General features: G+C 59.1%; 43 protein-coding genes and 1 pseudogene (2 of these 44 only partly in view). 16 read left to right on the forward strand and 28 right to left on the reverse strand.

Annotated elements, in window-relative coordinates; genetic code table 11:
• The 5 genes from GOX63_RS19675 to GOX63_RS19695 all read right to left on the reverse strand — a co-directional run.
• Positions 1–316, reverse strand: partial view of an NAD(P)/FAD-dependent oxidoreductase gene (locus tag GOX63_RS19675; protein ID WP_170546890.1) — the start only. It extends 1,082 nt beyond the left edge of the window; the window shows 316 of its 1,398 coding nt (coding positions 1–316); the start codon lies at positions 314–316; its stop codon lies beyond the left edge, outside the window.
• Positions 303–614 (reverse strand): (2Fe-2S)-binding protein, encoded by a 312-nt coding sequence (locus tag GOX63_RS19680; protein WP_170546893.1) that lies wholly within the window; start codon positions 612–614, stop codon positions 303–305. Before GOX63_RS19680 ends, GOX63_RS19675 begins: the two co-directional genes overlap by 14 nt.
• Positions 615–688: 74 nt before the next feature.
• The gene (gene dctP / locus GOX63_RS19685; protein ID WP_170546895.1) at positions 689–1,681 is read right to left on the reverse strand and encodes a TRAP transporter substrate-binding protein DctP; all 993 of its coding nucleotides are present in this window, start codon (positions 1,679–1,681) and stop codon (positions 689–691) included.
• Positions 1,682–1,717: 36 nt separating this feature from the next.
• Complete coding sequence (locus GOX63_RS19690) at positions 1,718–3,016, reverse strand: TRAP transporter large permease (RefSeq protein ID WP_170328468.1); 1,299 nt, start codon at positions 3,014–3,016, stop codon at positions 1,718–1,720.
• The gene (locus GOX63_RS19695; protein ID WP_170328467.1) at positions 3,013–3,504 is read right to left on the reverse strand and encodes a TRAP transporter small permease; all 492 of its coding nucleotides are present in this window, start codon (positions 3,502–3,504) and stop codon (positions 3,013–3,015) included. The genes GOX63_RS19690 and GOX63_RS19695 overlap by 4 nt, the downstream gene beginning before the upstream one ends.
• Positions 3,505–3,648: 144 nt before the next feature.
• Here GOX63_RS19695 and GOX63_RS19700 point away from each other — a divergent pair, with 144 nt between their 5' ends.
• Positions 3,649–4,563 (forward strand): LysR substrate-binding domain-containing protein, encoded by a 915-nt coding sequence (locus GOX63_RS19700; RefSeq protein ID WP_170546898.1) that lies wholly within the window; start codon positions 3,649–3,651, stop codon positions 4,561–4,563.
• 145 nt (positions 4,564–4,708) lie between these two features.
• Here the strand turns inward: GOX63_RS19700 and GOX63_RS19705 are convergent, their stop codons facing one another.
• From GOX63_RS19705 to GOX63_RS19715, 3 genes are read right to left on the reverse strand one after another with little or no spacing between them, the layout of a single operon-like run.
• Positions 4,709–7,177, reverse strand: coding sequence for a GcvT family protein (locus tag GOX63_RS19705; RefSeq protein ID WP_170546900.1), 2,469 nt, complete (start codon positions 7,175–7,177; stop codon positions 4,709–4,711).
• Positions 7,178–7,189: 12 nt separating this feature from the next.
• Positions 7,190–8,365 carry a mandelate racemase/muconate lactonizing enzyme family protein gene (locus GOX63_RS19710; protein WP_174826845.1) on the reverse strand — a complete coding sequence of 392 codons (1,176 nt, stop codon included), beginning with the start codon at positions 8,363–8,365 and terminating at the stop codon, positions 7,190–7,192.
• Positions 8,352–9,872: a trimethylamine methyltransferase family protein gene (locus GOX63_RS19715; RefSeq protein WP_170328464.1), complete on the reverse strand. Its 1,521-nt coding sequence runs from the start codon at positions 9,870–9,872 to the stop codon at positions 8,352–8,354. The genes GOX63_RS19710 and GOX63_RS19715 overlap by 14 nt, the downstream gene beginning before the upstream one ends.
• 92 nt (positions 9,873–9,964) lie before the next feature.
• On the opposite strand from GOX63_RS19715, the gene GOX63_RS19720 reads away from it, so the two are divergent.
• Positions 9,965–10,873, forward strand: coding sequence for a LysR substrate-binding domain-containing protein (locus GOX63_RS19720; protein ID WP_170328463.1), 909 nt, complete (start codon positions 9,965–9,967; stop codon positions 10,871–10,873).
• A 5-nt stretch (positions 10,874–10,878) separates the two neighbouring features.
• Here the strand turns inward: GOX63_RS19720 and GOX63_RS19725 are convergent, their stop codons facing one another.
• Together GOX63_RS19725 and GOX63_RS19730 are read right to left on the reverse strand one after the other, a co-directional pair.
• A complete protein-coding gene (locus tag GOX63_RS19725) occupies positions 10,879–12,354 on the reverse strand; it encodes a M81 family metallopeptidase (protein WP_170328462.1) in 1,476 nt (491 codons plus the stop codon).
• Positions 12,355–12,437: 83 nt separating this feature from the next.
• Positions 12,438–14,039 (reverse strand): ABC transporter substrate-binding protein, encoded by a 1,602-nt coding sequence (locus GOX63_RS19730; protein ID WP_254436038.1) that lies wholly within the window; start codon positions 14,037–14,039, stop codon positions 12,438–12,440.
• 121 nt (positions 14,040–14,160) lie between these two features.
• On the opposite strand from GOX63_RS19730, the gene GOX63_RS19735 reads away from it, so the two are divergent.
• Positions 14,161–14,928: a helix-turn-helix domain-containing protein gene (locus GOX63_RS19735; RefSeq protein ID WP_170328461.1), complete on the forward strand. Its 768-nt coding sequence runs from the start codon at positions 14,161–14,163 to the stop codon at positions 14,926–14,928.
• Between the two features lie 104 nt (positions 14,929–15,032).
• On the opposite strand, the gene GOX63_RS19740 is transcribed toward GOX63_RS19735, so the two are convergent.
• The 5 genes from GOX63_RS19740 to GOX63_RS19760 are packed head-to-tail and all read right to left on the reverse strand — an operon-like array spanning position 15,033 to position 24,363.
• Positions 15,033–16,712 carry a thiamine pyrophosphate-binding protein gene (locus tag GOX63_RS19740; protein WP_170328460.1) on the reverse strand — a complete coding sequence of 560 codons (1,680 nt, stop codon included), beginning with the start codon at positions 16,710–16,712 and terminating at the stop codon, positions 15,033–15,035.
• A gap of 4 nt (positions 16,713–16,716) precedes the next feature.
• A complete protein-coding gene (locus GOX63_RS19745) occupies positions 16,717–19,128 on the reverse strand; it encodes a GcvT family protein (protein WP_170546903.1) in 2,412 nt (803 codons plus the stop codon).
• Positions 19,125–21,536: a GcvT family protein gene (locus tag GOX63_RS19750; protein ID WP_170546906.1), complete on the reverse strand. Its 2,412-nt coding sequence runs from the start codon at positions 21,534–21,536 to the stop codon at positions 19,125–19,127. The genes GOX63_RS19745 and GOX63_RS19750 overlap by 4 nt, the downstream gene beginning before the upstream one ends.
• Positions 21,533–22,822, reverse strand: a complete 1,290-nt coding sequence (locus GOX63_RS19755; RefSeq protein WP_170328457.1) for an aspartate aminotransferase family protein — start codon at positions 22,820–22,822, stop codon at positions 21,533–21,535. Before GOX63_RS19755 ends, GOX63_RS19750 begins: the two co-directional genes overlap by 4 nt.
• Positions 22,819–24,363, reverse strand: a complete 1,545-nt coding sequence (locus tag GOX63_RS19760) for a trimethylamine methyltransferase family protein (protein WP_170328456.1) — start codon at positions 24,361–24,363, stop codon at positions 22,819–22,821. Before GOX63_RS19760 ends, GOX63_RS19755 begins: the two co-directional genes overlap by 4 nt.
• 109 nt (positions 24,364–24,472) lie before the next feature.
• Between GOX63_RS19760 and GOX63_RS19765 the strand changes: the two genes are divergently transcribed.
• A complete protein-coding gene (locus GOX63_RS19765; RefSeq protein ID WP_170328455.1) occupies positions 24,473–25,333 on the forward strand; it encodes a LysR substrate-binding domain-containing protein in 861 nt (286 codons plus the stop codon).
• Positions 25,334–25,602: 269 nt separating this feature from the next.
• Here the strand turns inward: GOX63_RS19765 and GOX63_RS19770 are convergent, their stop codons facing one another.
• The 4 genes from GOX63_RS19770 to GOX63_RS19785 are packed head-to-tail and all read right to left on the reverse strand — an operon-like array spanning position 25,603 to position 29,486.
• The gene (locus GOX63_RS19770) at positions 25,603–26,400 is read right to left on the reverse strand and encodes an HpcH/HpaI aldolase/citrate lyase family protein (RefSeq protein WP_170328454.1); all 798 of its coding nucleotides are present in this window, start codon (positions 26,398–26,400) and stop codon (positions 25,603–25,605) included.
• Complete coding sequence (locus tag GOX63_RS19775; RefSeq protein ID WP_170328453.1) at positions 26,394–27,230, reverse strand: FAS1-like dehydratase domain-containing protein; 837 nt, start codon at positions 27,228–27,230, stop codon at positions 26,394–26,396. The genes GOX63_RS19770 and GOX63_RS19775 overlap by 7 nt, the downstream gene beginning before the upstream one ends.
• 1 nt (position 27,231) lies before the next feature.
• Positions 27,232–28,326, reverse strand: a complete 1,095-nt coding sequence (locus GOX63_RS19780; RefSeq protein WP_170328452.1) for a CaiB/BaiF CoA transferase family protein — start codon at positions 28,324–28,326, stop codon at positions 27,232–27,234.
• Positions 28,326–29,486, reverse strand: a complete 1,161-nt coding sequence (locus tag GOX63_RS19785) for an acyl-CoA dehydrogenase family protein (protein ID WP_170328451.1) — start codon at positions 29,484–29,486, stop codon at positions 28,326–28,328. Before GOX63_RS19785 ends, GOX63_RS19780 begins: the two co-directional genes overlap by 1 nt.
• A 107-nt stretch (positions 29,487–29,593) precedes the next feature.
• Here GOX63_RS19785 and GOX63_RS19790 point away from each other — a divergent pair, with 107 nt between their 5' ends.
• Positions 29,594–30,520 (forward strand): LysR family transcriptional regulator, encoded by a 927-nt coding sequence (locus tag GOX63_RS19790; protein WP_170328450.1) that lies wholly within the window; start codon positions 29,594–29,596, stop codon positions 30,518–30,520.
• Between the two features lie 373 nt (positions 30,521–30,893).
• Here GOX63_RS19790 and GOX63_RS19795 read toward each other — a convergent pair whose 3' ends face one another.
• The 5 genes from GOX63_RS19795 to GOX63_RS19815 are packed head-to-tail and all read right to left on the reverse strand — an operon-like array spanning position 30,894 to position 37,224.
• Positions 30,894–31,982 carry an ABC transporter ATP-binding protein gene (locus GOX63_RS19795; RefSeq protein WP_170328449.1) on the reverse strand — a complete coding sequence of 363 codons (1,089 nt, stop codon included), beginning with the start codon at positions 31,980–31,982 and terminating at the stop codon, positions 30,894–30,896.
• A gap of 3 nt (positions 31,983–31,985) precedes the next feature.
• Complete coding sequence (locus GOX63_RS19800; protein ID WP_170328448.1) at positions 31,986–33,641, reverse strand: alpha-amylase family glycosyl hydrolase; 1,656 nt, start codon at positions 33,639–33,641, stop codon at positions 31,986–31,988.
• A gap of 9 nt (positions 33,642–33,650) precedes the next feature.
• The gene (locus GOX63_RS19805) at positions 33,651–34,799 is read right to left on the reverse strand and encodes a carbohydrate ABC transporter permease (RefSeq protein ID WP_170328447.1); all 1,149 of its coding nucleotides are present in this window, start codon (positions 34,797–34,799) and stop codon (positions 33,651–33,653) included.
• A gap of 3 nt (positions 34,800–34,802) precedes the next feature.
• Positions 34,803–35,810: a carbohydrate ABC transporter permease gene (locus GOX63_RS19810; protein WP_170407223.1), complete on the reverse strand. Its 1,008-nt coding sequence runs from the start codon at positions 35,808–35,810 to the stop codon at positions 34,803–34,805.
• 55 nt (positions 35,811–35,865) lie between these two features.
• Entirely contained in the window at positions 35,866–37,224 is a 1,359-nt protein-coding gene (locus GOX63_RS19815; RefSeq protein WP_170546908.1) for an ABC transporter substrate-binding protein, read from the reverse strand.
• A 208-nt stretch (positions 37,225–37,432) separates the two neighbouring features.
• On the opposite strand from GOX63_RS19815, the gene GOX63_RS19820 reads away from it, so the two are divergent.
• The 11 genes and pseudogenes from GOX63_RS19820 (at position 37,433) to GOX63_RS19870 (ending at position 53,096) form a co-directional block, all read left to right on the forward strand.
• The gene (locus GOX63_RS19820) at positions 37,433–38,464 is read left to right on the forward strand and encodes a LacI family DNA-binding transcriptional regulator (RefSeq protein WP_170546911.1); all 1,032 of its coding nucleotides are present in this window, start codon (positions 37,433–37,435) and stop codon (positions 38,462–38,464) included.
• A gap of 2 nt (positions 38,465–38,466) precedes the next feature.
• On the forward strand, positions 38,467–39,771 hold the full coding sequence (locus GOX63_RS19825; protein WP_170328443.1) for a GH1 family beta-glucosidase: 1,305 nt from the start codon (positions 38,467–38,469) through the stop codon (positions 39,769–39,771).
• Between the two features lie 275 nt (positions 39,772–40,046).
• Positions 40,047–40,387, forward strand: a pseudogene (locus GOX63_RS23875) (transposase); the annotation flags it as partial.
• A 318-nt stretch (positions 40,388–40,705) separates the two neighbouring features.
• Entirely contained in the window at positions 40,706–41,587 is an 882-nt protein-coding gene (locus GOX63_RS19835; protein WP_170546914.1) for a HalD/BesD family halogenase, read from the forward strand.
• A gap of 12 nt (positions 41,588–41,599) precedes the next feature.
• The gene (locus tag GOX63_RS19840; RefSeq protein ID WP_170546917.1) at positions 41,600–43,153 is read left to right on the forward strand and encodes an ABC transporter substrate-binding protein; all 1,554 of its coding nucleotides are present in this window, start codon (positions 41,600–41,602) and stop codon (positions 43,151–43,153) included.
• Positions 43,154–43,214: 61 nt separating this feature from the next.
• Positions 43,215–44,171: an ABC transporter permease gene (locus GOX63_RS19845; protein WP_170546921.1), complete on the forward strand. Its 957-nt coding sequence runs from the start codon at positions 43,215–43,217 to the stop codon at positions 44,169–44,171.
• 2 nt (positions 44,172–44,173) lie between these two features.
• On the forward strand, positions 44,174–45,001 hold the full coding sequence (locus GOX63_RS19850) for an ABC transporter permease (RefSeq protein WP_170328438.1): 828 nt from the start codon (positions 44,174–44,176) through the stop codon (positions 44,999–45,001).
• Between the two features lie 12 nt (positions 45,002–45,013).
• A complete protein-coding gene (locus GOX63_RS19855; RefSeq protein ID WP_170546923.1) occupies positions 45,014–46,651 on the forward strand; it encodes an ABC transporter ATP-binding protein in 1,638 nt (545 codons plus the stop codon).
• A 106-nt stretch (positions 46,652–46,757) separates the two neighbouring features.
• Entirely contained in the window at positions 46,758–48,254 is a 1,497-nt protein-coding gene (locus GOX63_RS19860; RefSeq protein ID WP_170546926.1) for a trimethylamine methyltransferase family protein, read from the forward strand.
• Between the two features lie 4 nt (positions 48,255–48,258).
• Complete coding sequence (locus tag GOX63_RS19865) at positions 48,259–50,676, forward strand: GcvT family protein (RefSeq protein ID WP_170546929.1); 2,418 nt, start codon at positions 48,259–48,261, stop codon at positions 50,674–50,676.
• A gap of 5 nt (positions 50,677–50,681) precedes the next feature.
• Positions 50,682–53,096, forward strand: coding sequence for a GcvT family protein (locus GOX63_RS19870; protein ID WP_170328434.1), 2,415 nt, complete (start codon positions 50,682–50,684; stop codon positions 53,094–53,096).
• A 35-nt stretch (positions 53,097–53,131) separates the two neighbouring features.
• Here the strand turns inward: GOX63_RS19870 and GOX63_RS19875 are convergent, their stop codons facing one another.
• The 4 genes in view from GOX63_RS19875 to GOX63_RS19890 are tightly spaced (at most 35 nt apart) and all read right to left on the reverse strand, a layout consistent with a single transcriptional unit that may run on beyond the window.
• The gene (locus tag GOX63_RS19875) at positions 53,132–54,124 is read right to left on the reverse strand and encodes a GlxA family transcriptional regulator (RefSeq protein ID WP_170328433.1); all 993 of its coding nucleotides are present in this window, start codon (positions 54,122–54,124) and stop codon (positions 53,132–53,134) included.
• 35 nt (positions 54,125–54,159) lie between these two features.
• A complete protein-coding gene (locus tag GOX63_RS19880; protein WP_170328432.1) occupies positions 54,160–55,419 on the reverse strand; it encodes an aminotransferase class V-fold PLP-dependent enzyme in 1,260 nt (419 codons plus the stop codon).
• Between the two features lie 19 nt (positions 55,420–55,438).
• Positions 55,439–56,452: a glutamate cyclase domain-containing protein gene (locus tag GOX63_RS19885; RefSeq protein ID WP_170328431.1), complete on the reverse strand. Its 1,014-nt coding sequence runs from the start codon at positions 56,450–56,452 to the stop codon at positions 55,439–55,441.
• On the reverse strand, positions 56,453–57,671 hold the 3' portion of the coding sequence (locus GOX63_RS19890) for a hypothetical protein (protein ID WP_217356258.1). The gene runs 44 nt beyond the window's last position; only the last 1,219 of its 1,263 coding nucleotides appear in the window; its start codon lies off the right edge, out of view — the gene reads right to left on this strand; its stop codon occupies positions 56,453–56,455.

Here is a 57,671-nt window from a genome sequence, read left to right on the forward strand (position 1 = left end):
AATGCACTTCTCGGGTTTCACCCTGATAAGAAAACAGAATGCGACCATCATCCCCCAAATGCCAGACGTCTGCTCCGGCAAGATGTGTCGCGCCGGATTGTTCGAAGCGGATGATCAGATCAGCGCCTGCCGCATAATCCGGTCCAAGGTGTGCGGCATCCGGCAAAGGGCTGTCTGCCGCAGAGCGATAGATCTGCCCCCCTGCCCGATCGGCCCGGTCCAGAACTACAACATCCGCACCGGCCTGCGCCAATTCAATGGCAGCCGACATACCAGCTGGGCCGGCCCCAATGATCGCGCAATCAAAGGCCTTCATCGGTTGCCTCGGAGTTTTCGGTAATATCTTGTGTCGCAACACTCATGCCATCCGCTACCCGGCGCAAACAGGCTTGTTGATTGGGAAGACCATCAATTTCGACCATGCATTCAAAACAGACGCCCATGGCGCAGTACGCGCTGCGCTCTTCGCCCGACAGGGCCGCTTTGCGGGTCACGACCTGACTTGCCACAGCCATCGCAGACCATACCGACTGGCCTTTGCGCGCATTGACCGGCTGATCATTGACGATCAACGTCACCAGATCGTGGTCGTCGTCTTGCAAGGATCTGAACATGGGGTGATCTCCGTGGGTTGGCAGGGCAAGGCGCGGGGAGGAGCACGCCTTGCCCGATCGCGGGGTCTGATCGATTAATTGCCGATCTTGTCGAGGATGGACTGACCCCAATCCTGACCCACATCCTCAAGGACCTGCGGCCAGACCTGAGCACGTACATGGGCAGCGGTGGCGGCAAGCTCTTCATCCGTCAGTGACACGATGGTTGCGCCATTGTCGGCCAGCTTCTGCTCGAACGCGCCCTGATCGGCCTCGGCGGTGTCCCAGCGCTTGGATTCGAACGCCAATGCCGCGCTTTCCAACGCGGCGCGATCTTCGTCGCTCAGTTCGGCCAGAGTGCCCGAGTTGATGATCATGTACCAAACTTCGAAATGTGTATTCACAGGCACATACGACGTGGTCACATCACGGAACGAGGCATAGTAGCCCTCGGCACCCGAGCCGACGACACCATCAACCACACCAGTTTGTACGGCGGTGAATGCCTCGGAGAAGGGAATGGGCGACGAGATGTACCCCAGAGCATCCGCGGTCAGCTGGAAGCTCTTGATACCCGGTACGCGAACCTTGATACCTTTTGCGGTTGTCGGATCGCCCGGGTTCACCGCGTCGGTATTCAGGGCAACGCCGCCGAAATACACCGGATAGGCTGCCAGCATGGTGATATCCTGCTTGGCATAAAGATCCTTCATGGCTGTGTGGATCGCGCCACCGGGACCGTAGATCTTTTTCGCTTCGCCCCAGTTTGCTGCAACATAGGGGAATGCCGAGATTTGCATACGGCGATCAACCGCTGTGGCGGCGGGCTGCACAGCCATGTCGATGGCACCAACCGAAATCCGTTCTTGAACCGAAGTGTAGTCACCCAAGGCAGATGCCGGGAACAGGTTCAGCTCCAACGAACCATTGGTGGCGGCCTTCAACTCATCAGCAAAAACGCTCAGCTCATTGTCGATGGTCGCACCCTGAGGGCGAATATGGCTGATCTTCAGGGTTTCGGCAGTTGCGATCCCCGCAGTTGCCACAACAGCTGCGGCCAGGCAGGTGGATTTCAGAAAGCTCATCATGGATAGATCTCCTCCGTGGATGATGAAAAGGGCGGCTTAGTAGCCAAAGAAACGGGGCAGCCACATCGACAGATCCGGCCAGAAGCTGGTCAGGAAGACGACGGGCAGATATCCCAGCAGGATCAGGGTCATGGCCGGGCGGATCACTTTGGTGACCGGCACCCGACCGATGCGCGCACCCAAATACAGGATCGAGGCATAAGGCGGCGTCACACCACCCATGGCGGTATTCACCCCCATGATCGCGGCGAACTGGATCGGGCTGACACCGATGGCCTGCATCAGCGGCAACAACAAAGGAGCGATCAGGATGATGGCGGTGACATCATTCACAACCATGCCGACGAGAAACAGCAGGATGTTGATCAGGATCAGCAGCAGTACCTTGTTCTCGGTTACCGAAAAGATCGCTTCGACGATTGCCTGCGGGACGCTTTCCAAAACGAACATCTGGCTGAGGATCATCGAGAACAGGATCATCAGCATAATCGCACCGACCGAGGTCGCGGCCTCTCTGCCCGCACCAAAGAAGGTTTTGATGTCCAATCCCTTGTAGATCAGGAAACCCACCGGGATCGCATAAATCACAGCCACGGCGGCGGCTTCGGTCGGGGTCATGATACCGCCATAGATACCGCCCAGAATGATCACCGGCATCAACAGAGCAGGCGTCGCCTTGAAACCGCGCGAGGTTGCCTCGGACACAAAAGCCTGCCCTTTCAGCGGTTCATTCAACTGCAGGGGGAATTTGCGCGCCATGCGTATGTTTACGGCCGAGAAACTTGCCATGATCAGCAGGCCGGGACCCAATGTAGCAAGGAAGCAGGCCAGAATTGAGGTGTCTGTCACCCAGCCATAGACGATCATTGTCACCGAAGGCGGGATCAACAGACCCAGCAGCGAAGCGTTGGCAATCAGCGCCGTCGCATATTCGCGGGGATAGCCCTGTTTCTCCATCTCGGGGATCAGCAGGGGACCAATCGCAGCGACGCCGGTCAGGCCCGAACCCGAGATAGCACCAATCAGCGCGCAAGAGACGGTGGCGACCACACCCAGGCCACCGCGCAGGTGGCCAATGAAGATATTGACGAAGTTCAAAAGGCTGGCAGCGATACCCGAGACCGACATGATCGTCCCGGCCAGAACAAACAGCGGAATGGCCAGCAACACCGGATTGCCAAGCTGCTGAAAGCCCCACAGCATATTGCCCTTCATGACAACATCACCGGCGAAATACATCACCATCAGCCCCGCCCCGAAACAGTAGGGCAGTGGCACGCCCAGCGTCAGCAGGATGACCAGAACCAGGACAGCGAACAGCGCGATCTCGATCATTGCGCGTCTCCTTGAGGGATGGAAGCGACCGGAGCGAACAGCGCTCGTAGATGCGTCAGCAGGTGCCAGGCGGTGAAGATCATCATCAGCACCATGCCGACGAACAACGCGACATCGACATAGAAGGTCGGAAGGTACAGGGTCGGACTCTCGCGCCATACGCGTATCGAGTATTTGGTAAAGTCCCAGGCCCAGGTGGTCAGCCAGAGGCCGACGATCAGACTGATAACCTCTCCGATAACCGCAAGCACCTGATGCTGCCGCTCGGTGGACAGAAAGATCTCAAGCACGTTTGCACGGATATGCGTGTTCTCGCGCGAGGCATTGACGGCACCCATCATGTAAAGCCACAGCGTGGGATAAAGCAGGCTTTCCTCCAGCCCCATAACGGGGATTTCCAGCACGTACCGCGTGATCACCTGCACGAATTGCCCAATGGCAACCAGGCAGATCAGGACTGTTAGCAGGACACTTGCAAAGCGTGTCATTTCCCCCTCCGTCAGACCGAATGCAGGTGGTGCATTCGTGGCGGGAAAATTGCGGGCGCGAGACATTAAGTCAAAACGATTAAATTGATTATTGGATAAAGTTACTTTATACGCCGAGGGAAAATGTAAGGTTATCAGAGGCAAATGAATCTCAGCTTTCGCCAGCTACAGGCCTTTCGTGAGGTCATGCGGACAGGTTCAGTATCCGAGGCCGCCCGAATCCTCGGCCGTACCCAACCGGCCGTAAGCGCGCTGATCGCGAACCTCGAAGCAGAGTTGGGGATCGCCCTGTTCCGTCGGCAGCGCGGCAAAATGGCCCCTACACCCGAGGCTCAGTATTTCGTCACCGAGGCTGAGGCGATCCTGGATCGTCTGATGCTGTCGACCCGGACGATGCGCGAGATCGGCGCTCTGACCAAGGGTCGCCTGAACATCGCCTGCATGCCCGCCGCCGCCAGTCTGCTTATGCCGCAAATTCTGGGCGAGTTTCTGTTGGACAAGCCGGATGTGAAAGCATCGCTGATGATGCGTGCATCGCCGGTCATCGAAGAATGGGTGGCCTCTCAGCAATATGACATCGGGTTGGGCGAAACACCGAAACCCACCGCAGCTATTGAAACCATCGACTTTGACATGAGATGCGTATGCGCAATTCCTGCGGATGATCCACTGACCGAGTTGGACACGTTCGAAGCCCGCCACTTGTCGGGCCGCCCGATGGCCGGGCTGCAAGACGGGCATCCAAACCTGATCGCAACCCAAAGAGCTTTCGCCATTCAAAAAGCAAAATTCGAACAACGGTTCGAACTCCGAACCTTTCACCCGGCTTTAACCCTGGTGGAAAAAGGGCTTTGTTATTGTATCTGCGATCCGATTACCGCAGCTGGATACAACAACATGCGACCCGAGCCGAGACCTGTTGTGTTCCGGCCGTTCCGCCCCAATGTCGTTCTAAACGTCTCTATAATGCGACCGGCGCACCGTCCCCCATCTGCATTGGCAAGTGAGTTTACCCAGCAGTTGGAAGCTGCATTGGAGCGTGTCAACAATCAGTTTTGAAGCAGCGTGAATACTCGGCGGATGCATTTCAGCCGGGCAACGGCCCCGGTAATGCCGGGGCCATATTTGTCAGGTGGATTTTGTGCGAAAACACTTCGCGTTCTGGCGAGATGATGACCTCCCCAAAGGGAAGAGTTAGTTTCGCTTACGCCCTCATATTTGAACCGTTGGCGTCATACAGAGGACCGCCCAGTACTTCGGCATCGTAGAACTCGCCCAGGATTTCAACTTGTAGCTTGGTTCCCGGTATCGCGCTTTCGGTCGCCACATAGCCCATCGCCATCGACTTGCCGACACGGTGGCCGTAGCCGCCCGAGGAGACATAGCCGACCGCTTCGCCGTCTTTCAGGATCGCCTCGTCGTTCGAGACGTCGATGCCGTCCACGTCGATGGTCATGGTGACCAGCTTGCGGGCAACGCCTTCCTCTTTGAACTTCAGCGTGGCCTCCTTGCCGACGAAGTCCTTCTTCCAATTGATGAAGACATCCATGCCGGATTCGACCGCATTGAAGTCAGGGCGGAAATCGGTGGTCCACACACCCCAGCCTTTTTCTAGGCGCAGCGACATCAAAGCACGCGCACCATACCAACGATACCCCAGATCGGCTCCGGCCTCTTCGATCGCCTCGGCTAGGCGCAACAGGTATTGCGGGCGGCAGTAGATCTCAAAGCCCAACTCGCCCGAGAACGAAATACGGTTCAGGATCACAGGCACGCCGCCCACAAAGGTCTGGCGCAGATCGCGGAACTTCAACGCGTCGGCGCTGACATCGTCGCGGGTGATGCGGGCCAACAACTCGCGCGATTTCGGACCCGAAAGGGCAACCCCGTGCCAATCGTCTGAGACGTTGGCATAGGTCACATCTGCGGGCAGGTCCTTTTCGAACCAGCGGCGGTGCGCATCCTGCATCGCGCCCGAGCCGAACAGCATGAAGTGATCTTCACCCAGGCACGCAACGGTCAGGTCACCATAGAGACGGCCCTTTTCGGTCAGCATCGGCGTCAGCGCCAGACGGCCGGGTTTCGGGACATATCCGGCCAGCGTCTTGTTCAGGTATTCACGCGCGCCCGCGCCTTTGAACTCGTGCTTGGCGAAGTTGGCGATCTCAATGCCACCGACGGCCTCTTGCACGGCTTTCACCTCGCGCGCGACATAGTCGTGCGAGCGGTTGCGCTCGAAGGTGGGCGTTTCATGCGCGTCTTCCGGATTGTCCGCGAACCACAGGGCATTCTCCAGCCCAAAACCCTGCCCCATCAGCGCACCCTTGGCGACCAGACGGTCATAGAGCGCAGTGGTTTTCTGCATCCGGCCCTTGGGCAAGGTTTCGTTCGGGAAGGTCATCACGAAGCGACGCTCATAGTTTTCCGAGGACTTGATGGTGCCCCAGTCCGGCGTCGCGAACTCTCCAAACCGCGCCACGTCCATCGCCCAGACGTCAATCGAAGGTTCACCGTCGATCATCCATTCAGCCATGGTCAGGCCTACACCGCCGCCCTGGCAGAAGCCCGCCATGACGCCGACCGCGACCCAGTAGTTTTTCATGCCCGGAACCGGACCGATCATCGGATTACCGTCGGGGCCAAACGTAAACGGCCCGTTGATCATATCCTTGATCCCTGCCTCACCAATGGTTGGGATACGCTCGAACGACATTTCCAGACGGTCGGCGATGCGGTCGAGATCGGGCTGCAGCAGCTCATGCCCGAAGTCCCAAGGCGTACCGTTCACTTTCCACGGGGTCGACTTGGGCTCATAGGTGCCCAGCAGCATGCCCTGACGCTCCTGACGGAAATAAATGTTGGCCTCATAGTCGATACCGGCAGGCAGGCGACCCGCTTCACCCATGCTCTCCATACGTTCTGCGATCAGCGGGATTTTTTCGGTGATCAGATAGTGGTGCTCCATCGGCTGCACGGGCAGGTGGATGCCGGACATGTGGCCAACTTCACGCGCCCACAGGCCGCCGCAGTTCACCACCTGCTCGGCGTTGATCACGCCTTTGGGCGTGGTCAGATCCCAGCTGCCGTCAGGGCGCTGCTTCATGTCGGTCACGCCGCAATGGGTGAAGTATTGCGCGCCATGCACGCGGGCCGACTTGGCAAACGCATAGGTCGCGCCCGAAGGGTCGAGGTCGCCATCCTGCTCGTCCCAGAGGGCTGCATAATAATGCTTCGGGTCGATCAGCGGGTGACGCTCGGCCAGTTCCTTGGGGCTGATGAACTCCTGATGCAGGCCCATGTAACGGGCTTTCGAGCGTTCGCGCTTGAGGTAATCGTACCATTCCTTGGTCGAGGCCGCATAAAAACCGCCGGTGATGTGCAGACCGACCGAGTGGCCCGATGTCTCTTCGATCTCTTTATACAGATCAATGGTATAGCTCTGCAGGCGCGAGATGTTGGGGTCCGAGCTGATCGTGTGGATCTGACCTGCAGCGTGCCAGGAGGAACCTGATGTCAGTTCATCACGCTCCAGCAGCACAACGTCTTTCCAGCCAAACTTGGCCAGGTGGAACAGGATCGAACAGCCCACAACGCCGCCGCCTATGACGACGACCTTGGCGTGGGACGGGAGCTTTTTGCCGGACGTGCTTTCGTCTTTTTGAATCTCAGGCATGGGTGGTCCTTCTTAGTTCAGGGGCAACCGGCGGAAGCGGCCGGGCATAGCGGGGTCATGGAAATGGTCCAGCGGTCCGTTCTGGACCAGATGATTGTGCCAATAGGCAAGGGCATCGCGATCCAGCGTCACGCCGAGGCCGGGACCTTCGGGAACAGAGATCACGTTGTTTTTCTGACGGAAGGGCCCGCCTTCGATCACGTCGCCGATCTGCCAGCGGAACAGCGATTGCGACGGCTCGGAAATCCACGGCATGGCCGCAGACATGTGCAGGTATCCTGCAGTCGCAATCCCGGCGTCACCGGAATAGCACCAGAAGCCCACGCCCATCGCCTCACACGCGCCGATAAAGCGCACGGCGCGGGAAATCCCGCCCAGCACGGCGAAGTTGGTCACGATATAATCGGGTGCACCCAAGGCGACGGCCTTGCGGATATCCGGCACATGGGTCGAGATCGGAATGGTGAAATGGCGGCGCAGCTCTGCCATTTCCTCGAACGTGGCAACCGGGTCTTCGTAGTTGCGGATGTTGTAAGGCTCGATCTCGCGGAAGACACGCATGGCGGTGGGCAGGCTCCACTGCATGTTGCTGTCCAGACGGATCATCGCCTCGCGCCCTAGCCCTTCGCGTAGAGCTTTGACAGTATCGACCTCAAGCTCGGGGTTGCCGAGGATCAGCTTGCCCTCGAACATGGTGCTGCCATGTTCTTCGCGCATACGGATGCAATAGTCGGCCACCGCCTCGGGGCTCATCTCGCCGCCCTCGCGAAACCCAAAATATTCGGTGAAGGGGATCTCTTTGCGCACCGCACCGCCCAGCAGGCGGTAGAGTGGCTCATTCGCCACCTTGCCGCGCAGGTCCCACAGCGCAATTTCGATCGCGCCAAAAGCTTTGACCACCGAACTGTCATCGGTGTTCTGAACGATCTGCCACGGCGGGACGCACAAGCTTTCGCAACCCGCAATATCCAGCGGATCAGCACCGATCAAACGCTCGCCCATCGCACGGATCGTATCCACAACATCGACCGAGGGCGCCTCGCCCAGTCCAACGATACCCTGATCCGTTTCGACCTCGATAATAGTCTTCGAAGTACCCGGGTAATGCCCGCCGGTCCACCACATCGGCTTTTCCAGCGGGATATTGACCGGGGTTGCACGAAGACCCGTGATCTTAATACCAGGCATCTGGGATCTCCTCTTTGCGGCGGGCGACATAGGCGGCCAACTCTTCCTTCTTGGCCTCATCCATCACAGGCGGCTGATACTCGTTCAGCATCTGGTTCCAGCGTTCATAGGCGCGGCGGCGCATGTCCTTTGATCCACCCTCTTCCCAGCTTTCGACATTCTCACTGTCGCTGAGTTTCGGCTCATAGAACGCAGTTTGGTAATTGCGCATCGTGTGGGCGCAGCCCAGGAAATGGCCACCTGCCTCAACCTCGTCGTAAGCGTCGCGGGCAAAGGCCTCCTCGCTGGCGTCCAAACCCTGGCTTAGAATCTTCTGGTAGGACCCCAGACGATCGGCATCCATGATCAGCTTTTCGAATCCGGTGCACAGGCCACCTTCGAGCCAACCGGCCGAATGCAGCACAAAATTCGCACCCGCAAGCATGGTTGAATGCATTGAATCCGCAGATTCATATGCCGCCTGAGCGTCTTCGATCTTGGACGCGGTCAGCGAACCGCCACAACGCAAGGGCAAACCGGCACGGCGGGCAAGCTGACCGATGGCATAGTTCGACATGACCGGTTCGGGCATGCCAAAGGTCGGCGCACCGGATTTCAGCGACATCGACGACAGGAAGTTACCCAGAACGAACGGCGCACCGGGGCGCAGCAGTTGAACATAGGCACAGACCATCATCGCTTCGGCCATGGCCTGTGCGACACTGGCTGCAGTGCTGACCGGCCCCATGGCGCCGGACAGGATGAATGGCACCACGATCAACCCCTGCCCGCACGCCGAATAGACGCGGGCCGACTCGGTGACCACCCGGTCCACCAGCAGTGGAGAGTTCGTGTTCACGTTGCCCATGATCACGCAGTTCTCTTCCATGAAATCCGCGCCAAAGACGATCTCGGCCATCTCGACGCTGTCCTGTGCGCGGCTCATCTCGGTGATCGCGCCCAGATGCGGCTTATCGCTCAGCGTCATATGCGCGAACATCATGTCCAAATGGCGCTTGCTGACCGGAACGTCACAGGGTTCGCAGGTGACAAACCCGCCATGATGCAGGTTTGGGTGCATATAGGTCAGTTTGACCAACTTCTCAAAAGACTCGATATCGCCATAGCGGCGCCCGCCTTCCAGATCGCGCACAAAAGGCGCGCCGTAGACCGGGGCAAAGACTTGATTGCCATCCCCGATCACCACCGAACGTTCGGGGTTGCGCGCAACTTGCTTGAAGCTTTTTGGTGCCTTTGAACACAAATCACGTATCCAACTGGCGTCGGCGCGAACAATGTCACCATTGATTTGAGCGCCCTCACGACGCCACAGGTCCAGCGCTTCAGGGTCATCGCGGAACGCGATCCCGACATTCTCGAAAATCCAGTCGACCTGCGCCTCGAGTCGGTTCAGATCCTCTTTATTCAGAGGGTCAAAATAGGCCAAACTGCGCTGGATAAAGGGGGAAGCCGGAACCGAACCTGCTTCTGTATCGCGGGAACGGGATTGACGTGTGCGCCGAGCCATTATGAGTCACTCCAAAGTTTCGCGTAATAGTACCTCTGGGAAAACAGTGTTGTGACGCTTGAAAAATTGTATGGTTAGCATAAACACAAATTATGCAAGCGCTCTGGAAACAACTGGGGTCACCCCGCCATCTGGTCGTCTTTGAGGCCGCCGCCCGCCTGCAATCGTTCACGCGAGCGGCGCAGGAGCTTAACGTGCAGCAACCGGCGGTCAGTGCCTCAATCAAGCAGCTGGAGACATCGCTTGGTGTTGTACTGTTCCGGCGCAGTCATCGCCGGATCACGTTGACAAATGCGGGAATTCGGCTGTTTGCCGACGTCACCCGCGCCTTCGAGATGCTGTCGCATTCCGCTGCCTCGATCCGGCAGTTTGCCAGCAACGATCACGTCACGCTCAGCGCCTCTTCGGCGTTCAACAACTACTGGCTTGTGCCCCGCATCGCGTCTTTTCAGCAAAACCACCCTGATATTGACCTGCGCCTGCAGTCCAGCGACCGTGAACCAGATCTGACCGTTGAGACCATCAGCCTTGCGGTGCGGCTGGGCGACGGCAACTGGCCGGACTGCGAGGCCCGGCTGATATCGGACGAGGTGATCTACCCTGTAGCCTCGCCCCGCGTCATGGCTGCGGCAGTGAACTTGCGCAGTGTGCCGGGCCTACTGAACCAACGTCTCATTCATCTGGAAGAACCCATCCGCGAACGCCCCTCGTGGGATCAATGGTTCCGCGAATTCGGCATCACCGAGGTCACGCCCCGCAGTGGTCTGCGCCTAAACGACTATGCCCTGGTTCTGCAGGCGGCAATGGCGGGTGAGGGCTTTGCCTTCGGCTGGCACCACATTGTCGGTCCGCTGGTTGAACAAGGTATATTGGCAGCGCGACCGGAATGGACGTGGAGAACCGGAAATGGGTTTTATCTGGTCTGGTCCAAATCCCGACCCCTGACACCAGAGGCCGAGATTGTCCGCGATTGGATTCTGTCCGCCCGAACCGTCGATTGAAGCCGCTATCCGGCATCCGCAAGGCATTCATCCGCAAATGGCTGCGCAACCGCGGGCCAGAACGGTAGTTTTCGTTTGGTCAATGCAAGGTCGTGAAACGCTGGCTGGGTGCCGCCGGGGCTGGCAACCTGCAGGATGTGATCCGAGATTTGGCTGAACGGGCCGTAAAAGTGGAACAGGGATTTCACCGCCACCACCGATTTTTCGGCCAGCCGGATGCCGATCTGTTCGAAGGCTTCCGGGTGGTAAACCTGAACGCGCAAGTCGTTGACCAGCAGGTCGACCTCGCCCTCCAGTCGCAACCGGACCACGGTGCCCATAGGTTCAAGACCGGTGCCAAGATGCTGACCCATGCCCGTTTCAATGTTCATAACCTGTGCGGTCAGGTCGATCGGGTCCCCTGAAACCACACCCGTTTTTCCACCAAGCCGAAGCGTCAGCCTGCTTCCGATGCCCGCATCCTGACAAATACGCACCACTCCGGGATCCCAGAACAGGCCGCTGGCAAAGTTCGTCATTCCACGCGCCAGCATGGCTTTCAACAAATGGGTGGCATCGCCCGGCGCACCACCCCCGGAATTGTCGCCCATATCCGCCATGACACACAGCCCGGAACGCGTACCAATCTGTTCAAGTGCCTCGGGGATCGACAGATAACGTGTGGTCACTTCGTTGCGCAGATCAAAAAAGCGCCGACCCAACTCCTCGGCCAGTTGCGTCGCCAGTTGTGGTTGGCCATCTGCTATAATCAACATCCGCGCACCGACATCTTCAACATCTGCCCAGGGAAAACCGTGACTCAGTGAAACCGACAAAACACCGGGTCTGGTCTGAGCCGTGGCCATCTCGGCCACAAAGTCCTTCATCGCCCCGGCTTTGGTCAGGTAGAGGTTCACCATACGGGTATCGAATAACGCCATCTTAGGCGTGATCTCGCCCGCATGTGCACGCCGGGCCAGATCGAACAGTTCGACCGCACAGGCCGTTGCATCGTCATGCGGGTATTCCCGGAAATGAACGATCAGATCACTGGCTTCCAGCATCTTCTCTGTCAGGTGAGAATGCAGGTCCAGCGAAACGCCAATCATTGCGTCCGGGCACAGGGCGCGCGCGCGAGCCAGAATGTCGCCCTCGCAATCCTCAATATGCTCGGCCACCATCGCGCCGTGAAGTTGCAGCAGAATGATATCTGCCCCACCACATTCTGCCAGATCGGAGAGAATCTCACCGCTCAGCGCGTCATAACAGCTGCACGTGGTCGGCCCCGCGGGCTCGGCTATGGCGGTCAGACTTTCGACGACCTGCCAGCCCAGGGCCTCGGCCTTTTCACGCCACACATGCAGTGCTTCGGTCATAAGGTTAGGCGGCTCTTGGGTCGCCGTACCGTGGCGCAGGAAGTAATCCTCGAAACCCGACATAGCGGTCGGCATGGTACAAAACGTGTTCGTCTCGGTCGACAAAGTGGCAATGAAAAGTTTCATGAGTTTCCTGTCCCCAACACGTCAGAGGACGACTGCAAGAGCCATCCTCTGATCTTTGGCGATGCTATCATATTTCAGCAACGCTATTCGGCTTTCCACCACCGTTCCATAAAGCTGCTTCCATCCAGATCCAGATTCGAGCCGAATTTCTCGGGCGTGCCGACACTTGGGCGCGTGGCAAAGACATATGAGGCAAACATCGGGATCGCGACACCACCCTGATTGGCCACGATATCCTGCATCTCGCCGTACATCTGGCGACGCTTGTCGGTATCCAACTCAGCCCGGGCCTCAACCAGTATCTTGTCGAACTTCTCGTGCGACCAGAGAGATTCGTTCCACGCCACCCCAGATTGGAACGCCAATGAGAACATCAGATCCTCGACCGGCCGTCCGGCCCAATAGCTGGCGCACCATGGTTTTTTCGTCCAGACCTCGGACCAATAGCCATCATTGGGCTCACGTTTGACGGAAACGTTGATCCCGCATTTTGCCGCCGAGTTCGAAATCAGCGTCGCTGCGTCCACCGCGCCGGGGAAGGCCGCGTCCGAGGACGAAAGCTCGACATCCAGCGAATCCAATCCAGCCTGTTTCAGGAAGTACCTCGCCTTGTCCGGGTCGAAAGTCTTTTGCTCCAGCTCGGGATTGAAATACTTCTGACCGGACCCGATGGGATGGTCATTTCCGACCTCGCCATAGCCCAGCAAAATCTTGTCGACCAGTTCCTGCCGGTCGATACCCCATTTGATCGCCTGACGGATATTGTTGTCGTCAAACGGTGCGGAATTGGTCAGCATCGGGAAGGAATAATGCTGCGTACCGGCAACCGAATGCAGCGTGACGTTTGGATCACGCGAGACAAATTTGGCCGTCTTGGGATCAACCTTGTCGGCAAGGTCGACCGAACCCGCCGAGAGCGCGGCCATACGTGCGGTGGTATCCAGCAGCACCAGCAGCTTCCACTCGTCCACATGCGCGACATCAGGGTTCCAGTGGTTCACGTGACGGACCAGATCCGCCGAGATGCCCGGCTGGAAGTCCTTCAGCTGATAGGCTCCGCAACCAATGCCGGATTGCCAGTCAATGCTGTCACCCTCTGCCGGCAAAATGGCAAAACGGTAATCGCTGAGAATTGCCGGGAAATCCGCATTGCCGCCTTCAAGCTCAAAAACGATGGTTTGTGGCCCGTCTGCACGCAGTTCTTTTACACCGGCCAGCAAAGGCGCCCCGGTCGAGGTTGACCCTTCGCCACGGTGAAAATTGATCGAGGCAATCACGTCCTCGGCTGTCACCGTGCGGCCATTGTGGAATTCGACCCCGTCGCGCAGCTCGAAAGTCCAGACAGACGCGTCCGGCGACGCCTCCCAAGACTTTGCAAGCGATGGCTGCACGTTGCTGTCCGCATCGATCGCGGTCAGGAAACCGTTCATGCCCAGGCTCAGCGGAATCAGGAAACCCGCTGAAATCTGCCCCGGGTTGAGCTGCTCGGTCGTCCCGCCATGACCGATCCCGGCAATCATGCTGCCGCCCTTTTTGGGCGTCGCCGCGATCGCCCGATCCGCCAAAAGCGTCGCTGCACTGACGGTCATACCGGTGGCCAAAACACCACGCATGAATTGACGGCGATCCACCTGGCGCAATTGCAGGCGCTGTTCCATCCGCCGCACGTATTGAAACTTATCCATTGTCTGACCTCCCCTGGGTGTCCTTCTGTTGCCCGCAAGATCACGCACCAGTTCAGGCTTAACAATAACGCCACATTATGCTTTCTTTAGCGAGTTTATGCGACCAAGGGCTCAACCTCTTATGCAGCAGGATTTAGCTGAAAATCTGCGCCACCTTTGTGCCGATTACCCGTCGGTGGCCGCTGTTTGCAGAGAGATTGGCATCAACCACCAGCAATTCGCCAAATACCTCAACGGCCGCAGCATGCCCTCGCCCAACAACCTGCGTCGTATCAGTCGGTTCTTCGATGTGGGCGAGCATATCTTGCTGGGAGACCCCGCAGAGCTACGGCGCCATACCACTCAGTTGGCGAAAACCGAGGCGGACCGGCGACGAGACCCCCTGATCGATGTATTCCCGGGGGATCTGCAACGGTTACGACCATTTCTTGGGTCTTATCAAGTGTTTTTCCGCGCCCCGAACGATCCGAACAAAGCCATCATCAACGTAGCCTTTTTGGATGAGCGCAACGGAACAGTCTACAGCCGGATCGTCGAAGCACTGAGCGAAGGGAAGTCATCGACGCGCCGCTGGACAAGATGTGACGGCAAGGCCGCATTCCGCGCAGGGCAGGTCTTTGTCGTCGATTCCGAACGCGGTCCGGACGCACCTCTCAGCCTGTATATTCTGAACAAGCCCCATCGCGACAAATCCAAGCTGCTGTTCGGAACTATGTCTTATCTGGCGTCGTTGTCCGGACGGGAACCGACCTCGTCGCCTGTTGTATGGAAAAGAGCCGAAAACTACCGCTCTGTGCGAGAGTTGTTCTCGAATAGCGGCGTCGTCGACCTGCAAAGCACCAGGGTAGATATGAAGATCCGGCAGCACCTCTTGCGTGCGTCCGAATGAGGGAATTGCGACCGCTTTCCTCTTCGGCCGCGTAGCCCTGCATTAGGAGGCTTGCGCCTTAATCACGCGGCGCTGGTGGCGGCCATCACAATAGTGGCCGGGGATCATGCTTTTGCCCCGTCCTGTGGTGTCTTGAACAGATCTTTGCGCAATGTCATCAGCGCGCCGGGGTCGATCCTGGCTTGGATGACTGTCGTTTCCCCCGAAGAAATTGCCTGATGCAAAGCGGGCCCCAACCCGCCCGGCCCCTCGACCCAAATGCCCTTGCCGCCACAGAGCTCGGCGAATTTGTCAAACCGGGGCGATTTGATTTCGGCCCCCAGTAGGCGTCCACCATAGAACTCCTGTTGGTAGGCTTTCTCGGCCCCCCAGGCCTCGTTGTCCAGCACAACGATCACGATGGGCAGGTCATGGGAAATGGCAGTTTGGATTTCGATCATCGTATACCCCACCGCGCCATCACCCATTACCGCGACAACCGGACGGTGGGGGGCTGCGGCCTTGGCACCGATCGCCGCAGACAGGCCAAATCCGACCAACCCGAAGTCCAGCGGTGTGATCAGCGACATTGGTTCGTAGTGCGCCAGCCGATCGGCGGCTTGCAGGCAGGTGTTGCCGGTGTCCAGCGTGACGATTGCGTTTTCGGGCAGCGCGTCGCGCAGCTCAGCCAAGGCGCGGCGGGGATGCATGGGCAGAGTCTCGATCGCGGCTTCCTTGGCACGCTCAACCCGGAGGTTCTCCATTTCGGCACAAAATACGTCACGCCACGGCCCGCAATCGGGTTTGGAGGCGGCATCCACCAGCGCCTCGGCGGTCAGGCGCGCATCCCCTTGCGCCGCAATTTCTGCGGGGAAATAGCGTCCTATTGCGGAGCCCTCAACATCCACATGCGCAATCCGCGTCTCGGAGCCGACATACTCATTGCTGTGAAAGGTCGAGTTGAACCCGAGCCGCGCGCCCAACACGACCATCACATCGGCCTCTTTGGTCAGGCGGCTGGCCACGCGATTGCCGCGCGGCCCGGCTTGTCCGGCAAACCACGGGTGACCATGACGCATCACATCGGCATGACCGGTCGAGGCCACAACGGGCACTTGCAATGCTTCTGCCAAAGCGGTCAGAGCCTCGCGCCCCCTGCCCCATTTGAAGCCCCCACCCGCGAAGATCACCGGGCGCTTCGCTGAGGAAAGCAGTTCAGCCATCGCCGCGATATCATCCGGGGCGGCCGGGCCTGGGCGGGCAATGTTCACTGGAGCAGGGTCGAACGCGGGCACCTCAGCCGCAAACAGATCGCGTGGGACGTGCAAAACAACCGGCCCGCGACGGCCCGAATTCGCCAGCCGGATGGCATCCTCCAGCATCGGCGCCAGCCGCGAAGGGTCGCTGACCATGACCGAGCGTTTGGAGATTGGGGCAAACAGCGCCACCTGATCGACCTCTTGGAACGTATCCTTGTGCTGATCGGCCCGCGTGATTGCTCCAGCGATGACCACCATCGGGCAATATGCCAACTGCGCCTCGGCCACTGCTGTGACGATATTGACCACACCGGGCCCGGCCTGCGCGCCCAGCACAATGCCGGGCTTGCCGGTCATTCGCGCCCAGGCATCCGCCATATGCCCTGCCGCGCGCTCATCCCGCGCTCCGACATAGGCCACCTGGCCGCCTTTATACATGGCATCGTACAACTCCAGCATTGAGCCGCCCAACAGGCCGAACACAGTGTCGATCCCGTTGGCCTTGAGCACTCGATAGACGGCCTCGCCGCCGGTAATGTTGGTCATGGGTCTAGTCCTCGGATCTTTGCACCAGGTTCTGCGGGTCAAAAACAGCGTCCTCATGGACGGTCACGGGAATTGCGCGGTTCAGGATCTGCACGCTCAACCCATCGCGCGGGGTACCTGCGCGTACGAATAGCCAACCCAGCGACTTGCCAACCGTGTAACCGAACCCACCCGAGGTCGTCAGACCAACGGGCGTTTCGTTCAGCAACACGGGCTCACCGCCAAGAATATCAATGTCGTCGGCATGAAGTTCGGCGTAGAGCAGTTGCCAGTCCGGGTCGCGGGTCAGAAGGGCGTCTTTGCCGACAAATTCCCGCCCCTCGGCGCGCACAAAGCGGTCCAGCCCAACGTCGAACGGGCCGACATCCGTCGTCAATTCGGCGCTCGCGCGATAGGCCTTCTCCATCCGCAACCCGTTGAACGCGTAGGCGCCCAGATCGACCAACCCATGCTTGGCGCCAGCTTCGAACAAAGCATCATACAACGTTACGACCCGGTCCAGCGGCACATGCAATTCCCACCCAAGCTCGCCGGTAAAGGACACGCGCAATGCGTAGCAGGCAGTGCCGGCCACGGTGATCTCCTGCCCTGAGAGCCAGGGAAAGGCGGCGTTGCTGAGATCCGCGTCCGTCAGTTCTTTCAATATCCGGCGCGAGGCTGGACCTGACAGGGCCAGCATCCCCCAATCCGCGCTGCGATTGACCATCTGCACGTCTTCACCGGGTCGGATGTGAGACCTGATCCAATTAAAATCCGGAGTCGCCCGCGCGATGGCCGAACCGGTGAAATACCGATCCTCGGCAATGCGCCAGATTGTAATTTCGGTCTCGAACTTACCCTTTGAGGTCAGCAGGTGATTCAGGCTTATCCGCCCGTCTTTGGTCGGGATCGTGTTGGCCGACACCCGGTCCAGCAAAGCACCCGCATCCTTACCGGTAATCTCGAACTGCGCAAACGCACAGAGGTCGATCACACCAGCTGCGGCCCGCGTCGCCTTGGCCTCGGCCATGGCATTTTCGTGCCATTTCTGATGACCCCAGCCGATCGGTTCGACCTTGTCGACCTGACCGAAATAGCGAGGGCGTTCCCAGCCCGCGACTTCTCCAAACACCGCACCCTTTGCCGCCAGCCGGTCATAAAGCGGGTGGCGGTTCAGCGGGCGCAGGCTTTCAAACTGTTTGCCGGGGCACGGCGTGTCATGACGGCGCATGAACTCGTCCTTGGTGCGCTCGACGATGAAATGATCGGTGCTGAAATCGCCGTAGCGGCGCGGGTCCATCCCGCGGGTGTTGATCTGGGTTTCACCATGCACCATCCAGTCAGCCAGCACTTTGCCTGCACCGCCGCCCCAAGCCAATCCGATCGATGACCCGCAGGACAGCCAGACATTCGGTGCACCCGAAGGCCCCACCAACATACCGCCATCTGGCGTATGGGTGATCGCCCCGCGCACCACGCGTTTGATCCCCAGATCGGCCAGAATGGGCATCTTGTCCAATGCCACCATCAGGAAATCGCCAATCGAGTCGTAATCCGCCTCGAACAGCTCATTTTCGGCAGCCCAGGGCGCGCCTTGCGGCATTTCCCAGATGGTGGGGCAGACATGGCCCTCGTAGATGCCAATCAGGCCCGATTTCTGTTCCTGCCGGATATAGCCGCCAAAAGCGTTGTCGCGCATCACGGGCAGTTCGGGGCGGTCCAGAAATTCGGGCACCGTTTCCGTGACCAGATAGTGGTGCAGGCATGAGACCGAAGGAATTTTCAGCCCGAACCATTCCCCCACCTGATTGGCGTAAGAGCCTGCAGCGATCACCACATGCTCGGCCAGCACATCCCCCTTTTCTGTACGCAATAGCCACATGTCGCCCTTGCGCGACGCCCCGGTGACCCGGTTGTGCCGTTCAATCCTGGCCCCGCGCGCACGAGAGGCCGCGGCCAGCGCCATGGTGACTCCGGACGGGTCTATGTGGCCGTCTTCAAAGGTCTGCACAGCGGCTTTGATGTCAGAGGTCCTGTAATACGGATTGCCCTTGGCCACCTCGTCCGGCCCGACCAGTTCCATCGGCAGGTCCAGCAACTTGCCGACGCCCATGATCGACTTCATCCAGTCGACCTCATCATCGGTGGTGGCGATCCGAAACCCGCCCACCTCGTGCCAACCGATGCTCTGACCGGTTTCCGCCTCGACACGCCTATAGGTCTCAATCGAGGTTTTATTGATCCAACCTGCGATCCGGCTGCCGACCGCATGCGCGATCTGGCCCGCCGCGTGCCACGTCGACCCGCTGGTCAGTTCGGCCTTTTCGAACAGGATCGTATCGGTCCAGCCGTTTTCGGCCAATTGGAACTGGGCGGCAACGCCCATGATCCCGCCACCGATAATGGCGACCTGAGTGGTGCGAAGTGCGTCTGTCATTGGAACGCCTCTTTGGCGGGTTTCAGCGCGGCGCGGGCGGTATAACGGGTGCAGGCGATTTCCACCTCAACGCCCCATGTGCCGTCTGCGGTCGAGAGTTTTTCGTCAAAGAACTTTGGCAGGTCCGAAATCATCGCCAGCGCAACAGAGCGGCCAAAACGGTAGCTCCACGCGGCAGAGGTGACTTGCCCGACAACCTGCCCATCGAAATACACCGGCTCATCATGAATCGGGATCGCGCCGGGGTCGTCAAACAGCAGCGAAACGATCCGACGTGCAGGTGTGTGATCCTGCAGCGCCGCTTCGCCGACGAACCCCGTGCCCATTGCGCAGAACGCGCCCAGACCGGCCTCGTGCGGTGTGGTGCCGGGGGTCAGTTCGTGGCCAAAGGCGCGGAACCCACTTTCGATACGCAGGCTGCCGCTGGCATAGAGCCCCGCATGGCTGGCCCCTGCTTTCAGCAGCGCCTCATACGCAGCCATGGCCATGTCGGCGGGGATATAAAGTTCATACCCTTCTTCTCCGGTGAAACTCAGCCGCCCAGCCCAACCGCGCGCAAGGCCGATTTCGACCGGAGCAAAATGAAAGCGTTTCAGGTCAGGAACCAGCGTGTTCGTGGTCGCCTGCAACACGCTGCGCGCCTTGGCCCCGGCCAAGCCCAGAATGGCATAGCCGCTGGTCACGTCAGTGAACTCCACACGGAAATCGCTGCGGGTCTCGCGCATGCGTTTGAGAACACGCACAACCTCACCCGCGCCAGTGATCAGCAGATAGGTCTCGGGCCCGTGGCGCTGCACGGTCAGATCACTTTCAATGCCACCGCGTTCGTTCAGGATCTGGGTGTAGGCGATGCGCCCCTCGGGCACGTCCATCTGCGCCGCGCAGAGGTGGTTGAGAAACGCGCAGGCATCTGGGCCCTGCACCATGATCTTGCCAAAAGCCGATTGATCCAGAATGGCCGCGCCGCTGCGGCAGGATTGAACCTCTTGCTCCACCTGCTCGCGCCACGCCGGCACGCCGAAAGTCAAAGGCAGATGCGCGGCCTCGCCGCCGAAATGCACCGCCCGTTCCCAACCGCCGCGCGCCTCGAACTGCGCGCCCGCCGCCATCAGCCCCTCGTGAATGGGCGAGCGACGCTGGCCACGTGCGCTGTCCATCACACGTCCCGGATAGGGGTTGTCGTAATGGCGGCCCAACACTTCGGGGATGCGGGCCTCCAAGGCGCCCAGCACGTTCATCTCGGGGTTGAACCGGCGAATATCGGCCTCGTTCAGCTCCATGGTTGGCTCGCCTGCGATGATCCATTCGGCCATCGCCCTGCCTGCCCCCCCGGCCAGGGCGATCCCGGTCGAGTTCATACCGCCCATCAGGAACAGACCAGGCACTTCGGGGCTTTCGCCCAGCATGAATTGACTGTCGAGGGTGAAGCTTTCAGGCCCATTGAGCAGCATCCGAACCTCGGCCCGTTCCAAGGCGGGAATCCGGCGCAGAGCATTTTCCATCATCGGCATGAAATGGTCCCAATCCTCATCCAGCAAATCAAAGCTGAAGTCCTTGGGTAAACGGTCCAGAGGCAGGCCCTTGGCGTGCGGTTCAAAACAGCCCACCAGCAACCCCTCGACATCGTCGCGAGCATAGAGGAACGCGTCCTGATCGTTCAGCGTCGGCAGATGCGCACCCTTACCAAGCGCCTGCACCTCGGCCAGCGGTTTGGTCAGGATGTAGAAATGCTCGCAGGCATAAAGCGGCATATGGGCGCCGGCCATCGCCGCCACTTCGCGAGACCAGAGGCCGCAGGCAATCACAACCTCGTCGGCCGCGATCACATGGTCCCCCACCTCAACGCCCGAGATGCGCCCGGCCTTCTTTTGCAGGCCCGTCACGGCTGTATCTTCGAAGATCTGCACACCACGCGCCCGCGCGCCTTTCGACAGCGCCAACGCCACGTCCGAAGGGTTCACGCGACCATCTGCCGGGGACCAAACCGCACCGATCACATCATCCGTTTCGATCAGCGGCCAAAGTTCTTTCGCGCGGTTGGCATCGACAACTTCGGCCTCAAGCCCAAAGGCACGACCCAATGAGACCTGCCGTTTGATATTGGTCAGCCGGTCCGCGTTGGTGGCCAGCGTCAACGATCCGGTCTGGGTCCAGCCGGTAGCCTGCCCGGTTTCGCGCTCCAACTCACCATAGAGGTCGATCGAATAGTTGATCAGTTTGGTCAGTGTCGCCGAAGGCCGCAGGCGGCGCACCAGACCGGCGGCATGCCAAGTGGTGCCCGAGGTCAGCTTCGAACGCTCCAGCACCACGATATCTTTGCGCCCCTGACGGGCCAGGTGATACGCGATCGAGCAGCCGATGACTCCACCGCCGATCACAACGGTGCGGGCATGGGATGGCAGGGTCATGGCAGCACTCCGTCGCGGATCATGTCGGACAGGGTGGCGCGAAACGCCTCCAGCGCCTCATCGACCAGCTCCGAATTATGAGCGGCCGAGGTGAGACCCGATGTGTAGGACATGATATCCACCCCACGTGCCAACATACCGTCGCGATAGGCTTTGACCGTTCCCTTGGACATCCCGCGGATCCGAGCCGGGCTGAGACCGTCTATGGTGTCTCTCCCGAAGAACACGTGAAAGACCGAGCTGTCGCCATAGGCCAACCCGACAATGCCCAAATCCGACAACGCGGTGTTCATGCCGTCGCGCATCCGGGCCGCCATTGCGTCGGCTTGGGCCTGCGCCTCGCCACTTGCCAGCAACGGCATCGCGGCACAGGCCGCGGCGGCCACCAGGGGCGAGGCATTGAACGTGCCCTTGTGGCTGACCGCTGGCGCAATGCCCTGACGGGCAGTCGTGTTGTTCATCAATTCCATGATCTCGGCCCGTCCACAGACCGCGCCGCCCGGCAGACCCCCTGTGACGATCTTGGCCAGGGTCGTCAGGTCGGGCACGATTTCATCGCGAGCCTGTCGCCCGCCGGGCGACCAACGGAACCCGCTGATGATCTCATCAAAGATCAGCACCACGCCAGCCGCCCGCGCCACGTTGTGCAATGCCCGTAACGTCCCGGTCGACAGCGGCACAGATCCGTAATTGGCCCCCGAAGCTTCAATGATGACCGTACCGATGCGTTCATCCTGCAAAGCGTGTTCCATCGCTTTGGGCTCAGCCGCACAGACATGGATCAACTCGTTCACCACGTCCGGGACACCCAGCGACGCGGATTGAAGGGTTCCGGGTTTTGCGCCCTTGAGCACGTGGTCGTGCCAGCCGTGATAATGCCCGTCCACCCGCAGCACATGATCCTTGCCGGAATGCGCGCGGCCCAGTCGCAAGGCCAGCATGGTCGCCTCGCTGCCCGAAGCGGTAAACCGCGTCCGCTCGGCACAGGGGTAAAGTCGATTGATCCATTCGGCCCAGAGGATTTCGGCCTCATGACAGTCGGCACTAAAAATCGCCTTTCCGGCCTGCGTTCTGATCGCCTCGACGATTGCGGGATGCCCATGCCCCAGCATCTGGCTGGCACTGCCCATCTTGAAATCGATATAGCGTCGGCCTTCGGTGTCCCATTTTTCGGCCCCTTGCGCGCGATCAATGTAAACAGGGTGCGGATCGCGATAACGCAGTTCGTGGCTGACACCACCCGGAAGGGCTGCGCGAGCGCGCAGACTGAGGTCAGAGTTGTTCATTCAGGTCGTCCGATTTGGGTCCGTGTCAGACGGATGTCAAAACTTTCCCGCAAAGCGCGGTCCAGGTGATCAGGGATATGTGTAGGAAAATGGCTTTTCAGGATTTCGCGCGCGCGTTCGCGCGCCACATCTCCGATCCTCTGGCCGCCCTGTTCCTGCCAATCGCGCGGCGCCCGGCGGTCGCCGATTTCGGGGTAGAAGTAGTCCGATTTCATCCGACGAAACGTATGCATTTCGCCAAGGTAGTGACCCTCTCCGCGGCATACGTCCGCAATAACATCCGCGGCAATGTTTTCCGGCGTTGCCTCTATCCCGCGAATGGTGCGCAGAATGTTTCCCAGCAGATCGTTGTCGCTGACATAGGCGGCATGGCTGACGCCCAGAAGGCTCGACATCATGCCCGCCGCCTGGGTGACGATGTTTGACCCCGCATGGGCCGCCATGGTTACGGCCAGTGACTTTTCGGCCCCGTATTGAGCGTCCAGCCGCTTGGCATCGGTGATCCCGGCGATCGAGCTGGTAGGCAGATCCCAATGCCGTCCCATCTGCGCAGCCCCCGCCATCAGAATGGCCTGCTCACCGCCGCCACCGCTCATCGAACCGGTGCGTAGATCGGCAACCAGCGGTTTGGGCGCAAAGATTGCCTTTACCTCGGGATCGACCAGACGCGCAAAGACCATCCCGGCCAGAGTTTCAGCCACCGCCTGAACCAACGATCCCGCAATTGTCGCCGGGCTGGTCGCCCCGGCCTGCCCGGCACTGATCAACTGAACGGGAAAGCCTGCCTTGATCGCCAATTCCAGCACTTCACAGGCTTCTTCCGCAAAGCGCATCGGCGGGACCACATGGCAGACCATGACCGTCAGAAAAGGGCGGGCGCGAAACGCGGCCTCACCACCTGCGATGCAGTAGCAAAGCTCGGCGATCCGGGCGACGTTTTGTGGCTCGGTGATCGAAATCGACACATGTTTGGACGTGCCCGCCAAGCAGGCATAGGCCGTATTGATGTCCATCAGAGCATTGTCTTCAATGTCCCGCGCCACCACCGACCGGCTGAAATGGTGGATATTGTCCATCTGATCCACGATCCGCGCCGCGTCATAGAGATCTTGCAAAGTGGAGTCGCGATAGTCGTGGGTATCAAGGTCGAACACGCCCGGCGCCGCCCCGCCGGTCGACATATGCACGCGCGCCCCTTCGATCTTCAGATCGCGGTCAGGCTGTTGCCCGCAGAGCGTGAAACCGCGTTGCGCCCCGTCAATGGCCCACCGAACCAGATCGGGGGGAAACAGCAAACGCCCCTCGTCCGTTATCGTCCCGCCAGCCGAAAGCACCCTGTCAATCATCGATGGAATGGCCTGACTTAAACCAAGCGTTTCCAGCAGCGAAAAGGCAGTGTTCTCGACCAGCTTCACCTCATCCTCAGAAAGCGGCTTCAGACGGCCACCAATTACCCCTGGCCAGACCGGCAGAGCGTTTTCGTCCTGGGTGGTATCTTTCAGGCGGTCTTTTCGACCTCTGCGGCGACTGGGATTGACCATAGACTCATGAGATTTGCTTTTCGTCTGCACAATCTTTTCAGAGCTTTTCTATATTTACAAAGGCATCGTGCTCATCAATAGATGAGTTAAACTACTCATTAGGCTTGGCATGAAACCTTCTCTTCCCGCCTTACGCGCCTTTGAAACTGCCGCCCGTCTGGGCAGTTTCCGCGCCGCATCCGAGGATTTGTCAGTCACCCCGACAGCAATCAGCCACCACATTCGCGGCCTGGAAGACCAGCTTGGCACCCAGCTTTTCGTCCGCAGCGGACGTGATGTCACGCTGACCGAAGACGGCAAGAGGCTTGCGGTCGCTGCCGCGCAGGCCTTTGGAATATTGGATGAAGCCGTGCGCACACTCCACCGTCGCACACGCAAGGTGGTCCGTCTGGCCGCAGGCCCGATCTTTACAGCGCGCTGGCTGATGCCAAGGATCAGTGATTTTTGGGACTCATACTCGGACATCGAGCTTGAGGTTCTGCCAACCTTCGAACCCGGTACAAGTGCTCGGGAAAACCTCGACATCGTGATCCGCTGGGATCGTATGGCAGAAGCAGCGAGCGACGCGGTCAAACTGCTTGAACTCAGCCCGGTCGCCATTGCCTCCAAGTCCTTTCTTGCCGCCCATGGGCCGATCGAGAACCCAAAGGACTTGCTGGCTTTACCCTTGCTGCACCAGAGGAACCACTGGGGATGGCTGGATTGGTTTTCTGCCATGAATGTCCCAGTCGCCAACCGGCTGCGTGGCTCGATTTTCCAGGACGCAAACGCCCTTCTGCGCGGTGCTGCCGAAGGACAGGGGATCGTGATCGGTTGGCTGCCGCTGATTGACCAGGACCTCACTGAAGGAAGGGTCGTCCGACTTTTCGACGAGGATATCCCCCCAACGCATGGCTATTTTGTCGAAGTGCGCGGAAGCGACCCTGTAAGACGCGAGGTGCGGCAAGTCGTCGATTGGCTTGTAAACTAGCTCAGTTCCATTGCTTCAAAACAAGGGGGTTCAGGCAAACAGAACCCAACCAAAGTCGTTCAACATCTTGTTGGTGGCTTTGGTACAAGCCGCGATGGCACCGCTTTTGTCGATCGCCATCTTCCTGCAACCGCTTGAAGGCGGACAAATTTCTTGAGGCGCGACCCGAATTGACACTTCAGAGAATTTTTCGACGAAGCAACCTGGCAATCCACATTCTTGGCAGCCCGAGTTGCCGAGAGCTTGCCGGCGCGATTTAACCAGTCGCCTTATTCCGCACCCGTGAACTTTGCGGCCAGAATGACACGGGCTCGATTGCGCACCGGCTCGTCTACCATTTCACCATCGATCATCACCGCGCCTTCGGCAGCTTTCAAAACGCGCTGTGCCCACTCGACCTCAACATCGCTTGGCATAAAGGCATGCTTTACCTTGGAGATTTGGTTCGGGTGGATGCACATTTTCCCCGTCATCCCGAGAGCCCTCGAATGCTCAGCATCCCCCCCGGACACCGAAGGGTCTGCAACCTCGACCGTCACACCATCAAGAGGTGCAGATATTCCGGCAATTCGAGATGCAAGAACAAGCTCGGAACGAGCCAGCAGAAGCGCGTCGCGCTGGTGCTCACAGCCCAAATCGGCGCTAAAATCAACGGATCCGAAGGCGAGGCGCGTTACCGCCGGAGCCGCTGCGATTTCACGCGCGCGGCCCAGGCCTTTGGCTGTCTCCACAAGTGCGATAATCGGCAGATCGGGAACCTGCGCGGTGATCTGATTGATGTCGTCGAGGTTTTCCGATTTCGGTAGCATCACCGCCGAAAAGCCGCGATCCTTTAGCGCCTGCACATCATCAGCAAACCAAGGCGTGCCCACTGCGTTGATACGCAGAATGACCGGCAAATCCGAAAATGATCCGTCGACATTTGCGCGCGCTGCATCCTTGTCGGCAGGTGCCACGGCGTCTTCCAGATCCACGATGATGGCATCCGCACCCGAAGCAGCCGCTTTTGCAAACCGTTCCGGGCGCGTGGCAGGAACAAAGAGTGGCACTTGGATCGTATTCACCATGCCGCAACCGCCTCCATTGCGATCGGCCCACCAATAGCAGCTGTCCAAAGTTTCATTCCATCGCCGGTCGCCTCGGCGTTCAATGTAAAATCAGTATCATCGAAGACAGGCGAATGACTGCGGAAGTGGAAACTCTTGGGCGGTGCGCCCTTCAAATTGGCTGCGTATTGGCACAGCATCGTGGCCTGCATTGGTCCGTGTACGACGAGGCCGGGGTAGCCTTCCGTGTCGATGCAAAACGGCTTGTCATAGTGAATCCGGTGTCCGTTGAAGGTAAGCGCGGAATAACGGAAAAGCAGCGTTGGATGTGGAGTGATCACCTTGCTATGTGTGCCGGTTTTGGCTGGTTCAGGCACCGCCTTTGTCCGCCCCTCCTTGGGCAGATCTCGGTAAACGATGTCCTGACGCTCGCTAAGCACGGCCCGTCCAGCTATCGAAACCTCGTGATTAACCGTGACGAAACACAGCGCGCCAGTTCGCCCTTTTTTCAGCTGAACATCCGAAACCACTGAGTGACGTTCGACTTTGTCACCTATGTGAATGCAGTCGTGAAATTCAATCGCACCGCCCGCCCACATACGACGCGGCAACGGAACGGGAGGTAGGAAACCCCCGAGCGCGGGATGCCCGTCGCGCCCAAGCTCTGACATTGGTGCGATGGGCTGACTCAAGCACCAATGTATGAGCAGTGGAGCCCGGTCTTGCGGCGCAGTATCGGAGGGAATGTCGAATGTGGCATCAAACTGCGCCGCCAGCGAAGGGGACAGAGTTTCACAACCGGTTTCTTCACGACCAATCCAGCTTTGAAGATATTGGATGTCGAGTTCCACATCAGCCTCCCACAGGTTTAAGAGCCGGGACCGCGCCGAATGTGCGGTCCTCACCCATGAACCGTGCCCCCGGAGCGGGAAACCTGACAGTTCCATTCGGGCTGGCCACGCTGATCCGCCGCAGATGGGGGTGAGTGGAAAGTCCCGCCATATCGTTGACCGATGCAAGAGCGATATTTGCCTCTGAAAGCATGGCAACCGCCTCTTCAGAGTCGTAGCGAGCAAATGCCTCGCTTACCAGTGCGTCTACCTCGGTACGGTTGCTGACCCGCGCGACGTTTGTCGCAAATCGAGGGTCTGTGCCGAGTGCCGTATCGCCAATGAATTCAGAGCAAAGTTTGATCCATTCCCGATCCGACTGGATCGAAATCAGCACCGGTGCGCCACTCTTGGGATAGAACACCCCGTATGGCGCAATCGACGGATGCGCTAAACCGATGCGTTTGGGACTTTTGCCACCTTCATAGTTCAGGAGCGGTACAGTCAGCCAATCCGCCACGACGTCAAACATGGACACCGAAATCTCGGCACCGGCGCCAGTGACCCCACGCCGGATCAGCGCTTCGAGGATCGCGGAATGCGCAGCTGCACCTGTGGCAATATCGACAATGGAAATCCCCACGCGTGCTGGCTCGGACGGTCCTCCTGTAATCGAGCACAAACCACTTTCTGCCTGGATCAGCAGATCATAAGCCTTGCGGTTCGCCATCGGCCCGTCTTCGCCGAAACCAGATATGGAACAGGTGATGAGCCGGGGATTATCTTTCCGAAGACGTTCGATGGAAAATCCGAGTTTCGCCATGGCGCCGGGCTTGAGGTTCTGGATGAGCACATCCGCTTCGGAAATAAGCTCTTCCAGTTTGGATTTGCCTTGTTCTGAAGAAAGGTCCAGCGTTACCGACTCCTTACCCCTGTTCAGCCAGACAAAGTAGCTCGATTGTCCCGAGGCAACGTCATCATAGCCGCGCGCGAAATCGCCCTCGGGTCGCTCGACCTTGATCACCCGCGCACCAGCATCCGCCAGTCGACCGGATGCGAAGGGGGCTGCAACGGCCTGTTCGATGGCAACAACGGTTACTCCTTCCAACGGCAGCATCAGAACGACCTCGGCATGCCAAGCATGTGCTCGGCGACAAAAGACAGGATCAGGTTGGTCGAGATTGGGGCCACCTGATACAGCCGGGTTTCACGAAACTTCCGTTCGATGTCGTATTCATTGGCAAAACCGAAACCACCGTGGAACTGAAGGCAGGCGTTGGCGGCTTCCCAGGATGCTTTTGCCGCCAGGTATTTGGACATGTTCGCCTCGGCCCCGCAAGGTTTGCCCGCATCGTACAGCGCGCAGGCTTTCCAGCGCATGAGGTTGGCCGCCTCAACCTCGATGAAGGCCTCGGCAATTGGGAATTGCACACCCTGGTTTTGTCCGATCGGCCTGCCAAAAACCTCGCGGTTGCTCACGTATTCCGTGACCTTGTCCGTGAACCAATACCCATCGCCGATACACTCGGCCGCGATCAGCGTTCGCTCGGCGTTTAGGCCTGTAAGAATGTATTTGAACCCTTTGCCCTCCTCGCCGATCAGGTTCTCTTCCGGGATCTCCAAGTTGTCGAAGAAAAGCTCATTGGTCTCGTGATTGACCATATTGGCAATAGGCTTGACCTCCATCCCGGACGTCATCGCTTCTTTGATGTCCACGAGGAAGATCGACAGGCCTTCGGACTTCTTTTGGACCTCGGCCAGCGGCGTGGTCCGGGCCAAGAGGATCATGAAATCGGAATGTTGTACGCGGCTGATCCAAACCTTTTGGCCATTGATCACATAGCGACCATCTTTCTTGACCGCCGTGGTTTTGATCTTGGTGGTATCGGTGCCCGTGGTGGGTTCCGTCACGCCCATAGACTGAATGCGCAATTTACCTTCTGCAATCAGAGGCAGGTATTTCTGGCGCTGTTCTTCCGAACCATGCCGCACCAGCGTGTTCATATTGTACATCTGCCCGTGGCAGGCCCCCGAGTTGCCCCCAGCACGGTTGATCTCTTCCATGATCACCGAGGCTTCTGCCAACCCCAGGCCAGAGCCGCCATATTCCTCAGGGATCAAAGCTGCCATCCAGCCTTCTTGGGTCAAAGCATCCACGAATTCTTCCGGATAGGCTTTTTCCTCATCCACTTTGCGGTGGTATTCCGCCGGAAACTGGGCACAGAGCGCCCGCACACCGTCCCGGATGTCCTGATAGTTGTCTGACACGAAGTTCATGGCTGACCTTGGATTTTATTGCTGTTGCATGATCCTAAGTCGAGTCACGGACATTGAACAAATATATGATTGTGATACTTATCATATAATAATTTTATGAGGCTGAAGTGGACATACGACAACTCCGATATTTTTTGGAAATCGTAGAACAGGGTTCATTAACCGCTGCATCGCGGACATTGAACGTCGCGCAACCGGCTCTTTCACTGCATCTACGCAACATGGAGGAACGGCTCGATACACCATTGCTTGTTCGAAAAGCCAATGGCGTTGAACCAACGGAAGCTGGTGAGATTCTCAGATCAAGGGCACGCAGTATCCTCAATGAAATGGAGCGAACCGAAGACGAAATTCGCAATCTGGACAAATCGCCAGGTGGCGCCGTTCGACTGGGCCTGTCGGCCACGATCAGCGAAATCCTTACCTTGCCACTTATAGACGCGCTGATGGAAAGATACCCTCGGATTACCCTGAACATCGCAGATGCAATGAGCGGATTTGTCACCGAGTGGCTTGAGGAAGGCCGCGTGGACCTGGCTGTTCTTTACAATACGTCTGCGGGTGGTGCGACGAATGCAGACGTTCTTGTCGAAGAAGAACTGGTCCTGATACAGCCACCGGACAAACCGATTGCAAAAGATGTCTCCCTTCGTTGCCTCTCTGAGGCGCCGGTCATTCTTCCATCAAAAGGTCACGGGCTCCGCGATCTGATCGAGTCAGCTGCCAGATCAAGAAAAATCGAGGTCAATGTAGCGATGGAGATTGATTCCTATCGGAACACTAAACACTTGGTGGCCAAGGGTTTTGGCAACTCAGTGCTGCCACTGCATGCTGTGATAAATGAGGTGTCTGAGGGCTCTTTAGCGTATGCAAACTTCGCCAGATCAGAACTGCGCAGAGGGGCAATTCTAAAACGTTCCGGCACACCCAGCCGTGCACAGCAAGCGGTTGAAGAAACGATTCAAGAGGTCGTTTCCGATTTGGTTCAAAGCGGCAACTGGGCGGGTGCTACTTTGTCGACCAGTTTGACCTAAGAGATAGACGTCGCACGGTTTTTTCGCAAAATTTCGACAAGGCGACAGTCGGCTTCTCACGGGGCACATCATCCTGCCAGTTGAGCAAATTTCTGAAAGCCAGAATTCGGCGTGTTGTCGCGTGATTTTCGGCTCGGGATGCGTTTAGCCGTTGGCTGCCAGGGCTTCACGGAACCAGTCCGCATCAAAACCGCGATCTCTTGGCAACCAATCAATCTGCCAGATTAGCGTGCGCTTGGTTACCCCAGAAACTCGCGGCTTGAACCATGCAACCAAGATAGCGGCTACCAACTTAATGGGTCCGGAACCTATCGTCAGACAAAGTTGTTTCGCATGTGTAGCCTCTCAACTTTGGTTGTGCCGTTCTTCTCTTCTATGATCGTTGCCGCAATGACAGGCCATTGTGAAAAAGATGCACTTTGCTCGGATCTGCGTTCAGTTTGATATTTTGCCCGCGAAGGTTCCGTTCGACGCCGGGAAACTTGGCGACAATACCCTCAGCATCGGTCGCGCTGGCGAAATACAGCAGCGTGACTTCTCCCAGGGCTTCGATGAAATCGACATTGCCTTCAAAAAAACCTGACGCGTCGTCGGCAAAGAAATCTTCCGGGCGCACGCCAATATTGACCTGCAATCCCATTTGTTCGGGGTCGGTTGGAATGGACGAAACGGCCGTACCACCTGCGTCAAGAGTGACCGAGGTCTGTTCGCCGGTTTTGGATATTCTTCCTGGCAACAAGTTCATGGAAGGAGAGCCGATGAACTGCGCCACAAATTCGTTGTCCGGCGTCTCGTATAATTCCAGTGGTGTACCGACCTGTGCAATGCCCTTGTTGGCCAGAACGACGATCCGACTGGCCAGCGTCATCGCTTCGACCTGATCGTGGGTCACGTAGATCATGGTGCTGTCGGGCATTGCTTCTTTCAGACGTGCGATCTCAATACGGGTCGCAACGCGCAGCGCGGCGTCGAGGTTCGACAGTGGTTCGTCGAACAGGTAAACTTTGGGGTCTCGCACGATCGCGCGCCCGATGGCAACACGCTGGCGTTGACCACCGGATAGGGCCTTGGGCAGGCGGTCCAAGAACGGATCCAATTGCAGAATCTGCGCGGCGCGCTCAACCGCGCTGTCGATCTCTGCGGCGGGCATTTTCGCGATCTTGAGCGCAAAGGCCATGTTTTCACGCACGGTCATATGCGGGTAAAGCGCATAGGACTGGAACACCATTGCAATGCCCCGTTGGGCGGGTGGCACGTCATTCATGACCTGCCCTTCGATTTCCAACGTGCCGCCGGTAATCTTTTCCAGACCGGCAATCATCCGCAGCAAAGTAGATTTGCCGCAGCCCGATGGGCCTACAAAGACGATCAATTCACCCTTCTCGATGTCCAGATCGATATGTTTCAAAACATCGACAGGACCATAGGATTTCGCCACATCCGTGAGTTTGAGTTCCGACATGGTTTACCCCTTGTCCCTGACCAACAGGCAGAATTGGCTTGGACGCAGCGTCACGCTGCCCTCGCCTTCGACGCCGCCGAGGTCTTGCCCGATGGCGCGCCAGTTACCTTCGGGCAGGTCGACCTGCATCGCTTCCGCCCCCAGATTGAAGGCACAGCACACAGCCTCAGACGTGTTTTCTCTTTGAAACATCAAAACAGGCCCGATCTGTTGCATCTCGGATTGCGCGCCCGTGGCAAGCGCCGGATGGGCATGGCGCAATGTGATCGCGCGGCGATAGTGGTGAAGCATAGACTGGCCGTCTGTCTCCAACCGATCCACCGCTTGTTCGGACTGTGCGGCGCTGACCGGCAACCATGGATCACCCGTGCTGAAGCCCGACTGTTCGTCCTGCGCCGCCCAGACCATCGGTGTGCGGCAGCCGTCACGACCTTTGAACTCGGGCCAGAATTCGATGCCGTACGGGTCTTGCAGCTTTTCAAACGGAACATCCGCCTCATGCAGGCCAAGCTCCTCACCCTGATAAAAGCAGGCAGAGCCACGCAGGCACATCATCAGGACCGCGTGCAGACGAATGGCCGCATCATCCAAGTCCCAGCGCGAGGCATGGCGTTGCACGTCGTGGTTTGAAAATGCCCAGCATGGCCAGGCATCCCCGGCTTTGGATTGAAGTTGGTCGAATACTTGTTTCGCGTAACCGGCCGTCAGCGCGCGTTTTTCGAGGAATTCGAAGGCGTAACACATGTGCATCCGCTTATCGCCCGACGTGTACGCACCCATGATTTCCAGCCCGCGCTGTGCGTCGCCGACCTCACCCAGGCAGGCGCGGCCCTCATATTCGTCTGTCAGCGCCCGCAACCGTTCCAGGAAGGCGATGTTTTCAGGCTGACTTTTGGAATACAGGTGATCTTGGTGGTTGTACGGGTTCACTGCGGGCGCAATTGAGGCGTTGCGCTCTTCTATTGGAAGGGCGGGATTGTCTCGCAGCAGTTTGTCGTGGAAGTAAAAGTTGATGGTGTCCAAACGGAACCCATCCACGCCCAGCTCAAGCCAGAACCGGGCGACATCCAGCAAAGCGTCCTGCACATCTGGACAGTGGAAATTCAGATCCGGCTGCGAGGTCAGGAAGTTGTGCAGGTAGTATTGCAGGCGGCGCGGGTCCCACTGCCATGCCGAGCCTCCAAATATCGACAGCCAGTTGTTGGGCGGTGTGCCGTCCGGTTTTGGATCGGCCCAGACATACCAGTCGGATTTCGGGTCGTCCCGGCTGGCACGGCTTTCACCAAACCACGGGTGCTGGTCGGATGTGTGCGACAGCACCAGATCGATCATCACTTTCAGACCCTTGGCATGGGCCTGATCCAGCATTTCGCGAAAATCTTCAAGCGAGCCGAACATCGGATCAACGTCGCGGTAATCGCTGACATCATAGCCGAAATCCTTCATCGGAGATTTGAAGAAGGGTGAAATCCAGATCGCATCGACCCCCAGCGAGGCGATATAGTCCAGACGTTGAGTGATCCCCTTCAGGTCTCCGATCCCGTCCCCATTGCTGTCCTGAAAACTGCGCGGATAGATCTGATAGATCACCCCGCCGCGCCACCAATCTGATGCTGCTTTGGTTGATTTGGAAAGTTCCACGGTATTTTGCACGTTCATCAGACGCCTCTATTTGACGGACCCGGCCAACAGGCCTCGGACCAGATATTTTTGCATTGCGAAGAAGACGACCAGCGGCACGAAGATCGACACAAAGGCCGCGGTTGCCAGAATTTCCCAGTTGCCCCCGCGGGTGCCCAAAAGCTCGACGATTCGGTTGGTCATCACGGTGGTTTGGCCGGTGGCATCGATCAGAAAGACCTTGGCCACCAGAAGATCGTTCCATGTCCATAGGAACTGAAAGATCGCGAAGGACGCGAGCGCCGGAAAGCTGAGCGGCAGGATCAGCTTGGTGAAAATCTGGAACTCGGTCGCGCCATCGACACGGGCGTTCTCGATCAGGTCGCGGGGCAGCCCGGCCATGTAGTTGCGCAACAGATAGATTGCCAGGGGCATCCCAAAACCCGTATGGGCCAGCCAGACGCCAAGATACCCTTTTCCGATCCCGGTATTCAGGTGGAACTTCAAGAGCGGAATCAAAGCCAGTTGCAACGGGACCACCAGCAGACCAACCACGGCCGCGATCAGCAAGGCGCGGCCCGGAAACTCCATCCACGCCAACGCATAGGCCGCGAAGGCTGCAACAAGGATCGGGATGATCGTTGCGGGGATTGTGACCGTCAACGTGTTAAAGAACGCTTTGGCCATACTGTCCGTACTGCTTTGGTCCAGCAGGATCTTTTTGTAGTTGTCCAACGTGAACTCGGGCGGCAATTGCGCCGTTACAAATACGCGCGCGCCGCGCTTGCCGCTGAACTCTTCGGTGTTTTCCATCCGATAGGCGCCGCCTGCATCGACGGTGATTGTGCCGCCTCGGCGAAGCTCGGCCGTTTCGCCGGGCGCAAAGGCATCTACGTCCCGCGCGCTGATACCCCATTTCGAGATTGTTGTCGGTTCGTCATCACCAAACAGCTGACCCTCGATGACATAGAGTTCACCCTCAAGCACCTGCGTGTCGGGTGCCGCGCTGCGCAAGGTCAGGTTCTGTTCGGACGGGAACAGCGATCGCCACCAGCCGCTGCCAGAAATCTGGTCTGCCGTGCGAAACGACGAAATCAACAAACCAAGCGTCGGAATGACCCACAAGACCACCAGAAAGACGACCGAGGCATGGACGACCCAGCGCAGTGCCGGTTTGGTTCCCGCAATATCGTTCATGGTCTACTCCATTTCCTTGCGCGCATTGCGCACGTTCCAGACCAGGATTGGGGTTACCAACAGCATGATCACCATGGCCGAGGCCGAGCCCACGCCCCAGTCGTTGGCGCGAAACAGCTTGTCGTACATGTAATTAGCCAGAACCTGGGTCTCCCACTGGCCGTTGGTCATGGCAAAGACGATGTCGAAGACCTTTAGGACCGTGATCGTGATCGTGGTCCAGACGACCAAGATTGTGGTCTTGATTTGCGGCACCTTGATCCTGAAAAATATCTGAAACGGATTGGCCCCATCGAGAATGGCGGCCTCAACTGTTTCCTCGGGGATACCCCGCAGGGCTGCCGAAAGGATCACCATGGCAAATCCGGTTTGAATCCAAACCAAAACAATCATCAGGAAGAAGCTGTTCCAGAAGGGAACCGTCAACCACGTCTGCGGCTCGGTCCCGCCGAAGAAGATATAAAGCGCGTTCAGGATGCCAATCTGGTCCTGTTCCGCCGGACGGGCATCGTAGACCAGTTTCCAGATCACCGAGGCCCCGACGAATGAAATCGCCATTGGCATAAAGATCAGCGACTTGGCGAAATTGCCCCAGCGGATGCGGTCGGTCAGCTGCGCAACCAGCAGGCCAAAAGCGGTGGACATTGCTGGCACCACGATGAGCCAGAACATATTATTGCGCATGGCTTCCCAGAATTTCGGCTCAGCCGCCATCTGGGTGTAATTGTCCAGCCCGACCCATCTGTACCCGCCGCCGGGCACACGTTCCGTGAGCGACAGTCGCAGTGTCTCAACCACCGGATAGGCCAGGTACAGCCCTAACGCAGCGAGTGCGGGAAACAAGAACAGCCAGGGCCGGATCATGTTCGCGCGATTGATATTGCGCCCCGCGTTCGGACCACGCGGCGGGAACAGGACCTTGTCCAGAAACTGGTTCGACAGGTAGAAGTAGCCCACACAACCCGACACACCGATAATGATGGTCAGCAGGCCCTGAAGTGCCGGTGTCATGATGCCCTCATCGGTTTGGGAACAGGGCGGTCGCAGAACCGCCCCGTAGCCTCACTTACTTCGCAGCGTCCCACGAAGATTGGATTTCTCCGGCAACCGTAGCGGCATCCTTCGCGCCCGAAGAATAGTCGACCATGCCGGTCCAGAACGTCCCTGCGCCGACCGCGCCCGGCATCAGGTCGGACCCGTCAAAACGGAACGTGGTGGCATTGGTCAGAATCTCGCCCTGCCCCCGCTGGGTGTCGTTGGCGTAATTCTCGGGATTGGCTCCAAGATGCGGTGTCAGGAATCCGTCTTGCGACATCATGATCTCATGCGCAAAGGGGGTCTTGAGGAACTCCATGAACACTTCGGCCGCCGGGTTCGGGTTGGTGATCGTGAACAATGTGCCTGCCCCCAGAACCGGGGTGCCCAGGTCTTTCTCGGCAAAGGCCGGGAAATAGAAGAAATCCGCGTCCACGCCCAACTCGGTTCCTTCCGGGAAGTAAGCCGGGATGAATGACGCCTGACGGTGCATCATGCAGGCAGGCGGGCTGTCAAACAGACCCTTGGGGCTGTCGCGAAAATCAATCGCGGCGGTGTCATCGGCATCACCCACAACATAGTCATCATTGCGGGTAAAGCTGCCGTACTCCTCGATCACCTCGATCACGCGCGGGTCGTCGAACTTCATCTCATTCGACACCCATTGGTCGTAGACTTCAGGCGGCTGCGTGCGCAGCATCAGGTCCTCAACCCAGTCGGTCGCAGGCCAGCCCGTTGCACCACCGGACGCAAGACCCACACACAGCGGTGTCTCGCCATCCTCGACCATCTGATCCATCAGAGCCTTGAACTCTTCCATGGTCTGCGGGACTTCATAACCAAAGTCCTCAAAGTTTTCCGGCACATACCAGACCAGCGACTTGACGTTAACATTGAAGAAGAAACCGTAGAAATCCTTGGCCCCCTCGGCATTTTCAAAGGTACCCAGATCGACCCAGGACTGACCGGCCGCAAAATTGTCCTTGATCCAGTCCGCAGACCCTTCGGCAAGCGGTGTCAGATACCCGTTCTTGGCCATATTCGCCGCAAGACCCGGCTGTGGAAAAACCGTCAGATTTGGCGCCGAACCAGCGGCAGCGTCGATCAGAATTTGCTGTTCCAATGAATCCGAGCCGACATAACTGGAATTCGCTCCGGTTGCCTGATCAAAATAGGCAACGAGATTTTCGAACGACTTTCCTTCCCCCGCAAGCCACGGCCCGAATATGGTCAGATCCTGACCACTCAGATCATGGGCGTCGGCAAAGGCCTGAAAACCGTCCCAGTCAAACCCGCCTTCGCCGACAGGGTGAATCAACTCACCCTGCGCCTGGGCCACCCCAGCCACCAAAGCAAATGTGGCCGCACCTGCATAAAGCGCGTTTCTCATGAATTTTCCTCCCAACAATTCCTTGCGCCGCAGAGACTCAGTTCTCAAAGCGCTTTGGTTTTGCAGTTTATCCGCTAACATCCATCGCCTGTCAATATCCACGTTGAAAACTTGGAGGTTACGGAAGTTCGACAAAATAGGTTGACGGATTGAGTATTTGTCCGCAAAACGGAAAAGTCTGAAAACTTGAAAGCGCTTTGAACCCATCATGAACCTAAAGCAGCTCTCGGAAATTCTCACCCTTTCGCAAACGACGGTCAGCCGTGCGCTGAACGGCTACCCCGAAGTGAGCGAGGAAACCCGGATGCGCGTGCAGGCTGCTGCCGCCAAGCATGGCTATCGCCCAAACAGCCGGGCCAAAGGACTGGCGACGGGCAAATCCATGGTAATCGGCCACGTGATTCCCAGCTCATCTCAACACGAGATGGTAAATCCGATCTTCGGTGACTTCGTTGCCGGTGCTGCACGAACATACGCCACGCACGGCTATGACATGATGTTCACGACGGCCGATGACACCTCGCTCGAAGGAACTTATCGCAGCCTGTTTCAACGCGGAGCCGTGGATGGCGTCGTTTTGCAAGGCCCCAAGGTCAACGAGCCGCGCATCGACCTCCTGAACCAGATGGCGGTGCCGTTTATCGTACACGGGCGTTCGACCGGGGCAGACGCAGAATATGACTGGATTGATGTGAACAACAAAAGCTCGTTCCAGCGCGCCACGCAGTTTCTGATCGATTTAGGGCATTGCCGGATTGCCCTGATCAACGGGCTTGAGGATATGGATTTCGCGCAGCGCCGCCGCGCCGGGTACCTTCAGGCACTGGAACAGGCGGGTTTGATACCGGACCCGCAACTAATGCGCAGTGCCGAGATGACCGAAGTCTACGGGCATCGCGAAACCCGCAATATGCTACAGCTGGATGATCCGCCGACTGCCATTCTGGCGTCCTCGATGATTTCGGCGATTGGCGTGAGACGGGCATTGGACGAGGCAGGGCTTCGGATCGGGCGGGATGTCTCGGTCATTGCGCATGACGATGACCTCTCTTACCTAAAGAACGGGCAGGATGTACCAATTTTCACTGCAACGCGATCCTCTGTCCGACATGCGGGCGAGCTGGCTGCCGAGATGTTGATCGAGCGGATCAAATCGCCCAAGGACCCGGTCAAAACCAAATTGCTTGAAGCGGAACTGGTTGTCGGCAAATCAACTGGCCCTGCGCCCAACAGGACTTGACGATGAAGTTTAAACGCAGCGACTTTCCGTCAGATTTTCTCTTTGGCGTTGCCACCTCGGCCTATCAGATCGAAGGTCACGCCCAAGGTGGCGCCGGTTCGACCCATTGGGATACGTTTGCAGCGACTCCGGGTAATGTGGTGCGTGGGGAAAACGGCGATCTGGCCTGTGATCACCTGAACCGGTTTGAACAGGATCTCGATCTTGTGCGCGACGCGGGGTTTGATTGCTATCGTTTCTCGACCAGTTGGGCGCGCGTGATGCCCGAAGGGCGTGGGCCGGTCAATCAAGCTGGCCTGGACTTTTACGACCGCCTTGCCGACGCGTTAATGGAACGTGGCATCCGCCCCTGCGCGACGCTTTATCACTGGGAACTACCATCAGCTCTGGCTGATCTGGGCGGTTGGCGCAACCGGGATATCGCCGGTTGGTTTGCCGATTTCACCGAGGTCATCATGGGCCGGATCGGCGATCGAATGTACAGCGTTGCCCCGATCAATGAGCCGTGGTGTGTCAGTTGGCTTAGCCATTTCGAGGGGCACCACGCCCCCGGACTGCGGGATATACGCGCCACGGCTCGCGCCATGCATCACGTCATGCTGGCACATGGCCGCGCCATTCAGGCGATGCGAAGCTTGGGGATGTCTAATCTGGGCGGTGTTTTCAATCTGGAATGGGCCGAACCCGCCGATGACAGTCCGGAGGCACGGAAGGCGGCTGATCTGTACGATGGGATCTACAACCGGTTTTTCCTTGGTGGCGTGTTTAAGAGAGCCTATCCTGAGAATGTGTTGAAGGGGTTAGAACCCTACCTTCCCTCAGGTTGGCAAGAGGATTTCGACGTCATCGGTGCTCCTGTCGATTGGTGCGGGCTGAACTATTATACCCGCAAACTCATCGCCCCTGCGGACACAGCCTGGCCCGGACTGACCGACGTCCCGGGCCCCTTGCCCAAAACACAAATGGGATGGGAAATCGACCCAGCCGCTTTAAGTCGGTTCCTGATCCGAACGGCGCGCGAGTATACCGGGGACTTGCCGATCTACGTAACCGAAAACGGCATGGCCAGCCCTGAGCGCAAACAAGACGATGATCGCATCGCGTATCTGGACCAGCACTTTTCCGCAGTTCAGGTAGCCCTGAACCAAGATGTGCCAGTCAGGGGGTACTTTGTCTGGTCCCTGTTGGACAATTACGAATGGGCGCTGGGGTATGAAAAACGCTTCGGACTGGTTGACGTTGATTTCGATACGATGAAACGCACCCCGAAAGCCTCTTATTTCGCCTTAAAAGAGGCGCTGGCTTAAGGCTGACTTCTATCAAAAGACCCTAAAGGAAGTTGCATCGGGATCTGTTGCAAAGTTTTGACCCTTGCCGCGCATGGATGTAGCCAGCGCATGATCCAATTCATTGGTTGGCTGAAAGCCGATTCATGAATTCGTTTAAAGGCGCACGACACCCGAAGGACGTGATCTTCTGTGTCCGGTACGGGGTTTTGTACCGGGACCTATAGGCGTTCTGTCGCAAACTCCTGAACTTCAGGAGGCGTGATGAGCAACTTGTTCTGACTGACCGACAAACAGGGCGTGTTTGCCGGATCATGGAAGGGTTGGCCGCCGAGCATTTCGATTATCAGGCGATCATGATCGACGCTACTTATCTGAAAGCACATCGCACGACTTCAAGCCTGTGGCTGAAAAAGGGGCGCACGGACGCTTATTGGCGCACCAAAGGCGAAATGAACACCAAGTTGCACGCTGCCACCGAGGCCAATGGCCGCCCAAAAGCTTCTTCATGATCGCTGGACAGGTCAGCAACTACACACGTGCCAAAGCACTGCAGACTAGCCTGCCTGCCGTCGAAAAGATGATCACAGATCGCGGATATTATGCAGACTGGCTTAGGGAAGCGTTGAAATACAGAGAGTTAGGGCCCTGCATCGCAGGTAGAAAGTCATGTGACGAGCCGATCCGCTGCGACAGGTAACCTGAGGTCTTCCTTTCCACCATCGACGTTATCTCTTGGCTCTGGAAATCAACGAACCCGGAACCTCATTGACTGAGGGAAATTCATGTTAATGCTCTTATTATTAAATTGAAATAATCCAACTCTGTGCGAATACTCTGCCTTACGTTCGCTGGACGGCTGGGAAAACCCCTTCTCTATCAAAATCTGACAACGGTCCCCACCCTTTGGGAGGCCGCAGGGTTCGGTCATGTGTTCCGACGAGGAGAATAGCAAATGTCAAATGTCAGATCAGCAGATCAGACGGCTAGATACACCACTGCCGAACTGTTCGATGTGCAGACGTACCCGCTGGATCAGGCGGACAGTCCTCAATATGGCGCCATGGTCAGAGAAGCGATTGAGGGTCTCACTTCGGACAACTGCGCTCAGCTCGAAAATTTCATCCGACCGGACATACTGGCAGCCATGCAGCAAGAGGCGGATGAACTATCGAAAGAGGCCGTGTTTCACCAAGCCAATCTGAATCCCTATTTCACGGATGCACCCGAAGGTACGCCTGCCGATCACCCGCTGAACCGGTTTTCGCCGCGGCGTCACGGCATGGTGCGCGGTGACAGGTTTGCCCGGGATGGTGTTATCTGGTCGGTGTTTCAGAACCGCGATCTGTGCCGGTTCGTGGCGCAGGCGCTGGGGTACGAACAGCTGCATACCTATCGCGACCCCTATGCCTGCACCAATGTGAACGTGCAGCCCGAGGGGTGCGAGTTCGCCTGGCATTTCGACAACAACGAATTCACAGTGTCGTTCGGTCTGAAACAGACCGACGAGGGCGGCGAGTTCGAATACGTCCCCAATCTGCGCAGCCGCGACGATGAAAATTACGATGCCGTTCAGAAGGTGCTGGACGGTGATCGCACCAACCTGCGCAGCTTGAAGCTGCGCCCGGGCGATCTGCAACTGTTCCGTGGCGGCTATACCTTGCATCGGGTGACCGCACCCAAAGGCGGTGAGCGGCAGAGCCTGCTGCTGAGCTATGTCACCGAACCCGACGACATCACCACATCGGACAAGGCGATCCGGATCTGGGGAGAGGCCCATCCGGACCATTATGCACGTGACTGCCAACTGGCGGGCGCAGTGTCAGAGACACCTTAAAGGGAGGTAAAAATGAACACATTCGGATCAAACCTGCGCATTGGCCGCCGCGGTTTCCTTGCCGGGTCGGCAGCGTTGGTTGGGCTGTCTCAGATGCCCCGGGCCGCGCAGGCGCAACCCCAAAAGGGCGGAACGTTCCGCCTGTCGGTCAATCAGGGCGGCACCAGCGACACGCTGAACCCGGCCGAGGCCAGCGGTTCGCAGCAAATCATGGTCGGCTGGGCGCTCCGCAACAACCTCACCGAGATCGGATCTGACAACAAGCTGAAGCCAGAATTGGCGGTCAGCTGGGCGTCGGATGATGCACAAACATGGGTCTTCAAGCTGCGTCCGGGCGTGACCTTCCACAACGGCAAATCCCTGACGCCCGACGATGTGATTGCCTCGTTGAACCTTCACCGGGGCGAGGACTCGACCTCGGGTGCGAAATCCTTGTTGGCTGGTGTCGACACCCTTGCCGCCGAGGGCGAAGATACAGTGGTGATCACCCTGTCGGCACCCAATGCCGATTTCCCCTTCATCTTGTCGGATTACCACTTCCAGATCATGCCCGTAGGCAATGACGGTGCGTTGGATATGTCGGGCACCGGGACCGGCGGCTATATCCTGGAAAGCTGGAAACCGGGTGTGAAAACTGTGCTCAAGCGCAATCCGGATTACTGGAAAGAGGGCGCGGCTCATTTCGATGAGGTTGAGCTGCTGCTGATCTCGGACAGCAGCGCGGCCACCACGGCGCTGGTCACTGGCGAAATCGACGCGGTTCAGTCTGCGGAATACAAGACCCTCAGCCTGCTGGGTCGCGACAAGAATGTCGAGATCGAGTCGATCTCGGGAGGGTTCCATCCGGTCTTTGCAATGCAAAGCGGGCAAACGCCGTTCAACGACAACAATGTGCGACTGGCGCTGAAATACGGGGTCGACCGAGAGGCGCTGGTGAAACAGGTGCTGCGCGGCCATGGCACCGTGGCCAATGACCACCCCGTCGCGCCCTCAATGCCATTCTATGACGCGTCACTAGAGCAGCGCGCCTATGATCCGGACAAGGCCAAATTCCACCTGAAAGAGGCCGGTCTGGACAGCCTGACCGTCCCGCTCAGCGTATCGGACTCGCTGTTTGCCGGGGCGGTGGATGCGGTCACGCTGTACCGTGAACATGCCGCGCCTGCCGGGATCGACGTACAGGTGGTGCGAGAGCCGGGCGATGGCTACTGGTCCGATGTCTGGATGAAGAAACCCTTCTTTACCAGTTCCTGGGGCGCGCGGCCGGTGCCGGACATGATCTTTGCCACCGCCTATTCGAAAGGCGGCGACTGGAACGAAAGCCAGTTCAGCAACGACAGCTTCCAGCAGTTGATGCTGGCGGCCCGATCCGAGCTGGACGAAGCCAAGCGCACGCAGATGTATGGCGACATGCAGGCTATTCTGCGCGACGAGGGCGGCTCGGTTATCCCGTTCTTCCGCAATTTCGTCTACGCCCGCCGCGCCGATGTGCAGCATGGCGAGGACGTGGCTTCGAACTGGTCTCTGGATGGCTACAAGGCCATCGAGCGCTGGTGGAAGTCCTGACCAATGGTCCGGCGGGGCAACAACCCCGCCGAGCTTCCTGACCTCGATTCAGAGTACGCCCATGCACCATCTTCTCAGGCTTTTCGTCAAGCGACTGGCGCTTGGCTTTCTGACCCTGTTCGTCGTGTCGCTCGTCATCTTCATGTCGATCGAACTATTGCCCGGCGACGTGGCCCAACAGGTTCTGGGTCAGTCCGCCACGCCCGAAAACCTGGCTGCATTTCGCCGCGAACTGGGGCTCGATCAGCCGCCGCTGACGCGCTACCTGGACTGGCTGGAAGGCTTCTTGCAAGGCGATCTGGGCAATTCGCTGATTTCGGGCCTGCCGATCCGCGAGCTGATCAGTGAGCGGATGTACAACACCTTCTTCCTTGCCGGATTCGCCGCACTGATCTCGGTGCCGCTAGCGCTTGTGCTGGGGGTCGTGTCGGCCCTGTATCGCGGGACCGCACTGGACAAGTCGATCAACGTTCTTGCCCTAACTGCGATTTCGGTGCCCGAGTTCTTTGTGGGCTACATTCTCGTCTGGCTGCTGGCAGTGGAATTTGCGCTGTTCCCGTCCATCGCCAACCTGTCCGAAGATGCCAGCCTGGGCGACCGGATCTACCGCACTTTCCTGCCCGCGCTGACCCTGACCCTGATCGTGACGGCCCATATGATGCGGATGACGCGGGCGTCGCTGATCAACCTTCTGGCCCTGCCCTATATTGAGATGGCCAAGCTGAAAGGTGCCAGTCAGCGGCGGCTGATCGTGATCCACGCCCTGCCCAACGCCATCGCCCCCATCGTCACGGTGATCGCCATCAATCTCGCTTACCTGATCGTTGGCGTGGTGATCGTCGAGGTGGTTTTCGTTTACCCGGGCATGGGGCAACTGCTGGTCGACAGCGTTGCCAAGCGTGACTTTACCGTGGTGCAGACCGCCTGCTTGATCTTTGCGGCCACCTACATCCTCTTCAACCTGGCGTCCGATCTGATCTCTATCGCGTCGAACCCGCGCCTGCTGCACAGGAAATGACCATGAACGGGTTCCTCTACGAATTGGGCAAGGCGCCGCTGACCGCCAAGTTCGGCTGTGTCGTCGTGCTTGTCTACATCCTGGTGGCCATCTTTGCCCCCGTCCTCGCCCCGTTTGGTGAAAGTGAAGTCGTCGGTTACGAGTACCAGCCCTGGAGTGCCGAGAACTGGCTGGGCACCGACAGTCTGGGCCGCGACATGGCCACGCGCATGATCTATGGCGCGCGCAACACGATCGGGATTGCGCTGCTGACAACTGTGATCGCCTTTCTGGCGGGCAGCATCGCCGGGTTCTTTGCCGCCGTGTTGCAGGGCTGGGTCGATCAGCTTCTGTCGCGGGCGGTGGACGTTGTGATCTCGATCCCGACCCTGATTTTTGCGCTGCTGCTGCTGACCATCTTTGGCGCGTCAGTCACCAGCCTGATCGGTGTGATTGCTCTGATCTATGCCACTTTCGTCTACCGGATCGCACGCGCGGTCGCGATGGGGATCGTTGTGATGGACTATGTCGAGGCCGCCCAGGTGCGCGGTGAGGGCCTGTGGTGGATCATGCGCAAAGAGATCCTGCCCAATGCCGCGCCGCCTTTGGTTGCCGAGTTCGGGCTGCGGTTCTGCTTTGTGTTCCTGACGATCTCGGGCCTGTCTTTTCTGGGTCTTGGCATTCAGCCTCCGGCGGCGGACTGGGGATCGATGGTGCGGGAAAACGCCTCACTGATCACCTTTGGCGATCTGACGCCGCTCATTCCGGCAGCGGCCATCGGATTGCTGACCGTCGCGGTGAATTTCATCGTCGACTGGATGCTGCACAAGGCCAGCGGCCTGAAAACCTGAGGGGAGCTGAGTATGAAAGACACGAACACCCCGCTGCTGACGATGCAGAACCTGCAGATCGAGGGCCTGTCCGAGGATCGCTGGAAACCGATTGTGAAAGGCGTTGATCTGTCTCTGGTCAAGGGCGAAGTGCTAGGCCTGATCGGAGAAAGTGGCGCAGGCAAGTCGACCATTGGCCTGGGCGCGATGGGCTATGTGCGTGACGGATGTCGGTTCTCGGGGGGCAGCGTCCATTTCGACGGGATTGAGTTGACCGGTGCCGATCGCGAAACCCGTCGCAACTTGCGGTCCACCCGGATCGCCTATGTGGCGCAATCCGCGGCGGCCAGCTTCAACCCCGCATTCAAGCTGATCAACCAGCACACCGAATTTCCGGTGCGCCGGGGGCTGATGTCGCGGGAAGACGCCCGCAAGGATGCCATCGAGCTCTACCGGCAGCTCCAGCTGCCCAACCCGGAAGAGATCGGCTTTCGCTATCCGCATCAAGTGTCCGGCGGGCAGTTGCAGCGCGCCATGACCGCCATGGCGATGGCTTGCCGCCCTGATCTGATCATCTTTGACGAACCCACCACGGCGCTCGACGTCACTACTCAGATCGAGGTTCTGTCGGCCATCCGGAATATTGTCGAGGATTTTGGTACATCGGCGATCTATATCACCCACGACCTTTCGGTGGTGGCGCAGATGGCGGACCGGATCATGGTGCTGCGCCATGGTGCAGAGGTCGAGGCCGCGGATACAGCAACCATGCTGAACGCACCGAAACAGGCCTATACCAAATCCCTCTGGGCGGTGCGATCGTTCAAATCGGCCCAAAAAGTACCGGTTGCGGCAGATGCGGTGCCGGCAGTGTCACTGCGTGGTGTGACGGCACAATATCCCGCGATGAAAACTCCGGTGCTGAATAACGTGTCAATCGATTTTCACGCCGGGCGTACGGTGGCGGTTGTTGGGGAAAGTGGATCGGGAAAGTCCACCACGGCCCGCAGCCTGATGGGGCTATTGCCGCCGGTGCAGGGCGAGATACTGCTGAACGGTGCGCCGCTGTCACCGCAGTTCCGCAAGCGCAGCAAAGCCCAGTTGCAGGCCGTCCAGATGATCTATCAGATGGCTGACACCGCACTGAACCCGAAACAGCGCATTCGCGATATCATCGGGCGGCCGATGACCTATTACCGCGGCCTGAAAGGGCGCAAGCTGACCGAGGAAATCCGCGCCTTGCTGGATGATATCGAGCTGGAGCCGGATCAATACATCAACCGTTTGCCCTCGGAACTGTCGGGCGGGCAAAAACAGAGGATCGGGATCGCGCGCGCGTTGGCAGCCGGGCCGAAACTGGTGATCTGCGATGAGGTGACCTCGGCGCTGGATCAACTGGTGGCCGAAGGTATCCTGCGCCTGTTGGACAAGCTGCAGCAGGAACACAACCTGGCCTATATGTTCATCACCCATGATATCTCGACCGTGCGGGCCATTGCCGATGAAGTGGTGGTGATGCAGCACGGCAAAATTGTCGAGCAAGGTCCGAAGGCACAGATTTTCTCGCCTCCGTTCCAGCCCTATACCGATCTTTTGCTGTCTTCGGTTCCGGAAATGGATCCAGGCTGGCTGGATCGGGTGCTGGCCGACCGCGCCGCAAAACGGGCCTGAAGGTTTAGTGTGAAATTCTCTCACGAAAAACTGCAAATAATGGAATTGAGCTAATCACTGGCCCTTCCTAAGATGCGCGAGAAAACACTTCACTGAGGACGCGCTTATGCGGCGAACACGAACAAAACGGGCGGCAAAATCCGCCACGCCACAGATGACTTTGCCGCCCGTTGGCGGCCGTTTCATGCCGCTGGACGACAGCAAGCTGACGCATATCACTGATACTGCCTTCGACATTCTCGAACGTATCGGTGTGTCCGGCGCACCAGACGACATTCGCACGCTGGCGCGGGAAAACGGGGCGACCGAGCGAGATGACGGGCGCATAACCTTCCCGCGCGCCTTGGTCGAAGACATGATCGCCAAAGCCTGCAAACGGGTTGAGCTTCCGGGATATATCCGCGATCGCGGGATCGAGGTTGGCGGCGGCCGGGTGCATATCGGAACCGGTGGGGCCGCTGTCCAGATTCTGGATGCTGCGACGAACGCGTTCCGGGACAGCACCTTGCAGGACCTCTATGGCCTGATGCGGATTGTGGATGCCAGTGACAGCATCCATTATTCCCTACGTCCGGTGGTGGCGCGTGACTTGGAAGACCCGCTGACGCTGGATATCAACACCGCCTTCACAGCAATGAAGGCAACCTCGAAACCCATCGGCACCAGTTTCTTTGAACCGGCCAATGTGACACCGGTGATCGAAATGTTCGATGAGGCCCTGGGCGGGGAAGATGCGTTCCGCAAGCAACCCTTCTGCTTTGCCTCAGTCTGCCATGTTGTACCGCCTTTGACACTGGCCGAAGAAGCCTGCGGCGTGATGCAGGAATGCGTGCGCCTGGGCATGCCGCTGCAAATCTGCTCGGCAGCGCAGGCGGGGGCGACCAGCCCGGCCTCACTGGCAGGCGCTCTGGCGCAGGGTCTGGCGGAATCACTGGCCGGTTTGGTGCTGGTTAACATGATGCAGCCGGGTTTCCCTTGTATCCTCGCCTTCCTGCCCTTTATTTCCGACCTGCGCACCGGGGCGATGACCGGCGGCTCGGGTGAGGCCGCGGTGGCCAACGCGGCCGCTGCACAGTTGCTGTTGAACCTAGGGCTGCCGTCGACCGTGTCTGCGGGCATGACCGACGCTAAAACGGCGGATGCGCAATCGGGGTATGAAAAGGGTTACACCATTGCGCTGGCCGCGCAGGGCGGGGCCGACATGATCAACCTGTCCGTTGGCATGCTTGGCTCGATCATGGCCGCCAGCAAAGAGGCGCTGGTGATCGACAATGACATGTGCGGTGCGATCTTGCGCACCGTGCGCGGGGTCGAGATGTTCGAAGGCTCGATCGACCTCGACATGATTGAAGAGGTCGTCACCGGTGAAGGCCACTACCTGGGCACCGCCCAGACGCTTGACCTGATGACCAAGGAATATGTCTACCCGGCCCTCGGCGACCGCCAAAGCGTCAACGACTGGCTGGAAAGTGGTGCGCAAACGGTCTGGGACCGCGCCATCGCCCGCGTCGCCGAGATCGAGGCGCAGCCAGCGCCGTCCCACCTTCCTGCCGAGGTCGAGGCCGCCCTGCGCGCCCGCCTGCCCATTCATTTGAAAGACTGAGCCCATGAAAAACCAAGCCAAAGTTGTGATCATCGGGGGCGGCGCGGTCGGTGTCTCGACCCTCTATCATCTGGCCAAAGCCGGTGTGACCGACACCCTGCTGATCGAAAAGAACGAATTGACCAGCGGCTCGACCTGGCACGCGGCGGGGAACATCCCGACCTACGCCAACAGTTGGGGTGGGATGCGCGCAGGCAACTATGCCTGGCGTCTGTACAAGGATCTGGCCGACGAGGTCGACTACCCGATCACTTATCGCCACACCGGCGCCTTCTGGCCTGCCCACACGCAGGAACGCATGGATCTGTTCCGTCACCTTGTCGGGATCTCCAAGGGGTTGGGCTATGACATGGCGATGCTCACACCGTCCGAGATGGACGATATGCACCCCTACTTCAGCTCGGGTGACAGCATCATCGGTGGGATTTTCGACCCGTATGAGGGCGACGTGGACCCCTCGCAACTAACCCAGGCGCTGGCTAAAGGCGCGCGGGATCAGGGCGCTGCGATCGCGCGGTTTACCACGGTCACCGGGATTACACGCCGCGCGTCCGGCGAGTGGGAGGTGCAGACCGACAAGGGCAATGTGATCTGTGACATCGTGATCAACGCCGGTGGCTATTACGGCCGCGTCGTTGGTGAGATGGTCGGTCAGAAACTGCCCGTCGTCACGCTGGAGCACCAGTATCTGGTCACAGAAAGCCTGCCAGAGCTTGAGGCAAATCCCGAGAACTTCCCGCTCATCCGCGACCCGGACATCATGTATTACCTGCGGCGCGAGCGGAACGGACTTCTGCTGGGCTCATACGGCCACGAAGGTCGCCCCGCATGGCTGGACGGGATGCCCGATTGCTTTGCCAATCAGCTCTACCCCGACAGCGTTGACGACATCGCCGAAATTCTAGAAGCCGCGCTGGAACATGTGCCGCTGCTGGGCGAGGCTGGTGTCAGCCGTTTCGTGAACGGCCCAATCCCCTACAGCCCGGATGGCGCGCCACTCTGCGGCCCCGCCTTTGGTCTGCCGAACTTCTACCATGCGTGCTGTTTCCCGGTGGGCATTACCCACTCAGCTGCGGCGGCGAAAACCTTGACCGAATGGATCACCGAAGGTGAGACCGAATGGGATATGTCGTTCTGGGATCCCCGCCGCTTTGGCGAGGAATGGGCCACGTTCGATTACACCGTCAAACGGTCCAGCGAACTTTACGAGCACCAATACGCGATCCCCTACCCACACCGCCTGTGGAAATCGGGCCGTCCGCTGCAGACAACACCGCTCTACGACACGCTCAAGGCCAAGGGTGCGGTCTTCGGACAGGTCGCCGGGTGGGAGCGCGCCTTCTGGTTCCAGACCGGCGACATCAAAGATGATGGCCAACTCAGCTTCCATCACGAGGCGTGGCATGACGCGGTCAAAGCCGAATGCGAAGGCGTGCGCGACAATGTCGGCGTGATGGATCACGGTGGCTTTACCAGGTACGAGGTCGAAGGGCCGCGCGCCACCGAGTTCCTCAATCAGGTGTTCTGCGGCGCGATGCCATCGGTCGGCCGGGTCAAGCTGTCCTACATGCTGACGCCCAAGGGTAAAATCTGGTCCGAGGCCACGATTGCGCGGCTGGATGAGAACAAATACCTGCTCTGCGGCCCCACTCTGGCCGATCAGCGCGACCATGACTGGATGTCCAAATTCCTGCCGGATGAGGGCGTGACCCTGACCCGTGGCTCGGACTTTGACGCTGCCCTGATGGTCATGGGGCCAAAATCCCGCGAGGTGCTGCAACCGCTGACCGAGGATGATCTGTCCAGGGATAGCGCCCCATGGATGTCGGTCCGCGAAATCACCATCGCAGGCGCGCGGGTGACTGCCCTGCGGGTATCCTATGTCGGTGAGCTGGGCTGGGAGCTGCATCTGCGCAGCGCCGACCTGGTCCGCGTTTACAACGCCATCATGGAACAGGGTGCAGATCACGGCATCGTCGAATTCGGCTCTTACGGGCTGAACGCCATGCGGTTGGAAAAGGGCTATCACGGCTGGGGCGCCGATTTCGGTATCGAATACACCGCGTTCGATGCAGGACTGGATCGTTTCGTCAGCAAGAAGAAAGACAGCTTTGTCGGTCGCGACGCGTTTCTGGCGCAGGCCGAACAGCCGAAGGACTATCATTTCACCGCCTTTGTGTTGGGCGGTCACGGCGCGGATGCCCTTTCTTCTGACCCGATCTGCCGCGATGGCAAACCGATGGGTTATGTCAGCTCAGGCGGCACCGGGTTCCGCATCGGCAAGCGGATTGCTCTGGGGTATTTGACCGAGGCCGCGCAACCCGGCGACGTCTATCAGATCGAAGTGCTGGGTGTTCCGGTCAATGCGACCGTGTCCACGGTGCCCTTCTACGATCCCGAAAACGACCGGTTGCGGGGATAACAACCATGGCAAAACCACTTCCGACCGACGTGCAGGTCGCCATCATCGGCGGCGGCATTGTTGGCTGCGCCACCGCATACCACCTCGCCAAGGCGGGGTGGTCGGTTGCTCTGTTCGAACGCAAGAAACTGACATCCGGCACAACCTGGCACGCCGCAGGGTTGGTCAGTGAAACACAAGGCGTGCCGGTTATGTCGGCGCTGGCGAAATACGGCCTCGACCTGATGGAAAGCCTCGAGGATGAAACCGGCCAGAACACCGGCTTCAAACGCAACGGCTCGATGACCGTGGCGCTGACCGAAGCGCGCGTGGCAGAGTTGCGCCGCAAGGTCGACTATACTCACGGCTGCGGCCTCCGCGCTGAAGAAATCAGCCTGACCGAGGCGCAGGACCGTTGGCCGCTGCTGTCGACCGAGGGCGCAAAAGGCGCGTTCTGGTTCCCCGGGGATGGCTATACCAACCCGATCGACACCACGATGGCGCTGGCCAAGGGCGCGCGGACCCATGGTGCTCAAATCTTCGAAGACACCAAAGTCACCCGTGTCGTGATCGAAGGGGGCCGCGCCATCGGTTTGGAAATCGAGCAGGGCTTGGTCCGCGCCGAGCATGTGGTCAACGCAACCGGCATGTGGGCGCGCGAGTTCGGCCTGACGCACGGCGTGCAGATCCCGCTGCACTACACCAATCACTATTACGTGGTAACCGATCCGATTGAGGGCGTGACCGGAGATCTGCCCGTCCTGCGTGTGATGGATGAATACGCCTATTACAAGGAGGACGCAGGCAAGCTGCTGATCGGCTGCTCGGAACCCAACGCGACCCCGTGGCTGCCCAAGGAGGGCCTGCCCGAGACGTTCGAATTCGACGAATTGCCTTGCGATGAAGAGCACCTCTATCCCATCCTCGAAGCGGCGATGGAGCGGGTTCCAGCGTTGGCGACAAGCGGCATCCGCAAGTTCTTCAACGGACCGGAGTGCTTTACCCCCGACGCCAAACACTATCTGGGCCCTGTCCCGGATGTGGCGGGCTATTGGGTCGCCGCCGGATTCAACTCGACCGGTATCCAGAACGGCCCCGGTGCAGGCAAGGCGCTGGCCGAGTGGATCATGGTCGGCCAGATGACCATGGACCTGACCGATGTGGACAGCCGCCGCATCGTCCCGGGCCTGAACGCGCGCAGCTATACGGCAACCAAGGCCGCCGAAACCCTTGGGCACGCCTATGCGATGCACTGGCCCTATCTGCGCAAAACCGAAGCGCGCGGCCTGCGCCGGACACCCTACTACACCCATCTGCGCGATGCGGGCGCGCAATTCGGCAGTGCCAATGGCTGGGAACGCCCCCTCTACTACGGTCGCGAGATAACCGACGGGTTCGGACGCGAGCCGTGGTTTAACGATTGGCAGGCCGAGCATCAGGCGCTGCGCACCGATCTGGGCTGCATCGACCTGACATTTGGACGGTTCATCGTGGACGGACAGCACGCCCAAGCGCAGATGCAGCGGCTTTGCGGGGCCAATATGGCGGTTGCGCCGGGGGCTCTGGTCTATACCCATATGTTCAACCCGCAGGGCGGGATTGAGGCCGATGTGACCGTCGCGCGCCTGAGTGCGACCCGTTACATGGTCATGGCCTCTGCCGGGGCCGAGCCGCAGACCGAATACTGGCTGAAAACGCAACTGGCGGGCACCGGGGTGTCGGTGGTCAATACGACCTCGTCCGAGGCCACATTGGCCCTGATGGGACCCCGCGCACGGGATTTCCTGACCGGGCTGACCGATGCCGATCTGTCGAACCAAGCCTTCCCGTTCGGCTGTTGGCAGGTGCTGCATGTGGGTCACGCCCCGGTGCGGGCACAGCGGATCACCTATGTCGGAGAGTTGGGGTGGGAACTGCACGTGCCCGCCGAATTTGCCCAACAGGTGTTCGAGACCATCATGGCCGCCCCGGATGCGCCACGCCTGTGCGGTGGCATGGCGGTGGATTCCTGTCGGATCGAAAAAGGGTTCCGCCATTGGGGCCACGATATCGGGCCCTTTGACAGTCCGGTTGACAGCGGCCTGACCTTCGCATGCGATTTCGCCACCGACTTCACCGGCAAAGAGGCCGTTCAAGCTCGGAAATCCACGGGCGCCACAAGTCGCCTGCTGTCCTTCCGGTTGGAAGACTCTGACGCTTTGGTCTTTGGCAAAGAACCTGTCCTGAGTGATGGCAAAATCGTGGGACGGCTGACCTCGGCCAGCTATGGCTGGACCGTGGGTGGTGCCATTGGTTTGGGCTATGTCACCCGGCCTGAAGGTATGGAAATGAAAGACCTCGCCGCGCGCAGCTATCAGGTGATGGTGGCCGGGCAGCCTGTTCCGGCACGGGCCAGCCTGCGCCCGCTTTACGATCCGGACAACGCCCGGATGCGTGGCTGAACCCGCCATACCGGACCTTCGGAACGGCCTCGACGCTAGGGGCCGTTCTGTTCCACATGCGGCGACAGGCCGAATTGCTTGCGGTAGAGTTTCGAGAAATGGCTGGCCGAGGAAAACCCGCAGGCGATAGCGACATCGATGACGCGCATGTCGGTCTGTTGCAGCAGCGTCCGCGCCCTCTCCAGCCGCAGCTCCGTCATGTAATTCTTGGGCGAGCTGCCCATGTAGCGCGCAAAAAGCCGTTCAAGTTGCCGCGTTGATAGGCCTGCTTGGTCGGCGATCAGAGAGGTGGGCAGAGGGTTGTCTAGGCAGTCCTTGATAATGGCTACGGCTTTCGAGAGCTTCTTGTTCCGATGTTGTAACCGGCAGGCGTCCGTCATGGTCTGGCGGCTGTTGCCAGGCCGCATCGATGCACAGAGCAGGTGATCCGCCACCTGGTTCGAGGCCTCGGCCCCGGCCTTCTGCCGGATCAGCGCGGAAAACAGGTCCAATGTCGCGGCCCCGCCGCCGCAAGAGGCAACACTGGCTTCGGCCTCATAAACGGTACAGACCGAGTCCAGTTTCAAGAAGCTTTCCTCAAAGATTGGCTGCAGGCGCCAATGGGTGCTGATCCTGCCCTCACCCGCCAGACCGGCCCGCGCCAGGAACAACGCGCCACCACCCAGCCCACACAGGCGCGATCCCAGCCGGGCCGCCTGCCGCAGCCAGCCCGTGATCTTCTTTGATGGCGGGTGCTGCTGCGCATCAAGTGGGCCGCACACAACGATGCAATCATCGCGGCGGGCCTCCGGCAAATCCCCTTCCACGGCCACGGTCATGCCAGACGAGGAACGGATGGGATCACCCCCTTCGCTGACGATATGCCAGTGAAAAACGGGTTTTCCCAACGCGGTGTTGGCAGCAGCTAATGAGTCGATGCCGGCCCCCAGATCCAAGGCTGAAAACCCCGGCATCACCACAAAGATAAATCGGTGCAGGTCGACCCGATCACCCCGGTTTACACTGAGGCCCGTATCGAAATGACCCACACCCATCCTCCTGCTTTAGATCAAAGCTTCGGCTGTCAGCCGTCCTGACCCAGCACCTTGATCGCACCCAGCAGGCGGGCAATCTCTTGTTCTGTGTTGTAGTGACAGAACGAGATGCGGATACAATCCAGCAAACCCAGCGGCGTGAGGACATTGCCCGAATAGTGGTCGGCCTTGCGGGTATGGGTGCGAATGCCCTGCTGGTTCAGGATTTCGACCACGTCCTCCGAGGCTTTGCCGTCGACCACGATCGACACCAGCCCCTCGCGCGCTGGGTTATCGGCCCCGGCCAGAATGGTGACGTGGTCCATATCGCGCAAGCCCGGCAGGTTGCCCGTGCCGTTGATGGCGGTGTTGGTTAGATGGGTCTCATAGGCATGGATGGCGCGACCTGCGGCCTCGATCCGCGCGCGGGGCTCGGTTTCGTCCGACACCTCTCCGCCCAGCCAATCGAAATAAGAGACCACGTCCGACACGGTGGCGTAAGAGCCAGTATCGCGGGTGCCGAACTCCCAGCCGGTGGCCGGGGCATCGATCAACATGTCATGGGGCGTGGCGCTCAGCTTGTCGGAAATCCACGCAATGCCATAGCCGTGGCGCGAAAACACCTTGTAGGGCGAGATCGCGTAGCCATCGACATTGTAGGCGTCCAGGTCCAGCTGCCCGTGCGCCGCGTGCTGAATGCCGTCGACGATGATCATGCAGTCTGGCGACACCACCCGGATCGCGGCCGAGATTGCGGCCACATCCATACCCATGCCGGTGACCGGCGAGGCGTGCAGTATCGTCGCCACCGCGACATCCGGGGTCATCAGCGCGGTGTAATCCTCAGCCGTGACCAAACCGGATTCGTTGTCATGGGGGACATTCACATAGTCCAGCCCGGCAATTTCGGCCCAACGGCGCGCGGCACTGCGGGTGGCGGGGTGTTCTATGGAGGAGCCGATAACTTTGGCCCCTTTCGGCGCCACCAGACAGGCGGTGCGGATCATGCGGAACAGAAGCTCGGTGCCGCTTTCGCCCGCAAAGAACTGACCGCTAGTGGCGTTCATGAACACGGCCAGATCACCTTTGGCCTTGTTGATCACGTTCTGTGTCCCCTGCCCCGCCGGGTTAATCCGGCCCGGATTATCCGGGATCGCAGCGTAGAACGCCGAGGTCTCGGCCACCGATTTCAGCGTCAGCGCGCCACCGGCGTTTTCGAAAAAGATGCGCTCACCCTGGAACGGGCAGCTGTCGACATGGGCAAACCGGTCGCGAATGGCGTCGATGAGGGCAGGGTTGTCTTGGATCATGGGTCAGTCCTGTGAGTTGTCAGAGCGCGCGGCTCACGATCGTGCGGCAGAGTTCAGCCACGGCAATATGGCTTTGGCGGGGGAAACCGTCGACATTGTCGTCGACGATCCCGTGGGTTGAGTTGATCAGGCCGTTGGCGACCATGGTGTCCAACAACAAGGCTTCGCGCTCGGGCGTGTGCAGCAGTTTGGCGTTGCACGCGCGCGCGGCCATGGCGGCGGCAATCGCTGTACAGCCCCAGTTGGAACAGGCGGCCGTCACCAGCACGTCACAGCTGGTGACCGCTCCGATCCCGCCGCCACAGCCGCATTGGCAGGTGTCACCATAAGGCACATGCGCTTTCACATGGTCAGCGACCTTGCCCATGCCGATCTCATTTCCGCCGTCACCGACGGCCACCACCGGAATGCCATGCTCCAGCGCCAGATCGAACAAGAAATCCACGCGCGCACGGCCCATGCCATAGTCGATGCCGCGCATCGAGTGATAAACGCCGAATTCGTTGCGCCCGACGCGCTCGGTCGAGAAGAGAAGATCGGGGTTCAGTTCGGCCAAAAGTGTCTCGGCTTGCGCCTGACCACTTGCGTCATCGGTGGCGTAGGGCAGCACGACAATCGTGGCGAGGCTTTTGTCTGCCTTGGCAATCGCCGCCTGTTCCAGCGTCACGGGGAACAGCCCGGCAGCCTGACATGTGTTCTGGATCGCGGGCAGCAGGGTTTCTTCGCACAGCATCACGCAGGTCACGTTGCGCGCCAGAACCAAAGCTCGCGCAATTGCCGCCGCACCCGAAGGCCCGTCGTTTTCGCCCAGCTCCGGCGTGATCCAAGCTCGCGAGACCGAGCCGGTCGTCAACACAACCGTCCCGCCCTCGGGCACTGCCATCAGAGCGTCTGCGGCGGCGCCGATCAGCGAGCGGCCCTCAAGCGCGCGCGCCGCTTCGAACAGGTGCTCGACGCCGCGCTCACCCATGTCGATATTCACCAACTGGTCCAGCCGGTTATCCAGCCGGTTGATCAGAGCCGTTTCGGCCATTCAAGTGTCTCCAAACAGCGTGGCTGCAAACCAAGATTTGTCGTTCAGATGGGCCGCCGTCTGGCGCATTGCCGACATCAGACAGTCAGCTACCGCCATTGCGCCCCCGGCCCGAGCCACCGCACCCGAGGTCGGCTTAAGGCGGATTGAGACCCGCCCGCCGGGCTGACCGTGGGTATTGACCGTGACGATCCCCTTGTCCCGCAGCATCAGCATGCCGATCGCGGCGGTCACTTCAGCGGGCACCAAATCCGACTTGTCGGCACCTGCCATGCCCAGTGCGATCTCCATCGCATCCTGTTCGTCAATCTTGGGACCCAAGGCGGAACGGGTCACGCGCCCTGCCCCCAGCGCAGTTTCCAGTGCGTCCGCCAGATCCTGCCCGTCCTGTGCTTCTTGCAGCAACAGATCGGGGGTGAAGCCCTGCAAACTGCGCATCGCGCCGACAGCCACGGGGGCACGGGCCTCCATCCCCAACTCACTGGCCTTGGCCTGAACCGGGATCAAAGCCGCCGGTTCGCCACAGAGCACCCCGGCGCGCGGGCCGGACAGACCGGCCTTGTCTGCATTGGTAATCACCAGATCGGCCCCAAAAGACAGCGACGCCCCGCCACCATGCAACACCGGTCGGAACCGCGCCCCATACGCGTCATCGAGAATCGTGACACAGCCTGCCTTTTTCCCGGCGGCCACCGCGTCCCGGATCAGGTCGTCGCCCAACATTGACAGTTCCGACGTGACCGGAGTGACAACAAAGAGCGCCGGATTATCCTCGGCCAGCGCTTGGTTCACGGCCTTCAGATCATGCACCTCGCGCACCGGCACTCCGGCCAGCCGCGCCCCACGCAGGACCGATGCGTGACTGCGATCGCCTTCGGCCACCAGGGACAGCACCGGCTTACCGCCCGAATGGGCCAACACGGTCGCCACGATCCCTGCGCTGGTGCGGTTGACCACCGCTGCCGCTTCATGCCCCACGCCACCCAGATGGGCGATGGCAGCCTGACGCAATTCCTCTCCAAACAGACCGGGGCCGATCCATTCCTCGCACAATAGGGTCAGATCCTCCGGCGTAGCCGGATAGAATCGCAGATTTCCGGTGCAGATGGCGATCTTGTCGATCCCTTCCCGGGCCACGAAATCCGCCGCCACACGCCCGGCCTGGGCCAACCTGCGCACCTCGTCCGCCGAGCCCTGCAGCAGCGAACCCCGAGCATAT

The organism is Ruegeria arenilitoris (assembly GCF_013031355.1).
In the GTDB taxonomy this organism is placed as follows: domain Bacteria; phylum Pseudomonadota; class Alphaproteobacteria; order Rhodobacterales; family Rhodobacteraceae; genus Ruegeria; species Ruegeria arenilitoris_C.

Bases quoted from the DNA above. Each gene is read 5' to 3' on its own strand.
- GOX63_RS19720 (WP_170328463.1), top strand. From the start codon at position 9,965: ATGCAAGCGCTCTGGAAACAACTGGGGTCACCCCGCCATCTGGTCGTC.
- GOX63_RS19820 (WP_170546911.1), top strand. From the start codon at position 37,433: ATGAACCTAAAGCAGCTCTCGGAAATTCTCACCCTTTCGCAAACGACG.
- GOX63_RS19680 (WP_170546893.1), bottom strand. From the start codon at position 614: ATGTTCAGATCCTTGCAAGACGACGACCACGATCTGGTGACGTTGATC.
- GOX63_RS19750 (WP_170546906.1), bottom strand. From the start codon at position 21,536: ATGACCCTGCCATCCCATGCCCGCACCGTTGTGATCGGCGGTGGAGTC.
- GOX63_RS19825 (WP_170328443.1), top strand. From the start codon at position 38,467: ATGAAGTTTAAACGCAGCGACTTTCCGTCAGATTTTCTCTTTGGCGTT.
- GOX63_RS19865 (WP_170546929.1), top strand. From the start codon at position 48,259: ATGAAAAACCAAGCCAAAGTTGTGATCATCGGGGGCGGCGCGGTCGGT.
- GOX63_RS19780 (WP_170328452.1), bottom strand. From the start codon at position 28,326: ATGCTGCCGTTGGAAGGAGTAACCGTTGTTGCCATCGAACAGGCCGTT.
- GOX63_RS19745 (WP_170546903.1), bottom strand. From the start codon at position 19,128: ATGACAGACGCACTTCGCACCACTCAGGTCGCCATTATCGGTGGCGGG.
- GOX63_RS19810 (WP_170407223.1), bottom strand. From the start codon at position 35,810: ATGACACCGGCACTTCAGGGCCTGCTGACCATCATTATCGGTGTGTCG.
- GOX63_RS19805 (WP_170328447.1), bottom strand. From the start codon at position 34,799: ATGAACGATATTGCGGGAACCAAACCGGCACTGCGCTGGGTCGTCCAT.
- GOX63_RS19770 (WP_170328454.1), bottom strand. From the start codon at position 26,400: ATGGTGAATACGATCCAAGTGCCACTCTTTGTTCCTGCCACGCGCCCG.
- GOX63_RS19715 (WP_170328464.1), bottom strand. From the start codon at position 9,872: ATGGCTCGGCGCACACGTCAATCCCGTTCCCGCGATACAGAAGCAGGT.
- GOX63_RS19855 (WP_170546923.1), top strand. From the start codon at position 45,014: ATGAAAGACACGAACACCCCGCTGCTGACGATGCAGAACCTGCAGATC.
- GOX63_RS19695 (WP_170328467.1), bottom strand. From the start codon at position 3,504: ATGACACGCTTTGCAAGTGTCCTGCTAACAGTCCTGATCTGCCTGGTT.
- GOX63_RS19700 (WP_170546898.1), top strand. From the start codon at position 3,649: ATGAATCTCAGCTTTCGCCAGCTACAGGCCTTTCGTGAGGTCATGCGG.
- dctP (WP_170546895.1), bottom strand. From the start codon at position 1,681: ATGATGAGCTTTCTGAAATCCACCTGCCTGGCCGCAGCTGTTGTGGCA.
- GOX63_RS19760 (WP_170328456.1), bottom strand. From the start codon at position 24,363: ATGGTCAATCCCAGTCGCCGCAGAGGTCGAAAAGACCGCCTGAAAGAT.
- GOX63_RS19845 (WP_170546921.1), top strand. From the start codon at position 43,215: ATGCACCATCTTCTCAGGCTTTTCGTCAAGCGACTGGCGCTTGGCTTT.
- GOX63_RS19795 (WP_170328449.1), bottom strand. From the start codon at position 31,982: ATGTCGGAACTCAAACTCACGGATGTGGCGAAATCCTATGGTCCTGTC.
- GOX63_RS19785 (WP_170328451.1), bottom strand. From the start codon at position 29,486: ATGAACTTCGTGTCAGACAACTATCAGGACATCCGGGACGGTGTGCGG.
- GOX63_RS19730 (WP_254436038.1), bottom strand. From the start codon at position 14,039: ATGGATAAGTTTCAATACGTGCGGCGGATGGAACAGCGCCTGCAATTG.
- GOX63_RS19815 (WP_170546908.1), bottom strand. From the start codon at position 37,224: ATGAGAAACGCGCTTTATGCAGGTGCGGCCACATTTGCTTTGGTGGCT.
- GOX63_RS19690 (WP_170328468.1), bottom strand. From the start codon at position 3,016: ATGATCGAGATCGCGCTGTTCGCTGTCCTGGTTCTGGTCATCCTGCTG.
- GOX63_RS19835 (WP_170546914.1), top strand. From the start codon at position 40,706: ATGTCAAATGTCAGATCAGCAGATCAGACGGCTAGATACACCACTGCC.
- GOX63_RS19735 (WP_170328461.1), top strand. From the start codon at position 14,161: ATGCAGCAGGATTTAGCTGAAAATCTGCGCCACCTTTGTGCCGATTAC.
- GOX63_RS19850 (WP_170328438.1), top strand. From the start codon at position 44,174: ATGAACGGGTTCCTCTACGAATTGGGCAAGGCGCCGCTGACCGCCAAG.
- GOX63_RS19860 (WP_170546926.1), top strand. From the start codon at position 46,758: ATGCGGCGAACACGAACAAAACGGGCGGCAAAATCCGCCACGCCACAG.
- GOX63_RS19740 (WP_170328460.1), bottom strand. From the start codon at position 16,712: ATGACCAACATTACCGGCGGCGAGGCCGTCTATCGAGTGCTCAAGGCC.
- GOX63_RS19725 (WP_170328462.1), bottom strand. From the start codon at position 12,354: ATGAAACTTTTCATTGCCACTTTGTCGACCGAGACGAACACGTTTTGT.
- GOX63_RS19705 (WP_170546900.1), bottom strand. From the start codon at position 7,177: ATGCCTGAGATTCAAAAAGACGAAAGCACGTCCGGCAAAAAGCTCCCG.
- GOX63_RS19710 (WP_174826845.1), bottom strand. From the start codon at position 8,365: ATGCCTGGTATTAAGATCACGGGTCTTCGTGCAACCCCGGTCAATATC.
- GOX63_RS19800 (WP_170328448.1), bottom strand. From the start codon at position 33,641: ATGAACGTGCAAAATACCGTGGAACTTTCCAAATCAACCAAAGCAGCA.
- GOX63_RS19765 (WP_170328455.1), top strand. From the start codon at position 24,473: ATGAAACCTTCTCTTCCCGCCTTACGCGCCTTTGAAACTGCCGCCCGT.
- GOX63_RS19870 (WP_170328434.1), top strand. From the start codon at position 50,682: ATGGCAAAACCACTTCCGACCGACGTGCAGGTCGCCATCATCGGCGGC.
- GOX63_RS19880 (WP_170328432.1), bottom strand. From the start codon at position 55,419: ATGATCCAAGACAACCCTGCCCTCATCGACGCCATTCGCGACCGGTTT.
- GOX63_RS19885 (WP_170328431.1), bottom strand. From the start codon at position 56,452: ATGGCCGAAACGGCTCTGATCAACCGGCTGGATAACCGGCTGGACCAG.
- GOX63_RS19755 (WP_170328457.1), bottom strand. From the start codon at position 22,822: ATGAACAACTCTGACCTCAGTCTGCGCGCTCGCGCAGCCCTTCCGGGT.
- GOX63_RS19840 (WP_170546917.1), top strand. From the start codon at position 41,600: ATGAACACATTCGGATCAAACCTGCGCATTGGCCGCCGCGGTTTCCTT.